We start from the raw sequence: 55,260 nt of genomic DNA, 5'->3' as shown, positions 1-55,260 counted from the left end.
ACAACTACGTGCAGGACTACCAGGCCGACGGCGTCGCGGCCCGCGCGTACGTCACCACCCCCGGCTTCAGCTACGGGCCGCTCGCCACCGACGACACCTCCGCCTCCGGCGGCCGGACCATCCTCTGGGAGTCGACCGATGACAGGCGTCCACGTGTGGGGGTGCCTCGACAAGTCCTACCTGGGTGACAGCGGCGCTCGCTGCGCGTCCGACGTCACCTACGCGTGATCGCGGCCCGCCCGCCGGGGCGTCCGCGCCCCTTGATCAGGAGGCGGCAGAGGAGCCGGCTGCCCGTGCCGTCGAGCACGGGCAGCCGGCTCCTCGGGGACGGTCCTGCCCGGCCCGCCCGTACTCGGCGCAGGCCCCCGCGGTTCGCGAACCGGGGCGGGTCCGCCGACCGTCACGGCCAACGCGTTGTCGGGGCCCCTCAGGCTCCGCGCTTCTCCCGCCGTACCTCCTCGGTCAGCTCGTCCACCTTGCCCAGGGCCACGGCCCGCGCGTCGATCTCGGCCCAGGCCCGCATCGAGACGCGGTAGGGAACCGGGCGGTTGGACGCGCGGGACTCCGCTTCGGCCTGGGCCTTGAGGCGTGCGTGCTCGGTGGCGTAGACCGGTCCCGCCTCCGGGACCGAGCACGACAGGTTTCCGCTCGACGTGCTGCCGGTGAAACGGACGACGGTCGGCGGGCTGGTGCACCTGCCGGCCGGCCTGCCGTTGATGGTCACGGTCGCGGTCAGAACGGCGGTGACCTTGCCGACGACGACGTGCGCCCCGTTCTCCCGGGGAATCATCTTGCCCGTGAACGCCTCCCGGACGGAGCAACCGGAAGCGCCGCAGTTCAGCGAGCCACCGGTCTTGAGCGTGAAGTCGACGCTCTCGTCGACCGCGTCGCCGAGTCTGCGGATGTACTCCTCCAGCAGGGCGAACATCGCCTCGGACTGCGCACCGGTGACCGGCTCCAGTTCCAGGCCTTCGGAGTCGCCCGCCTTCAGCGGGCCCTGGGTGACCTCGGGAAGCACGGGCTGCTCTCCCTGCTCGGTGGCTTCCCGGATCCGCTTGGACAGATCATGGAAGTCGTACGGCTCCAGCCGCAGCACCCGGTAAGGCGGTTTCCTGGTGACGACCAGGCTGCCGACGGAGGTGTCGGCCCGCAGCGCCGGTACCCCGTGCACGGTCAGGGGTGGTGAGTCCGGGTCGTCCGCCCGGGGGAAGTGGTCCACGTCGTCCAGGGCGCGGGCGAGGTAGGCGGCCAACTCCTTGGGGGAGATGTACTGCTGAAGCGCCTCGTCAAGGGTGGCCGTGCCACCGATCGGATTGACCATCCACCTGCCCGGTCCGTTCTGCGCGTCCTTCGGCAGGCTGTCCTTCTCGTAATCGTGGGCTTTCTTCCACCGGGTGTACGTCTTCCCGTCGATTCTGAGGACGTCCTGCTCCAGGTTCTTCAGGCGGTCGCCGTATCCCGCGCTGCCGAACTTCTTGCCGGACGCGGTCACCGTGACGTCCCTGACCGTGATGCCGGCGATCGCCGTGTCCTTGTAGTGCAGCCCTTTGGCGACCGCGAGACTCGCCACCGCCTTGTCGAACGGTTTGCGGTCGCCCTTCGTTGCCGCTTTGTCCTCGGAGCCGCCGAACAGCCAGACCGTCAGGCCCACGAGCAGAGCCAGTACAACGGCTCCGACAACGCCGATCACGAGGGCTCGGTTTCGTCGCGACGGCTGTGATGTCCCGTTCGTGGCTCCGGGATCCTGCGCCTGCGGCGCCATCGGCGGGCCCGGCGCCACCGGCGGGCCCGATGCCACCGGCGGGCCCGATGCCTCCTTCGTGTCCTGCGTCTCGTGGCTCTCGTGCGTCGGTTCCGGTTCCGTCACGGCTGCCCCCTCGCCAACTTGCGGGCGCCGCTCCGTGAGCACCCCTGAAGTTGTTGACGCAGCGTCAGAGGAGCTCGGTTCCATCGGTGTTCGAGGGCGGGCACACCGGCGCGACATGAACCCCAGGAGGACGAAGCGAGCCGGTGGGCAGTCTCCTTGCTCCACGAACCAACCTTGTTTCAGGCAGAGTTGGGGCAAGCTACCGAGACTGCCCACCGGCCCGGCGGGCACCGTGATCGGCATCCGGGCGACGCGGGGGACAGCCGTCAGGAAGACGGACGCGTTCGCGCGGTGGTCGACCGCGCCGTGAGCGGACGCGCGGCGGATGAACGGATACCGGTCTCCTCCGACCGCCGGTCACGGCATGGCGGGCTCAAGCACGACAGGCAGCTCCGCGAGGCCTCGGAAGGCAGGGAACGGAACCTCCATCCAGAGCGCCTCACGCGCGGGGTCCGCCAGAGCGGCCCTCGGGAACCGGCTGAACAGACCCGTGAGAGCGAGTTGCGTCTCCAGTCTGGCCAGTGGCGCTCCCAGGCAGTAGTGGATGCCGTGGCCGAACCCCAGATGGGCGCTTTGCGCGTTCTCGGGGCGCGTCACATCGAAGGCGTCCGGTGTGTCGAACTTCCGCGGGTCGCGGTTGGCCGAGCTGAGCGCGATCTGCACCAGGGAGCCCTTGGGAATCCGCGTCCCGGCGATCTCTACATCCTCGGTCGCGAAACGGAACGTCGCGCTCTCCACCGAACCGTCGTAGCGCAGCAGTTCCTCCACCGCCGGTCCGACCAGCTCCGGGTCCTGCTGCACGGCGCGGAGCTGCGCGGGGTGGGTGAGGAGATGGTGGACGCCGTTGCCGATGAGGTAGGCGGCCGTCTTGTGCCCCGCGAACATCAGCAGGAACGCGGTCGAGATCAGTTCCTGCTCGGTGAGGCCGCCGTTCTCGTCCCGGGCCTCGACGAGCGCGCTGAGCAGGTCCTCTCCTGGACGGCTGCGCTTGCGCGCGAGGAGTTCCGCGAAGTACGCGTGCAGGCCCTCCTCCGCCATCTGCTGGGCCTGCTTGGCTTCCTTGCCGAACCCTGTCTGCGCCACCGTGGTGGACAGGCGTTGCAGCTCCGGCCGTTCTTCCTGCGGCACACCGAGCAGTTCGCAGATCACGATGATCGGCAGCGGGAACGCGAACGCGGGCAGCAGGTCGACGGGTTCACGGGTCGCGCAGCCGTCCAGCAGCGTCTCGACGACGTCCTGGATCCGCGGACGCAGGGACTCCACGCGGCGCGGGGTGAACGTGGAGCCGACGAACTTGCGCAGCCGGGTGTGCTTGGGCGGATCGGAGTTGAGCATGTGGTCGTCCAGAGCCACGGACGAGTCACCGAAGATCCTCCGGTAGGCGTCCATGGCCCCGTACATGTCCTTGCTCAGCCGCGGATCCGTCAGGGCGGCCCGCGCGTCCTCGTACCGCGTGATCAGGTACGTGTCGATGCCGTGCGGCGGCCTCATGGGGCAGACGGGCGCCGTGTCCCTGAGGTTCGCGTAGACCGGATGCGGGTTCCGGCGGAACTCGGGGGTGCACCGCTCGGCCGCGGCGACCGGATCGTCCACGGTGGTCACGGTCGGCTCCTGAGGTCGAAGAGGGCCTCGGCGTTGCCGCCGAGGATGAGCTGCTGGGCCGCCTTGTCGACGGGCAGCTTCTCGATCAGGCGCAGGAGCTCCTCCAGCGGTACGGACATCGGCGGCGAGTCCGTGCCGAACAGCATCCGCTCCGGCCCCAGCACCTCCGCGTTGAGGCCCAGATGCGCCGGGCTGAACGTGCTGGTGTCGACGTACATGCGCTGCAGTGCCCCGCCCGGGTCTGCCGCCGCCGGGGCGTCGGGCTGCGTCGAGGGTGCGCCGGCGCCCCAGTGTCTGGGACGTGCCGCCGTCTGCAGGCGTTCCGGCAGCAGCGCCATCGCGCCGCCTCCTGTGGCACCGATCAGGCGCAGGCCGGGATATTTGTCCAGCCATCCCGCGAACGCGATCATGGCCATGCCCATGGTGACGTCCCCGAACCGGCCGATCTGTTCGACGAAGCCGAAGTCGTCGACCCGGTCCGTGCCGATCGGTTCGGCCGGAGCGTGCACCAGGACCGGCACTCCCGTCTCGGCGGCGAGCGCGAAGAAAGAGTCGGCGCGCGGCGAGCCGAGCAGTTCGCCGTGGACGCTGGAGGTGGTGATCAGGCCGACGAACGCGGGGTCCTCCAGGGTCTCCCTGACTCCTTCCAGGTGGTCGTCGTCGCCGAACGGGTTGGCGTACACGTACCCGCGCAACTGGTCCGGGAAGGAGGCGATCAGGCCCGACATCCAGCTGTGGAAGCCGCGGAGCCGGTCTCGTGGTTGCGCGTAGTTGTCGACGCCCGGGACTCGCGCCATGGCACCGGCGCCGACCGGACTGCCGATGATGGTGAGGTCGATTCCGGCCCGGGCGCGGGCGGCGAGCATGCCGTCGACGTCGGTCAGGCTGGGGGGCATGGGGAAGCGTCGTGCGGCATCCGGCGGGGACAGGTGTCCATGGATGTCGATGATCATGTGTGTGTTCCCTGGTTCGATGCGAGTGCGTGGACGACGGCGACACAGTCCTCGTCGCCATGTCCCTGGTCGGCGGCGCGGACGTGGGTCTGCGCGGCTGCGTCGACGAGCGGAAGCCGCAGTCCGGCCGCGGCGGCCTGGTCCGCGGCGAGCAGCAGGTCCTTGGCCATCAGGCTCAGCCGGAAGTCGGGCTCGTCGAAGCGCCCGGCTGCCAGTCGCTTGGACTTGAACGCCATGACGGGCGAGGCGAAGCCGCTGCCCGCGATCGTGCTGAGGACGAGCTTCGGGTCGAGCCCGGTGACGGACGCCAGCTCGACCGCTTCGGCCAGGGCCTGCACCTCGATCCCCATCAGCAGGTTGAGGAGCAGCTTCATCCGCATGCCGGAACCGAGTTCGCCGAGGTGGACGACCTCCTTGCCCAGCAGTTCGAGCAGCGGCCGCCCCGCGGTGAAGACCCGCTCCTCGCCGCCGACGAACAGCCGCAGATCACCGCTGCGGGCGTGCTCCCGGTTGCCCAGCATGCCGACGTCCAGAACGGAGTCGATCTTGCTGGTGAGACGGACGACCTCCTCCGGTGCGACCGTGCTGGCGCAGACCAGGGTGCCTGGGTACGGGCTCCCGGTCAGGATCCCGTCCGGTCCGTGCAGCACGGCGGCGAGGGCTTCGCCGTCGGTCACGGTGCAGATGGCCGCGCTCGTGCCCTCGACGGCGTCGGCCGGATGCGTCGCGGCGACGGCGCCGGCGCGGGCGAGCGGTTTTGTCCGCTCCGCGGTGCGGTTCCAGACCCGGACCTCGACACCCTGGTCGAGAAGCCGGGTGGCCAGGCCGGTGCCCATCGTGCCGAGGCCGAGGACGGCGACGGGGCCGGTGACGGGTTGCGTCATGACTTCACCCCTACGGTCTCCTGAATGACCCGGTACCGCAGCGACTGGGTCTGGTCGACCCAGGCCCGCAGCGGAGCCAGCAGTGCGCGGTGGTCCTCGCCCTGTTGCCAGGCGAAGAAGTGCTCGGGCGTCTCCCACTCGCTGGTGATCACCCACTGCCGGGAGTCGTCGAGGGGTTCTCCCAGCCGGTCGATGATGTGCCCGGGGACGCTGGCGACGGACTTCCGTATCCGCTCGTACGCGTCGAGGAATCCTTGCTCACCGCCCTCGATGACGTGGACCGTGTACACGACGGACAGTTGGTCGGCCGAGCGGCCGTTCTGCTCAGGGCGCATGTCTCCTCCTGGAAGGCGGGATCCGGCGGATCTCGACTTCCACAGATTCATGGCTCCCGTGTCCGGGCAACTCCGAGGTGGGGACAGCCCAATGGGGACAAGGGACCTTGCTGGCCCGGTCGGGTGAGGGCCGTCGGGTCCGCCCCGAGGCGGTCCCGGACACCTCACACCACATCGGTGCGGAGCGGATGAGCCGGGGCCGCACCGTCCATTGCGGCGAACGGGGCGAAGGTCCTCCCGTCGGCCCCGTGCCGCTCCACGCGGGTGCGGATGCGCGGCGAAGGTGTGCGGTCGACGATTGAGGCCCAGGAGCAGCGCGTGATCCGCTCCCCGCCTCAGGAGGTCGATGTGCAGGCCGATGAGTACGCCGAGAGCCCGCTGCCGTTCGACGTATCCGTCCTCACCACCCTCTTCGACGGAGCACCTGCCGGGATCGCCCTGTACGACACCGATCTGCGCTATCTGTACGTCAATCCCGCACAGGCCCGGATCAACGGCCTGCCGGCCGCCGAGCACCGCGGCCGGAGCATCAACGCCGTGCTGCCCGAGTTCGACGAGCGCCAGGAAGTGCTCCGCTCGGTGCTCGACGACGGGCGGCCCCGCGACACGACATTCAGCGGACTGACGCGCGAACTGACCGGGAAGGACAGGCGGTACTGGCGCGGGAGCTATTACCGGATCGAGGCGGGTGGCCGGTGCCTGGGCCTGGTGGGGATCGTGCTGGAGACCAGTTCGGCCCATCACCAGCGGGAGGACCTGGAACGGACCCGGCGCTACCTGACGCTGCTGAACACGGCGTCCGTCAGTATCGGCACGACGCTGGACATCGACACCACCTGCCGGGAACTGGCGGAGTTCGTGGTGCCCGCGCTGGCCGACGTCGCGTCCGTCGAGGTGTTCCCGCCGGACATCGGCCACGTCGTGCGCCGCCCGCCGGCCGGGGTGCTCCGGATGCGCCGCGCGGCCCTGGCCATGTCTCCGGGCGTCCGCGAGAACCTGGGCGGACACTTCCAGGAACCGGGCGAGTACGTGGACTACCAGGAGGACTCGGTCGTGCAGCGCTCCCTGGCGACCAACCAGCCGGTGCTGGAGGACCTCAGTGCCGAAGAGCCCGGCCGGTCCGGCACGACGCCGGAAAGGGCTGCCGCCCACCGTGTGCTGGGTCTGCACTCCATGGTCGTCGTCCCTCTGACCGTGCGCGGGAACCCCCAGGGCGTCCTCGGACTCGGTCGTACGGGCGACTCCCCCGCCTTCACCGCGGACGAGGACGTGATCGTCGCCCGCGAGCTCGCCGGGCGCACGGCCGTCGACCTCGACCACGCCCGCCGGTACGCGCACGAGCACGGCATCGCCCTGGAACTTCAGCGCTCGCTTCTCTCCGAACCGCGCGGCCAGCACCCGCACATCGAGATCGCGACCCGCTATCTGCCGGCCGAGCGCGATGTGCTGGTCGGCGGCGACTGGTTCGACGTCATCCCGCTGAAGGACGGACGCCACCTCAAAGCCATGGGCGATGTGATGGGGCACGGCGTCGAGGCCGCCGTCGCCATGAGCCACTACCGGTCGCTGCTGCGCATGCTGGCCGCGGACGAACTGCCGCCGCACCGCATCCTGGAACGGCTGGACACCATGGTGGAACGCTCGGGGCTCGACCGTGCGGCCACCTGCCTGATCGCGGTCGTCGACCGGCTCGCCGGAGTCTGTGAAGTGGCCAGCGCCGGGCACCTGCCGCCCGTCTTCATCGATCCGGGCGGCACCGGGGCGCACATCGCGGAGCTGCCCGTCGGGCCACCGCTGGGCACCGGCTACGGACGATACGAGGCCCGGGTGCTGCCCTGCGGCCCCGGAACCGTGTTGTTCATGTACACCGACGGGCTCGTGGAGCGCCGGAACGAGGCGATCGACGTGTCCGTCGGACGGCTGGCGTCACTGCAACTGCCCGCGAGCGGACGCCTGGAGGATCTGCTGGACGAGGTGCTGAACCGGTTCGGTGACGACGCGGAGGACGACATCGCGGTCCTCGCCTCCCGGATCCGCACCGACGAGCGACCGGCTTGATGCGGACGGCCACGAGCGCGTGCCACGGGCGGCGATCGCCTGGCGGACAGGCGGGACGGGCCGTGGTCGCGGCACAGGCCGTCGGCGGGGACGGGGCTGAAGTCATCGGGTCCCGCGCCGAAAGCCGGGCGCGTCGGCCGGTCTAAGGGCTGTCCCGTCATCCGTGGTGGATCAGCGCGCGGCGTCGGATGCGGTGCATCGCAAGGCGGAGGAACATCCGCATACCGGATGTATGCGGACGTCCCGACAACGCGGCGAGGTGCCGTAGCTGTCGTCGTTCGCCCGCCAGGGATGACGGGACAGCCCTCAGTGCTGTAGCCGGAGAGGAAAGCCGGTGAACCCCTCAGGTCACTAGAGTGGCCGCCATGAGCGATCACCCCGGATCCCGGACCGTTTCGCCGGTGCTGATGGGCGCGGGTGGTGGTGACGGCGACTGGCTGCCCGTCACGGCGGGCGAGTCGGGGGCCGCCGTCTTCCGGAGCGCGGACGGCACCCGCTACGCCAAGTGCGTGGCCGCCGCGGACGTGGCCGACCTGAAGGCCGAGCGCGACCGGATCGCCTGGTTGACCGGCCAGGGCGTCCCTGGGCCACGCGTGCTCGACTGGCACTCCGGCGATGCGGGCGCCTGCCTGGTGTCCGGTGCCGTCTCCGGTGTGCCCGCCGACCGGGTGTCCGCGGCGGACCTGCGAGATTCCTGGGAACGCGTCGCGGACGCGGTCCGCCTGCTGCACGAGGTGCCCGTACGGCAGTGCCCGTTCCGCCGGGGCCTGGACGGGATGGTCACCCTGGCACGCGACGTCGTGGCACGCGGCGCGGTGAACCCCGAGTTCCTCCCCGTCCAGCAACAGCACACCCCGGCCGCGGAGCTGCTGGCCCGCCTGGTACCGCAGGTCGGGCGGCGACGGGACCAGGAGGCAGCCGACACGGTCGTCTGTCATGGAGACCTGTGCCTGCCCAACATCGTCCTCGACCCGCGGACCCTCGACGTGTCGGGCTTCATCGACCTGGGCCGCCTCGGGCTGGCGGACCGCTACGCGGACCTGGCGCTGCTGCTCGCCAACGCGCGGGAGACTTGGCCGGACGAGAAGCAGGCGCGTGCCGCGGACGCGGAGTTCGCCGAGAGGTACGGCATCGCCCTCGACCGGCTGCGCTTCTACCTCCATCTCGACCCGCTCACCTGGGGATAGGGCTTGTGCGGGACGGCTCACAGGCCTCGACGGCAGCCGCCCCGCACACTCCCCCTCACCGCCATTGGTGGCGTGTCCGGAGCCCGCTGCGGCCGATGCTCCGGCGTGCCTCAGCTCTTCGGGGAGAAGCGCAACCGCGTGGCCGCCGGCGCGCCGAGGGCCAGCAGGACGACGGACACCCCCAGGCCGAACAGATGGCGCTGCGCCGCCGCACTCCCCGTGGCCGCCTCGGCCGCCCGGAGGACATCGCGCATCTTGCCCTCTTCCTCGCCTCCGGCGTGTCCGCGAACATCACGGGCCAGGTGGTGGTCAGCGACGGCGGCTGGACGGCCGACGGCTATGCGATGGCGCCGGGCTGAAGGTGCCCGGCGGGGCGCCTCTGTAGCGGAGGCCGTGCACCAGGCCCGCGGTCCCGAACGGCTGCCGCGCTTCCCTCAGGCTGGACGAAGAGTGCGCGTCCCTCACGCTTGACGAAGAGTGCCGGGGCACCGTCTCCGGGGCGGTAGGACCGCTCCGGAGACGGTGCGCCCTGACCGCCCCCACGCTCGTCGTCACCCCCCTCGTCAGCTCCGGCCTCCGATCCTCGCGGTCCTGCTGACCCATTGGGAGAGGGTGAGCTGTGTGGCCCCGGTCGTACGGACCGGACCGCGTCGGCAGGGTGCCACACGGTGGCGTTCCGCCTGGCCTTCCTCGCGCGCCCCGTGCTGCCGGCCGGTGCTGTCGGCGAGAGCCTGGCGGAGAAGGAACAGGTGAGCGGGCACGGCTTCGCTGCAGTCGTACCCGCCCCGGCACGTGGCGCAGGTCGCCAGGTGAGCTCCCACCGCGATCGCTTCGTCGGCCGCCGGGACGGGGATGTCGTGTTCTTCGGCCGGTCGTTCACTGGTCGTACGGTCGTTCCTGGTTGCAGTAAGCATGGGAGGGATCCTTCCTGTGCCGAGGTGCCGAGAGTGTCGGGGGACGCCAAGGTGCCGGGTTGTGCCGGTCGCGCGGGCATCTGGGCCGCGGGGCCGGTCGTGAGTGTGGCGACTGCCGCTTCTGTCCCCGCGCGCGGTTCAGGCGTCGTATCGCACGAGAATCCGGGCGCCGATGCCGAGGAGGGCGGTCGCGTACGCGGCGAGGAGTGGCAGGCGTGTCCGCGACGGGAGAACGGGACCGCTCGACCACGGAAGAGGGAGGCGACGCAGGCCGCAGTGCTCGACGCGAGGACGGCGTCCGTGGCGGTCGTCGGCACGTGCAGTCGGCGGGGAAACACGGTGAGTACGGCCCGTGTGGTCGCCCGTGTGGCTGCCCATGGCCGCCCTGGCGGCGAGCAGAGCGACCGGCACGTGGGGCGCGGTGTGCGGGCCGATCGATGCGGCGTCGTATCGCTTGGTCGTGCAGTGGGCTTCGATCATGGCGAAACCTCCGTTCGCCCTCTCACCTTCGCCCAGGAACGGCCCTTCGCACATCGTCCCCCCGCAGCGATTCCCGCCTACCACGACTGCGGTATCCGGTGCTCGCGCCTACGACCGGGACCCGCGCGCGCCTACCCGCGCCGACGCTCACACGGACGCCTGTGAGGGCCCTGATTCCGGCGCCGGAGTGACCAGGCCGCACTGATAGGCGATGACGACGAGCTGGGCCCGGTCACGCGCCGACAGCTTGGTCATGGCCCGGTTGACATGGGTCTTGGCGGTCAGAGGACTGACGAACAAATGTTCTGCGATGTCGTCGTTCGACAACCCCAGCGCCACCAGCGCCACGACATCGCGTTCCCTCCGCGTCAGGCACTCCAGCCGCTCGTGCACATCCGCCGGACATGGGTCCGGTTGCGCGAGGAAGCGCTTGATCAGCGCACGCGTCGCCGCCGGGGACAGCAAGGCCTCGCCCACGGCGATCGTACGGACGGCTTCGAGAAGCTCCTCGGGCCGGGCCCCCTTGCCGAGAAAACCGCTCGCACCGGCGCGCAGGGCCTCGGCGACGTGCTCGTCGTCCTCGAAGGTGGTCAGGATGAGCACCTTCACTCCGGTGAGGTCCTCGGACTCGCTGATGAGCCGGGTGGCGTCGAGACCGTCCATCTCCGGCATGCGGATGTCCATCAGGACCACATCGGGGCGCTCCGCACGCGCCAGTTCCAATGCCTCCTGCCCATTGGACGCCTCCCCCACCGTCTCCATGTCGTCCGTGGAGTCGAACAGCATCCTGAACGTGCCTCGCAACAGGGCCTGGTCATCGGCAAGCAGTACACGAATCGTCATGCCCGTCCCTCCTCGGCGGTTTTCCCATGACCAGACCGGGACGGAGCGGCAGTTCGGCCATCACGGTGAAGCCCCCCTCCGGGCGCGCTCCCGCGTACAGCCGGCCCCCGACCGTGGAGGCGCGCTCACGCATCCCGATCAGCCCGTGGCCGGTCCCCGGACGGACGTGGTTCCCCCCGGTTCGTCCATCGTTCTCGACGGTGATCGTCAGTTGCTCAGGGCGGTAGTGCAGGACCAGCCGGGCGTGGTCGGACCCCGCGTGCTTGTGCACGTTCGTCAGGGCCTCCTGCACGATGCGGTACGCGGCCAGATCCACCGCCGGGGCCAGCGGTTCGGCGATGCCCCGCCGGGTATGGCTCACGTTCAGACCGGCGCGTTCGAACGACGCCAGGAGCGCCGGTATGCGGGCGAGCCCCGGCATCGGATCACGCGGCGCGACCGGATCGCCGGACTGCCGCAGCAGCCCCACGGTCACCCGTAGTTCGTCCAGCGCGGACCGGCTGGTGTCCCGGATGTCTTCCAGTGCGGCCAGGATCTGTTCCGGCCGTCGATCCACCAGATGAACGGCCACGCCCGCCTGAGCGTTGATCAGGGCGATGTGGTGCGCGACGATGTCGTGCAGCTCGCGGGCGATGCGTACCCGCTCCGCCGCCACTCGTTGCTGCGCCTCCTGCTCACGCGTGCGCTCCGCGTGTTCCGCCCGCTCCTCCACGGCCACCACATAGGCACGCCGTGAGCGCACCCCGTCCCCGACGGCAGCCGGCAGAGCCGTCCACGCCAGCATCGCCGCGTTGTCGGGGGCCAGCCATGAGCGCGGATCGCACAGCACGGCGGCGCCCACCAGAATGGCGGCCGAGGCCGATGCCGCCGTCCAGGTGGCACGCCGGTCGGTCAGCGCGGCCACGGTGTAGACCGACACCAGAACCGGGCTGATCACCAGCGGACTTTCCCGGAACCCGAGCACCTGAAAGGCCACCCCGCAGCCAACCGCGACGGCCAGTACGCCAAAAGGGTGACGGCGCCGCCACAGCAGCGCGGAGCAACCGAGACCGGCCAGCACCACGGCCGGCCACCGCAAGGAGAACTCGTGTTGATGCGGTACGACCGAGGAGGCCACGACCGAGAGCACGAACAGCACCGTCACGCCCAGTGCGTCCATCAGACCGCTCCGGGCCCGCGTCCCGCGTCTCCAACCGCTGATCACCGCCATGCCACCACCGTAGGGTCGACGGCCGCATCGGGCATCGTGTCGCACGACGCATGGGCCTCGGCTGCCGACTCCCGCCCGTTCGCCGAGCCGGCGGCGGCGCAATACCGTGCGAGCGCGCCCGCTCCTTGTTCAGGGTGCGTACGGCGGTCTCCTTCGCGTGCTCGTCCGAAGCTCCGTGCCTCTCGGTGCTTTCCTTGATGTGTTCGTACCGGCGCTCGCGCTACGGCGACGGCGCGGGCGTATCGTCCGGCGCCGAGCCCCGCAGGAGCGGCGGGACTCACCACGGTCACGGCGGCTTCCCGGCGTCCTGGCGCGCTCAAGATGCACAGTTCCCGGCAGCGATCACCCTGGAGATAGGGGGAGAACAACGCCGCCGTATTGCGGCCCGGTCCGACACCCATGAGAGGGTGACCCGCCCATGACTGACGGAAACAGGTTGTTGCTCGCCGTAGCACTGGCCGGCGGCTACGTACTGGGACGTACAAAAAAGGGCCGACTCGCTCTCACCGTGGCTTCCTATGTCGCCGGGCGTCAATTCGGGTTCGAACCGCGACAACTCGTGAGTCAAGGAGTACGCAAACTCGGAGAGATACCGCAGGTCGCGGAGTTGAGTGAGCAGCTGCGCGGGGAAGTCATGGCGGCCGGTCGTGAGGCCGTGACAGCTACCGCCGACCGTCGCCTCACGGCACTCGCCGATTCGCTCCGCGAACGGACTCTCCAACTCGAAAGCGGCGGAGGCAAGGCGGAGAGGGAGGAGGAAGAAGAGGAAGAGCCGGAAGAGGAGTTCGAGCAGGACAACGAGGAGGAGCCGGAAGAAGAGTACGAGCAGGAGGAACCCGAGGAGATGGAGGAGGAGCGCAAGGAGCGACCACGCTCCCGCGCGTCCCGCGCCGCTGCAGAGCGGAAGACGAAGAGTCGCGCCTCGGAGAAGCCGGCCTCCGCCCGAACGGCAAGCCGGGGAGACACCACGGAAGGGAACGGGCGTAAGCAGGAACCGACGAAGAACCACGTACCGGCCAAGAAGTCCGCAACCAAGAAGACTGCCGCCAAAAAGCCCCCAGCAAAAAAGACCGCCCCACGCAAGAAGGCACCTTCCACTGCGAAGAAGAGCGCAGATAAAACCCCACCACGTGCCGAGCGCCGGAGGTGACCAGTCATGGCACAGCGGCAGCAGGAGAACGTGGAATCGGGAATCGATCGACTTCGCGACGAAGTCGCGGACTATCTGACAGCCTGGGTCGGAAACCTGGCCGAGAGGGCGGGCGACAAGCTGATCAATGTGACGGACCAGCTCACCGATGTCGCGAACAACGGCGGGTCACTCTCCCGAATAGGAGCGAACCTCCTCGGTGGCGATTCTCCCGTCAAAGCCATACTTTCCGGGACGGCGAAGAACGTCAAGGACAATGTCCTGAAGAAAGCCAAGGATGTTCTCGGCGGCGGTAAGGGTCGTAAATCAGGCGACCAGAAGGTCACCAACATCATCGAGGTGATCGACGTCGGGGTTCCCCTGCGCACGACCTACGACCACTGGACACATTACGAGAAGTTCAGCAGCTTCACCAAGGGCGTACGCGACGTCTCCTCGGCCGACGAGACGCAAAGCGACTGGAAGGCCAAGGTGGGTCCTTCGACCCGGAGTTGGAAGGCGACTGTCCAGGAGCAGGTGCCCGACGAACGCATCGTCTGGACCTCCGAGGGCGCAAAGGGGTCGACGCGAGGCGCGGTGAGCTTCCATGAACTGGCCCCCGGTCTGACGCGCATTGTGCTGGTCGTCGAGTACTACGCCTCGGGACTGTTCGAGAAGACCGGAAATCTCTGGCGCGCTCAAGGCCGGAGAATGCGACTGGATCTCAAGCACTTCCAGCGCTACGTCACGCTCACCGACGAGGAACCGAAGGGCTGGCGCGGCGAAATCCGCGACGGCGAGGTCGTACGGACCCACGAAGAGGCCCTTGAGGACGAGGAAGAAGGCGAAGGAGAAGAGGAGGAAGAGGGAGACGAGGAGTACGACCGGGAGGAGACCGATTCCGACGAGGCGGAGGAAGAAGCTGACGACGACGCTGATGACGTCGAATGGGAGGAGGAGGACGAAGAAGAAGACGAGGAGGAATGAGGCACTGGGCTGGCCGACAGGCGCGGTGACGCTCCCCACCAGCCTCCCTGCGCACCCGCAACCATCTGCGTGGAGCGGGGATGGACCTCGTGCCCGGCGGTCGCCGCGGCGTCGAACACCATCGCCGTCGGGCTGTACGCCAGTTCCTGGGCGCATCGAAATCGCGAGGGAGCCCACGAGCTTCGCAGGGCTGTGCGCGGCCGGCGTCGGCGGGCTGCTGGGCAGGGACCGTGCCCATCGCCGGGCAGCAGGCTCCAACACGTCCGATTCTCGGTCTCTCATCTCCTCGAAGAACCGACTTCGAAGAACCGGCTTGCGTGCCGCCTCTCGGGGTCATTCACCGGGCGGCAGCAGAGTTCCGAGGGGACCGAGATCCAGATTGAGGTCGCGCATCGAGAGATCGTACCGAGCACAGAGTTCGGTCATGCGGTCGTGCAGGATCATCAGCGTCGCCCCCAGCCGTTCTTCCTGCTCCTCTGTGAGATCCCCCGCGTCGACTCTCCGCAGCGCCTGGCGTTCCATGAGCTGTCGCAGCAACTCGACGAGGGTGAGGACGAGTTTGATCAGGTCCCGCTCCACCGTGTCGGGGTCGGTGGTGACTCTTCGGGCCGGCCGTCGGGGCGCCGTCCCTCCGAGGGGCGGGTAGCTCCCGGGCGAGGCGGGCAGGAGCCGGAAGGCGCGGTCGGCGGCTTCGGCGATGTCGTCGAGGCGGCTGCGGGGCCGGTGTTCCTCACCGGTCATCATCGTCTCCTACGGGTGATGGAGTGGTACCCCACGGGGAGGGGTTCTGTTCGCTGATGGAGACGATCAACGTGCGCAGGGATATGCGTACGAGGTCGATGTCGGCGATCGACAGCACTATGTCTCCGGTGAGGACGACGCCTCCGCTGAGCAGGCGGTCCAACAGATCGATCAGCGCCACCTGGCGTTCCGGAAGTGGCTCTTCCGCCGCGATCGGCGGCCCGCCCGCCGGCCTCACGGCGCCGCGCTCTCTCTGGGTTCCGGTGCGTCCGGGGTGACAAACGAATAGGGGGCCCACGGGCCCGTGATCTCGACGCGCACTCCGGTGAGGCCGTCCGCCGCCCGTACGACGTCGGCTTGGAAGTCGTCGGCGTACTGGAGGGGAACGAGGTAGGCGTCGTTGGTGACGTTCTCGCCCGTCCCGGACGCGAGTCCGCCCTGCTGCGGGCGGTGCCGAACGCGTTCGACGGCATGGGCGCGGGCGGCGGACTCGACCCGCTCGGCAGCCTGTTCGGCGCTGCGGTAGGCGTCGTCGCGTGCGTGTCGCTGGGCTCTGCGGCGGCTCAGATAGGCCCGGCCGGGGCTCAGGCCCGCGTCGGCGGGCTCTTCCGCCGACACCTCACCGGCCGGCTCGTCGACATAGATCTTGACACCCCATTCGACCTGGGCGGCCAGCTCGGTGAGCCGGGAGGCGAACGCGTCACGCCGGGACCGGAGCATGGACCGCACCCTCTCGTCGTCGAGGTACACCGTCACCAGGCGCAGGGGCAGGACAGCGGTACGGGAAGCGAGCGCCTCGACCACCCGGTGATGGGCGCGGGCCGTCGACTCCAGCCAGTCCAGGTCCTCCAGATGTACCCGCAGCGCGGCCTCCGCGAAGTCCCGTTCGGGTACCGGACTCACGGCGACCACCAGATCGTCACCGGGCTCCACGCGCACCAGACGGACCGACGCCCCCGATACCCCGGCGAGCCCGGCCAGCGCATCCTGCATGGTTCCGTCGTCCCGTGCGACGGCGTACGCGTAGCTAATGACCTCGGTCATGGCTCGTCCCGCCTCCCGTCACGGCGGGACTGCCCGGGCCGTTCGGCGCGCGGAGCACGGCGGCCAACCGCGGGGCGGTCCTCCTCGCTCCCGTCCGTGAGCGGCTCATCGCCCTCGCGCAACGCCTCGATCTCGGCACGCAAACGCTTGTTCTCCTCGGTGAGCGTGCGGTATCCGTCGTGGGCTCGCGAGGACAGCGACGGGTCGTGCTCCCACCAGTCGATCCCCATCTCCTTGGCCTTGTCCACCGACGCGACCAGGAGACGCAGCTTGATGGTGAGCAGTTCGATGTCCAGGAGGTTGATCTGGATATCACCCGCGATGACGATCCCTTTGTCCAGGACCCGCTCCAGTATGTCGGCGAGGTTGGCCGAGGAGCCCTGACCGTAGGGAGTGGACCGGAACGGCAGATCTCCCGGCCTCCTGGCAACGGGTTCGGTCACGTCCGCTGCACCTCGATTCCCTGCTTCCCCCACGTGTCAACGTAGGCGTGGGGCGGCTCGACGTAGGCGTGGGGCGGCGTTCTCGCCGTGTGGCGAAAACCGCGGTCAGCTGTCGATTCCCCGGGCGTGGGCCCTGATCTCGTCCAACCGGTCCAGCAGTTCGTCCTCGCGCCGGTCGAAGGTGTCCTCATCGATTTCTCCCGACAGGAGCCGTCGTTCGAGTTCGGCGAGTTCCCGCTCGACGGGCCCAGGGTCGTAGTACTTGTTCTCCGCCTCCTCGACGACGCGCTCGATGACCCACGCGGCTCCGCGCACGGGCGCCAGTGGGAGGGTGACGAGCTGGGTCAGGAGTCCCATGGCACCTCCTGGACGAAGCTGTACGCGGGCAGTGGTCCACGCAGCCGCAGGTCGTACTCCGAGCCGAGTTCCTCGGCGAGGCCCTGCTCGGCGGCCAGGAATGCCTTTTCCTCTTCCCGGTCCACCAGAAAGGACACATTGAGGAAATCGTCTCCCCTCGGCTGCGCCGCACGTTCCTCCCGCGCGAATTTGCGGAGGGACTCCACGATCCCCGCGGCCGCCCCGTCCTCGCGCTCCTGAACTTCCTGGGCCACCAATTCGCCCAGGGCAAGCGGCAGTTCCGGACTGCTTCGGCCGCTCCTGATCTCGTCGTTGAGCCTGCGCGCCTCCTCGGACTCCCGCAGGATCCGCCACAGCAGCGCGTTCTCGTCCTGCGCGGCCTTCAGGTTGTACTCGGCGCATCCTTCCAGCACCCGGAGACGTTCCAGGAACTGCTCCGCACGCTGCTCCAGCACCGTTCGTACCGCGTCGTCATCCGTCGTGGTGAAGCCGAACTGCAGCGGCAGAACCGTACCGTCGTCCATCAGGCGTTCCTGGACGGCCTGATGCGCGCCGAGGTCCCGGCGTTTGGGACGCAAGCCCTCCGGGGCGTCACTGACGATGGCGGACAGCGTCGCGGCGTGCACGGTGCGGAGTTCCGTCGGCGGGTCCCCTACCCCTGCCAGGCCGTCCAGGCGCTGTGGATGCGTCCTGGCGACGATGGTGTAGACGTACACGGCCATGACTCACTCCTTCCGGCGCCGGGCGGCAGGTCGGCGTCTCGGCCGCTCCCGCCTCTCCTCGGCTTCCTCGGTCTCCTCGTCGTCATGACCTCCCTTGAGCGCATCGGTCAGGACTTCGGCCGCCCCGCTCAGAGCGCCCTTGGCCTTGCCGTGGGATCCGCTTTCTGTCACCTCTCCGACGAGGTCGGTCAGCTGGGACGGCGCCTTGCGGCCCTCCTCCAGGTCGAGGCGGTTGCACGCCTCCGCGAAGCGCAGATACGTGTCCACGCTCGCCACGACGATGCGGGCGTCGATCTTGAGGATCTCGATGCCCACCAGTGACACACGCACGAAGACATCGATCACCAGGCCGCGGTCCAGAATCAGATCGACGATGTCGTAGAGATTGCCGGACCCTCCTCCACCCCTGGCGACGGCTCCTCCGCCTTGCGGCACCACAGTCATGGTGCCTCCCTTCAGCGGCTCACCCCGGCCTCGGGGCGTAGCCGGTACGTTCTCCCGTCGACGGTGCCGATGGCGGCCGGTGTTTCAGCCGCTCCGGTCGATCTGCCCCCGGGTGTAGCGACGGGTGCGCTCGTACGCCACCAGCTCGCCGTCCTTGTCCAGCGTCACCCGGTAGCTCGCCATGACGCTCGTGGTGCCGGGAACGCGTTCCAGTTCCAGGACCTCGACGTCCGCCTGCCAGCCGTCCTCGGTCGGCTTCACGGCCGACACGGACTCGGGCGCCCGGCCCAGCAGCTCCCGCAATTGCTCGGCGGCGTACCGCATGGCCTGAGGTGTCGACACCCCGCGGGCCGCCCGTTTCGTCCCGCCCGTCCGGCCGCTGTCGCGTGCGTCGCCGGCCTTCCTGGCGGTCTTCTTGCTGGACGAACGCCGGAGACGCTCTGTCTCGTCTTCTTCGCCTGCGGCCATGCTCTCTCTCCGAAGTCGGAGACGACATGCTGCCCGCGCCACACTCTCATGGCGCCATTACATGATATACGGCCTGATTCACGGCATCTCGGGCTCCGGCGGACGGTACCCGCGGACACGCCGCCCCTACGTCCCTCCCCCACACGACTCACCGCTCACGTGAGGGTCTCGACGGGGCACAAGGCGGGTGGCCGGTGGGACGGACAGGCGCCACCACACCGTTCGGCCGGAGATTCAGGCCGTACCCGGCCCCGTACGCGGGGCGCTCATGTCCGAGCACCCGTCACTGAACGCATCCGTCGACGCACAACCGGCCGTGCAGTCCGCCAACCGGCCATACAGTCCGAGTGAACCGGACATCGCCTCGATGCCCTGTCCCGACCGCGTCGGCCATCGGGCTGCGCACCGTCCGATGGCCGGATCCCAACCCGCGGTGGCCTCGCCCTGGGAAGACCCGTGGTGGCCTCGCCGCGGGAGGAAAACTTCGCCGTCGGATGGCGGACCGTGCTCTCAACTGCGCGTGACCGACGCGGACGGAGTGCTCCACTCGTCGCGGAGGACCGACCAGATCTCCTTGTCGTGCCGCGCGCCACGGTACGGGTACCGCTGCCGCAGTACGCCGTCGCGGGTCATGCCGAGCCTGCGCGCGGTTTCGATACTGCGGACGTTGCCCGCTGCGGCCCACCACTCGACCCGGCTCATCCCGCGTTCCTGGAAAGCCCAGTCGATCAAGGCCCGCGAAGCCTTGACCACCAGGCCGTGGCCCTGCCCGGCGGCCTCCAGCCAGCAGCCGATCTCGCACACCCCGGAGTCGGCGTCGAAGGTGGTGAACATGACGCCCCCGACGAGCGTGCCCTCCAGCCAGATGCCGTAGATCCGGGCCGTGTCCTGGGCCTGCTTGTCCGCGTACCGCTGCAGGACCGCCGCGGCGGAGTCGAGGTCGGTGCTGAGCGTCGCCCACGGTATCCACGGGTCGACATACGGCCTGGCGCGGTCGATGTGGGCGAGGAACTCCGATGCCTGCCATGGTTCGAGGGGGCGCAGTTGAGCGTGGTCGTCCAACGTGAGCGTGAACATGATTGCCTCATCCCATCCTGAGTACGTAACGAGCGTTCGGTATGTAAGCTAACACGCATGCCACCAGCACGAGGAGACCGAGAAGCCCGCCGAGAAGACGTGTCCGAGGCGGTGTGGAAAGTGCTTGGCGAGAAGGGGTTCAACGGTCTGACGCTGCGTGCCGTCGCCGCCGCCATGGGCGTTTCGACCGGCATGCTCATGCATTACTTCCCCACCAAGCGCGCCCTGGTCATTCACGCCCTGGGCATCCTGGAGAAGCGCACCGCGGAACGTACCCGCCGCCATCGGCCCACCGCGGGACTGGCGGCGCTGAGGGAAGTGCTGCTGGACATCCTGCCCCTCACCACCGACGACACGGCGCGCAACCGCATCTGGGTGAGTTCCTGGGACCTCGCTCTGGCCGACGAGGAGGTGGGCACGGCACAGGCAGATCGCTACACGCGTATGCGTTCAACGATCCGCGCGCACTTTGAGGACGCTCGCCGACTGGGGGAAGTGGCCGCCACGGCGGATCTGGAACAACTCGCCGCCGAGACAGTGGCGTTCGTCCACGGACTCACCGTCCAGGCGCTCTTCGACCCCAGGCGGTTTTCCGCAGCCGTACAGACGTCCATGGTCGACGACTTCCTGCGCAGAACCGCCTCCGGGCAGGGCGCATAGCCACCAGAAGGAGGCATCGGCGTTCGGATCCCCGGCAACCGCGTATCACTCGGCATCGGACAACTGACGGACTGCCACATCAACGGTCCTCACTCGTGCTCGGCTCAGCCATCGCGGGATCTCGGCCACTGGAGAAGTAGTGATCGCGGCGAAGCTGGTGGCCCGCGCGGGCGGGAGGCGGCGAAGGAGAAGCTGAAGACGCCGCCGTGGGTGGAACGGACCTCGGCCGAGCTCTATCAACACGCTGGGCCGGCGCTCCTTCCAACTCCCCGATCTGCCTGGTGTCTTGCAGCCCCTGCGTGATCCGGCTGCGGTCGAGGATGAGTCGGGCTCAGCCCGGGTCCAGGCCGACATCGACGGACAGGTCGGCCGAGACAGAACCGTCCGTGGCTCTTGGTCCCTGCGGCCGGCGGCCGAAGTCGCCTCCCCGCTCGCGGAGGTATGCCTCCAGCTCGGCGGCCCCGGTCAGCATCGTCCGCCCGCGGGCGGACAGCCGGCCGCGCCAGTCGTGCAGTGCGGCCTCCAGCGGCTCCAGCCCACCGGCCGCCCGCACCTGGGCGATCAGCGGGGCGATCTGCTCCAGCAGGTAGCCACCCCGCCTGAGTTGGTGGGCCAGCCGGACGTCCCGCACATCGGCTTCGCCGTAGACGCGGTATCCGGTCCGTGGATCGCGGCGCGGGCGCACCAGCCCGGCGCGCTCCCATTTGCGCAGCGTCGCGGGCCGGATACCGAGCTTGTCCGCCAGTGGCCCGATGAACGTGCCGCCGGGCCTGGACACCGCGGCCGGCCCGGACCCCGGACCGTGCTCGGACGCGGTGGTGGGCTCCAGGTCGCGGAGGGCCCGCTCCACGGCCTGGAGGGTCCTACGGTCGTCGAGGAGCTGGGCGTGACTCTCGTCGATGAGGCGGAACGCCTCCTCGGGCGCGCCCTGGTTCACCGCCCGCATGATCGACGTCGCTGCCTGGTGGCCGTGGCCGGGCACCAGGGCGAGGAACGCACGCAGGGCAGCCGCGTGCAGTGGCGTATAGGTGCGGTAGCCGTGGGGCGTGCGTCCGCCGGCCGGAAGGATGCCGGATTCCTCGTAGTTCCTGATCGCCTGGGTGGACAGACCGTGCCCGCGCGCCAGATCAATCGGCCTGAGTCGATCGCCTCTTTGAAGGTTTTTCCCCATGAGCCCGCCCATACCGCGAAAAAGTTTCCACCGAAGGTTCAACGATACCGTTGAAGGCATGGCTACTGACATCAAGGACACCGCCCATGCCGTTGAGGCCGCCGCCGTCATGAGACTGCTTCCGACCCGGCCGCGGTTGCTCGCGCTGGGCGAGCCCACCCATGGCGAGAACACTCTGCTCGATCTGCGCAATGAGCTCTTCCGGCAGCTCGTCGAACAGGAGGGCTACCGGACGATCGCGATCGAGAGCGACTGCATGATGGGCCTGGTCGTGGACGACTACGTCACCTCGGGCACGGGCACCCTCGACGAGGTCATGGAGCGCGGCTTCAGCCACGGGTGGTTCAACGTGTCCGCGCCCAACCGTGAGCTGGTGCGCTGGATGCGCGCCTACAACGTCCGCGCCGACAACGACGGCCGGCCCGCGTCCGAGCGGCTCCGTTTCGCCGGCTTCGACGGCCCGCTGGAGATCACTCACGCCGCGAGCCCCCGGCAGGCCCTCACCGCACTCCACGGTTACCTCTCGGCCCGGGGGGACGCGGACCTGCTCCCCTGCACCGCGGAAACACTCGACCGCCTGCTCGGCACCGACGACCGATGGACCAATTCCGCCGCGATGACGGACCCGGCCCAGTCCGTGGGGCAGTCGGCCGAGGCCAGCCGGCTGCGGCTGCTCACCGACGAGCTGGTGGCGCTGCTCGATGAGCAGATGCCGCACCTGATCACGGTGTCCTCGCGGGATGAGTGGGACCGGGCGCGTCTGTACGCGCGCACCGCCACCGGCCTGCTGCGCTACCACTACTGGATGGCCGACACCTCACCGGCCCGCATGACCCGACTGGTGGGCCTGCGGGGCCAGATGATGGCCCACAACCTCCTCGCTCTCGGCGAACGGGGCCCGGCGCTCATCCACGCCAACAACTCCCATCTCCAGCGGGAGAAGAGCACGATGCGGCTGTGGGAGGGGCCGGTGGAGTGGTGGAGCGCCGGTGCGCTGGTGAGCGCCCAGCTCGGCGAGGAATACGCCTTCGTGGCCACGGCCCTCGGCACGATCCGGCACCAGGGAGTGGAGACGCCGCCACCGGACACCATCGAAGGACTCCTGTACGCGCTCTCGGAGGAGCGCTGCGTCATCGACGCCCAACGGCTGGCCACCGCCCTCGGCGAAACGCAGCCCGCGCCCCGCGTATCCCCCTGGTTCGGCTACGCCCCGCTTGACCCGGCCCACCTGGCGGACAGCGACGGCATCGTGTTCGTCAAGGACGTCCCGCAGGCCTAGAGCCTTTCGTTGGGATCAGGCCGGATCAGCCCGGCCTGATCCGGACGAGAGGCCCTGGCTACTGAACTTGACCAGGTGATGTCGGGGCGTTCGGCCGCGCGTTGAGTCCTACGCACTGTACGACCGTCCAGCTCATCGCACCGCAACACTGCGCGAGTCCATCGCCGCGGACGCCGACCGGCTCACCGTGTTCCAGCTGCCCGTCCACGCGCCGGACCTGAACCCTCGGGAAGCCGTGTGGCCTCTGGTCGAGCGCGACCTCGGCGACCTCGCCGCCGCCGGCCCGGATCTGGACGGCTGCCCCGGCCCGGAGCTCTCCGCAACACCGTCGTCGGCGCTGCAAGAAGTGCCGGCTGTGTCAGAAGAACGTCAGGAGTTCCGTGTGGGAGCCAATGGAGGGCACGTCCGAAACGGCCGATTCTCGGCACAACGCGCATCCTCCACAGCCGAGTTGGATCGCTGCGGCCACCAGGTCCCGATCGTCGGGACATGGAGCCGATACGCCCCGGGAGGTCACGCCCCGTCTGGTCGGCTTTGCCGCCCGGCAGTTGAATACGCGAGCGCACCGGTACCGGCTGCCGATACGGCTTCACCTCCATCCCGTACGGCGGCTTCACCCGCCCCACTGCCAGTACTGTTCGGGCCGGGCCGGCGCGTTGCAGTCGGAGAGGGTCAGCCGGGGGCTGGGGTGGTCCCGATCGTTCCAACGGGCGGGGAGCTCACGGTCGTCCTGGTACAGGCAGCGGTTGCCGCTGTCCTGGATCCGCCATGCCGTGCGCTTCCACGTCGGGCTCTTCCAGGGCACGCGGGTCCATTGCTGGTTCGTGCTGCCGCCGTGACAGGGTTCGAGGCCGACCCCCGAGCCGATGGCCGTGAGGCAGGAGTCCGGCTCGTTCCGGAGCCCGATCGTGCCGTTCTGCCTCATCCCCCATCGTTGCCGGGCGGAACCGTCACACCCGTGGATGCGGACCGAGCGGGGCGCCGCCCCCGGTGAACCGTCTGCCGCGTCGAGGCACTGGGCCGGATCCGTACCGGTGAAGTACGTGGTCCGGCCGATGTCCCCGAGGACCTCACCGGGCCGTGGAGAGCGATGGACCTGTTCGTACTGCCGATGGATCCACAGTTTCCAGTCTTCCTGAAGCGATCCGCGATAGGGCGGTACGTTCGCGCACCACCCCGTGGCTCGGCACTGGCGATTGGCGATGTACCAACGCGCCACCCGCTCCTTGTCCGCTGCCTGCCCGGCAGTGAGGTTCGCCTTCCTCGCCGACATCGTGTATGCGAGGTACGACGTGACGGGAACTCCGAGGGCGTAGCCCACTCTCCTGAAGTAGCGGGCTCCAATGCTGTGGTCGCTGTGGTCGACACCACCGCCGAGACCGAACGCGAACGACGCGTTGTCGTGGTCCATGGTCAGGACACGTTCCGCACGGCTGCTCCTGACCAGGGTGGTGAGCGCCGCCAGCAGCCGTTCCTCGCTGTAGCTCACGCCGCCCAGGAATCCGTAGACGCTCCGCTTGTTTCCGTCGAATAGTCTCAGCACGCTGTTCGCGTCCTGACCCTGCGGAAGCCCGTCGTGGAGATCGAGGAAGGTCAACCGGATGTCAGCGCCGTGGGCCCGGCCGTCGAGCAGGAACGACCGGACCCGGACGCCGTCGACCTGCAGATCGGACTGGTCCCAGTCATCGGCTGCGCCCGCCATGGCCGCATAGGCTGCCCGCACCCCGTACTCCCTGCGGTCCACGTACTCCAGCGCCTTGACGCGATCCGCGATGGCATCGTCTCCTGCGGTCAGATAGACGGTATGGAGTGGGCACTTGTCCCGAATGGTCCGCGTGATCTCCGGGTTCAGGAAGAACAGGTCGTCGTCGGGGTGCGCCACACCCACCAGGGTGCGACGGCACCCGGACGGGTCCTTCTGCGGCGTGGCCGCCGCACCGGGGCCGGAAGGCGGGGCCGGCTCGGAGGAGCAGCCGGAGCCCGACAGGGCGCAGAGGGCCATGGCCACAGCCAGTGCGCGGTACGTGGGTCGCGAGCGACGGCGACTCCCCCTGCCCCTCGACAGTCTTCCGCCCATCCGTGACCTCCTCCCGCACCGTGTGCACCTCCAGCGGATGATCACCGCACGGGGCGCGCGGAACCAACCGACGCGCCGCGAGGCACACCCGGTCGGCGGCCCGCCAATCGTCGACTACCCCGCGCCGCTCCCGCCGCCGATCCAGTGGACGTGCCGCAGCCGGGGAGCAAGCTCTGCGGCGTCGATCCTCTCTTCGAACCGTCCGGGTTTCATCCTTCTCCTGACTGGTGCGACGGCCGAGCTGACGAGGTAACAGCCCGGGCCACGCCCGCGCGTTTTCCGCACGCGGATACCAGGGCCCACTCTCCCGCGCAGAAGCGCGAACGGAGCGACCATTAACAGGGCTGCGCCTGCGGCGACTTGGGCGTATCTGCGCCTCGACCGGGGTCTGCGCCCCGGTATGTGCGTGGACAACTCGTCAGTCCTTTCCGGCCACGCCGCTCGGCGTGATCACCGCAACCGTAGGCACGAGGTAAGGGCCCATGGCGGCCGAGGAGATGACTTTCTGCGCATCCCCCGTCACCGTTGCGTGGAGGATCGAACGAGATCAGATCTCCCGCCCGGAGCCCAGGAAGGGGGTAGCGCGAGATCGCGTGCCGTCTTTGCGCAGAACCTGCAAAGGTACTGCGCAGACCCGGATCGTTCACAACAAACAACCATGCAGAGGCAAGAATCCGGGCAGAGGCTGCGACGGCGGTGGTGACGGCGCCGCACCGCCTCGGTTCGTCGCACTGCCCATCCGTCCAGAACCGCGGTCGATGGGCGCCCGACTCATCGGGCCGGGGGCGGCGTGGCGGGTGTGCCGTCTGCGGCGTCGGCGTAGCGGCGGGCCAGGTGCGCGAAGGCACCCTTGAGCTCGGCCGGGCCGACGACCTCGATGTCGGCGTCGAACCTGCCGATGGCGGCGGCCAGGCCGGGCCAGGACCACGAGCCCAGGACGAGTCGGCAGCGGTTCGGGCCGAATTCCTCGACGACTCCGTCGTGAGTGTGACGGGACACAACCGCGGCGGGCAGATCGAGGATCACCTCACCGCGGCAGGGCCAGTCGCCAGAGCCGTCGGAGCCCCGGAATCTGCTCGCCACAAAGGCGGCCACGTCACGTCCGGGCAGTTCGCGTGGGGTGAAGCGGGGCCCTGCGGGGGTGCGCGGGGTGATCCGATCGGCACGGAAGGTGCGCCAGTCCTCGCGGTCGAGGTCCCAGGCGACGAGGTACCAGCGCCCGCCCCAGGTGACGAGGTGGTGGGGCTGAACCCGGCGCGGCGCAGTCGCGGCGGGGCCGTCGTCGCCGGTGCCTGGCGGAGAGACGGGGGTGTGGTCGAAGCGCAGCACTTCGCGGGCGTGGACGGCGGCGCTGAGGGCCATGAGCACACCGCTGTCGGCCTGTGGCTCCGGTCGGTTGGTGGGCCGCTCGACGGCGGTGGCCCGGAAGGTGTCGATCCGGTGGCGCAACCGTGCGGGCATGACCTGGCGGACCGTGTTCAGCGCGCGCGCCGCAGCGTCCTCGATCCCCGCACCGGTGGTGGCGGCGATCTGTAGTGCGACGGCGAGGGCGACGGCCTGTTCGTCGTCGAACAGCAGCGGGGGCAGTTCCGTGCCTGCGTCGAGCCGATAGCCGCCGTCCGGGCCCTTGGCCGCCACGACGGGGTAGCCGAGTTCGCGCAGGCGGTCGACATCGCGGCGCACGGTGCGCGTGCTGACCTCCAGCCGTTCGGCCAGGAGCACCCCCGGCCAGTCCCGGCGTGCCTGGAGCAGGGAGAGCAGCGACAGCAATCGCGCTGATGTCTTCGGCATGGCGCCAGTATCGCCCGGAGAAGCGGCCACAACCTGGCCGCTTCTCCTGTGATCGTGGACGTCGAGCAGGCCAGGAAGGCCGAACCTCATGATCGCAAGGAGCCAGCCATGTCCGTCAACGCTGCGACCCACCTGAACTTCCGGAGCGACGCCCGTGCGGCACTCGCGTTCTACCAGTCCGTGTTCGGCGGGGACCTGGTCGTGGTCACGTACAAGGACGCCGGAAACGTCCAGGAACCTTCCGAGGCGGACCAGGTGATGTGGGGCCAGGTGACCGCCGACAGCGGTTTTGCCGTCATGGCCTATGACGTTCCCTCGCGCATGCCGTGGAGTCAGGGCGAGAACGCGTTCTTCGTTTCCCTCCGTGGCGAAACGACCGAAGAGATCACCAGGTACTGGGAGAGGCTCTCCGACGGCGCGACCGTCCTGCAACCGCTGGGACCTGCGCCGTGGGCGCCTCTGTACGGGATGCTCAAAGACCGGTTCGGCGTCACCTGGGTCGTGGACGTAGTCAGCCCGTACGCCCCGTCCTGACCGCCCGGGACCCGGACGGTGGGCAGCCGAAGCCGGTCGACGCTCCGACAGAACGATCCGGCAACGGCCGCTGCCACCAGCCGCATGCCGTCGACAGACGGCTCGGCGTCGCCGGGCTTCCGGCCGCGGTCGCCCGGATCGCCGTGCCTCCCTCCTGAGCGGCACGCCCACGAACTGCTTTCCCCACACGCGGCAGGATCGTGGAAAGTGCGCCGTCCGTGCGCTCGGCCGGCCCCCACCGGCTCGACACGGCAACGGAGGATACGGCCCGTGGCGCTCCCGGCCGCGCACGGGCCGTATCCCCGAAACCGCAATGCCGATCATTGCCCCGCCGCGATGCCGGCCGTGCCGTGTGTGCCGTGTCCCGGCCGCTTCCCGAAGCCCGCCTCGGCCGCCGCCGCACGGACCCGCTCCGGCCGGGCGCGGCGCTCGGGATCCCCGTATCGCGGACGCTTCCAGGGAGCGGTGTTGGGCCATTCGTGTTGTGATCGATGAGGAGGAGAAAGCTCTGTCGTGAACGGGAGGAAATCATGGCTGCGAAGCTGCGAGCGCGAGACATCATGTCCGGCGGCGTGCAGTGCGTGGGCGCGCACCAGTCGTTGTTCGACGTGGCGAAGATGATGCGCGACCTGAACGTCGGCTGCCTGCCCATCTGCGGCGACAACAACAAGCTCACAGGCCTGATCACCGACCGTGACATCATCATCAAGTGCTGTGCCGAGGGCATCGACCCGGCAACCGTGCAGGCCGGATCGCTCAATGCCAAGGTGCACTGGATCGATGCCGAAGCGGACGCCACCGATGTCCTGACAACCATGGAGGAACACCAGATCAAGCGGTTGCCGGTGATCGACGTCCAGGGTGGCCACCGCCTGATCGGCATGATCACGGAGGCCAATCTCGCGAAGAATCTGAGCGACGAACAGATCGCCGAGTTCGCGAGCCGCGTGTACGCGGGTGCCGCGACGTCCGGTCAGTCCGCAGGTTGAAACTGGTTGAGGCCCTTCGTCGAATCTGAGGCCTTTCGCCGAATCCCAGGATGAGCCCAGCCAGGTAGTGGTCGGCGTTGCCTGGCGGGGCGGAGGAGCTTGTGCCCGCGGCCGAGGACCCCGAACTGCGCGCCGCACCGGCCCGCCCCGCGATGAGCCCGTCGAACTTGCCTCACCGCCCCGGAAGATCTGGTCGCCGTGGCCGTTCAGTCACCGACCCCGAGGGCCTGGAGGAGCACCGGCAGCGAGGCGTGCAACTCACGCTGCCAGTACGCCCAGCCGTGGGTCCCCGGCCCGTAGAAGTGAGTCGTGACGTGCTTCGCGCCCTTGCGTTCGAGCTCACTCGCAAGGGCCTGATTCTGCCTGTTGAAGTCCGCCTCGAGCGGGCTCGTGGTGCCCGGCGGGTCCAAGGGGCCGGTGGTGCCGTCACCGCACGACAGGTAGACGGGGATCGGCCTGAGGCGCTTGGCCAGGTGGAACGGGTCGTGGGACGCCCAGACGTCACGCTGTGCCACCGGGTCGCCCCAGACCCTCAGCGGGTCATCGCCCTGACCGGCGAAGAACCCCATGATGCGGTCCACCGACTCGTCGTTCAGCATCGGGTGCACGGAGCCGGAGTACGCCGCGGCCGCCTTGAACATCCCGGGGTGGCGGGCGGCATACAGCAGAGCACCCTGCCCACCCATCGAAAGCCCCGCCACGACGCGGTTGCCGCTCGCCCCCCAATCGTGCTGGAGAAGGAGGCGCAACTCCTTGGTGTGGAAGGTCTCCCACGCGGGGTCACCGCCCCGCCCGTGGTTCCACCAGTCGCTGTACCAGCCGTTCCAGCCGGCCTCCGGCATGACCACGAGGACATCCCGCAGGCTGTCGGTCCGCGCGATGTCGGTCCGGCCGGTCCACGACGTGTAGTCCCCGCAGCAACCGTGCAGCAGCCAGAGCGTCGGCCAGTGCCGGCCCCGGTCGCCCGGGTCCCAGCCATCGGGCGTGAGCAGACGTACGTTCACCGTCCGGCCGCCGAGGGCCGGTGAACGGACCGACAGGTCGACCTGCCGCTCGGCAACCCGAGTGACCGCGACGACCTCGGCACCTCCGGACGGGGTGCCGGACCCGCCCGTCTCCCGTGCGGCCGACCCGGCCGGCACGATGGCGCGCGCGGACGTGGTCGATGCCAGGGCGAACAGCAGCGCGGCAAGCACGAGCAGGAGGCGGAATCGGCGGATCGGGACGGCGGTCATGACGGCTCCCGGCGGTTGGTGTCGGCGGTCGGCGGCAAGGGCGTTCTCGGACCAGGCCGGGTCAGCCCCGGTCCGGCAGGATCAGCAGTGCGTCCCCGACGGGGCGTTCACCGGTCGCGTCGGACGGGGCGTTGATCACCTCTCCGTCGACCACCATGGTGGTCGAGCCGCCGCCGTCAAGATTGACCGCGTCGCTCAGGCCGAGGGCTCGGGCGACGGCTGCACTCTCGGGGATGCTCAGCCCGAGCGCTTCCGTGCTGCGCCCGTCGGCGGTGACGAGCACGGTCCTGCCTGCGGCGTCCACCCCGGCCAGCGTGCGCGGGTTGCGCTTGTGCATCCAGCCGTAGTAGAAGCTCGCGTTGCCGGGCTGCACCATCCCGTCGGTGGCGGGTGTGACGTGCAGCCGTCCGTCGCGGACCAGTTCGGGACCACCGTTGAGGATGCTGGTCGCCGGTGACGGGGAGACCCTGCGGCCGCTGCTGTCCCGCAACGTCCCCTCGATGTGCAGGGGCCGGCCGACCCGCGCCAGGGCGGCCAGTTCGGCGACGCGGGTGCCGGTCGCCTGCACGGAACTGCCGTCGGCCGGCAGTGGCCCGCCTCGCGGTGAGCGCAGTTCGAGGACTCGCCCACGGCTGTCCAGTACGGCCTCAAGGCCGTCGCCCTGCGGCGTCCGCCGTCCGTAGTCGGGCGTGAAGGCGACGAGTTCGTCGGGGTCGGTGCAGGTCACGTCGTGCAGGGGCAGCGCGGTCGGAATGTCGCCGGCCGTGCCGCCGCAGTTCCTGATCAAGCCCGGTACGCGGTCGACACCGTCCAGGGGTTGCGACGCGTCCCGGCTGACGACCCGTCCCTTCCAGGTGAACCGGGCGACCTCGCTGTGTCGGGCGGAGTCGCGTATCACCAGGCCGGGGCGCCCGTTCACCGGCTCGCTCAGCAGCCGGCCGGCGTAGACGCCGACGCCGGCCGGATCGCCCGGTGCTCCGGCGCTCGGGTCGAGGACGAAGAACCCGGCGTTGACCGCCGCGGTCGCGCCGGCAGCAGCCGCCAGCTCACTGGTTCTCTCGCGGTTCTCCAGGTCGGGACCGTACGACGCCGTGAGCCTGCCGCGGAACCGGTCCGGGTCGATGGTGAGCACGTCGATCCGCCAGGGGCCGTGGTCGTCGGGGTTTCCGTCCCAGCCGGTGTACACGACGGACCCGGTGTACCCGGCCCCCTTCAGCCGAGTGCGCTCGGCCGTCCCGGCGGACTGCGTGTCGAACCGCCCGACCCGGACCCGCCATCCGAGCGTTCCACCGGCGTAGTCGGCGACCGCCGGAGTCGTGACCTCCTCGACCCTGGCGTCAAAGCCGTCCGCCCGCGCATCGGCGGCCAGCTCGTCGGCGCTCGCCCGATCCTTCAGCGCCGACGGCGGCGCGTCGGGGTCCGGCGAGGTGGCGCCGCCGGGTATGGAGACCTCGATCGTCCACGCGAGCGCCGGGGCGTCGGCGCCGCGCACGATCCGAGTGAGGGTGACACCGGGCTGCAGCGTCCGCGTGCTGCGGGTCTCGGTCAGGCCGACGGCGCCCAGGGGCAAGGCATGCGTGGGCCCCGGTCGCGGCTCGGAGGAAGCGGGCGCCGACAGGGCAATCACCACAGCGAAGAGCGCCAGGCCCGTACACGCCCCGAGCAACTTGCGGTTCACGTACCCCCCCTTGTGAAGAACGGCCCAGCAACGGTGTGTGCGACAGCGCCCATCAGTCAAGACGTGTGCACGTCAATCTCCTCATTCGGTTCACGCGAAAACCGCGCAGCCGCGGCGTCCCGGGTCGCGGTGCGCCACGTCGATGCCTGTCCGCAGCACGCGAAGCGCCCCGTCGAGGGCGCACGCGAGGGTGAAGCGGGCGATACGACGGAATGGCGTCGTTGCTCGCCGGCCGCACCGTCCTGACATGCCATGGGCTGGAGCAATGACCGGCCCGGGACCTCGCGCCGCAGCAGGATGGACGTCTTGACCACCCCTTGTGTCAGGAGTTCCGCGTGTACGGGCTGTGTGAGTGGAGCCGCCGGGAGCGTCGTCCACGTTCGGGCCGCACGGTGGCTCCGTGCTTCGGCGGGGCAGCGTCCGTGGTCGCGCCGCCGACTGCGCGCCGGAGCACGCAGTGAGGTGGCCAGGTCGCTCCGGGGCGGTGAACGGCCCGGCGGCACCGCCTGACAGCGAGGGCCCGCCGGTGCCCGCCGCACCCGCGTGGATGCGCTGGCTGCCCGCTTTCTACGTCGCGGCCATCCTGGTGGTCGAACCCATCACGCCCGTGCAGTGGCCCGTGAGTTTCCTGCTCATCGCCCTCCCCGTGATCGCCGCCTTCGCCCACGGCCCCGCTGCCGTCGCAGCCGTCACGGTGTTCGCGATCGTCTTCGAAGGGGTCCTGGCCGGCACCCCGTGCTGCGCGGGCCGCCCGGTGAGCTACGTGTGGGACCGCCACTACGTGACCGCCTACGTGTGCACCGCTCTGGTCGGTGTCCTCGGCACCATCCTGGCCGCCCACCGTGTGCGCCGGGAACACACCCTCGCCACCGTGCGTTTCGTGGCCGAGATCGCGCAGCGTGTCCTGCTCAGCCCGGTCCCCCACCGCATCGGCCCCATTCAGGTGGAAACCCTGTACCTGTCCGCCGTCGCGGAAGCGCGTATCGGCGGTGATCTCTACGAGGCCGTCCCGACCACGTACGGACTGCGCCTTGTCATCGGCGACGTACGGGGAAAGGGCCTCCTTGCCGTGGAGACGGCCGCCACCCTTCTGGGTGCCTTCCGCGAGGCCGCCCACGACGAACCCGATCTCGCCGCCGTTGCCCGCCGGGCGGAGAGGAGCATGAACCGCAGGGCCGCCCGCCTGGCCGGAAGCGACATGGGCGAGCGCTTCGTCACCGCCGTCTTCGCGGAGATCCCCCGCCGTCACGTGGTCCGCATCGTCAACTGCGGCCACCCCCCGCCCCTGCTCATCCGCGCCGACAGCGTCACCGAACTGGAGACGGCCGACCCCGCACCGCCCCTCAACCTGGGCGTGCTCCTCACGGAGACCTACCGGATCGACGAGTACCCCTTCGCCCCCGGCGACCAGTTGCTGCTCTACACCGACGGCGTCACCGAGGCACGCGATGCCACCGGTGCCTTCTACCCCCTCCGGCAGCGTGTCCTGTCCTGGGGCCCTCTTCCGCCCCGGGAACTCCTCGACCGACTCCACCACGATCTCCTCAGCTACAGCGACAACCGCCTCCACGACGACACCGCGGCCCTCGCCGTCCTCCACCTGCCCGACTAAGTGCTGTCCCGCAATCCGTGGTGGATCAGCGCGCGGCGTCAAATGCGGTGCATCGCAAGGCGGAGAGACGTCCGCATACTGGATGTATGCGGAAGTTCCGACAACGCGGCGAGGATGGGGCCTCCCCTGTTCGAGCGCAGCCGAGAGCTTGGGGAAGTAGCTGTCGTCGCGCGCCCGCCAGGGATTACGGGACAGCCCTTCGACGATCAAGTCCGATGTCTTCGGTTGACCGAGGCCGGAGGTGAGGCGAAGGTCGAGATCGTCGTCCCCGAGTGCGGCGGCCGTGCTCGCCCGTCGGTGGACAAGCTCGGCGCGCTCGGCGAGCCGGAGTCGCCGACCTGGCTGAAGACCGCCACGGAGGCGATGCTTCCCGGGATCGACCTGCCGGACCTCCTGTTCGAAACCACCCGCCGCGGCCAGCCACGCAGCCGCCCGGCGACTCGCCCAGCAACGTCGTGCGCACCCTCACAGCCCAGCTCGCCGAACTCAAGCGGCGGCACCGCGACGAGGTCCAAGCCCTGCGGCAGGCCCTCGAAGCCGCGCAGAGCGAGAACCTCGAACTACGATGCCGCCTCGGCCCCCGGCACACCACCCATCCCGAGACGTCCTGACGGCGATCTTCTGCGGCAATCCGGCCTCAGCAGGGCGCCGCGGATTCAGTGCTCCAGGCCCGCCCGATCTCGGCGGCCGGAAATGGCGTCTGCTTGCTCTCGGTGAGCAGACGGCGGGCGAATTCGCCCATGACCGCAGCGGCTCGGGCATGCCGGTCGACGATCGTGGTGATCTCGCGCGGGACACCATCGGGCCGGTGGCCGGCGATCCACTCGCGCAGGAACGCCTCGTGTTCCATACCGCCGCGGAGCCCATCGGGCAGGTGGTGGCGGAGTAGATGGCTCATGGTGTGGCAACGGTCATATGCGAGATGGTTGGAGAGGAACTCTGCCTCGGCCTCTGACAGTTCGAAGCCAGAGCTCAGGGCGAGTCCGAAGTCCGCGAAGTACAGCAGTCGACCGTCGGTCAGGACATTGGCGAAGTGGGCGTCGAAGTGGACGAGTCCGTGCGAGCTCATGAAGGCAGTCCCTCGCTCCAGGGCCTCCTCCACCCACAGATACGGCGAGCCCTCTCCGCCCTCCGGCGCGGCGGTCCGGTAGTCGTGCAGCCAGTCGCCGAGCGTCTGCGGGACGTGTTCCAAGAAGAGCACCAGGCTGGACGAAGACCGGCCGATAGCCTTCAGGCGCTCGCGCACGGCAGATGAGCCCTCCCAGTGCGCGACGGCCCCGTCGATGCCCCCGAACCCGTCGGCCAACCCTTCGGGAGAGGAGTCGGGCAGGATGCGCCAGTGATACATCAGCGGAAAGCCCTCGTACTCGTTCCCGAGGACCCAGTTAGTGGTCATGACGTGCACTGCCAGCTCTCGCCAGGCCCCGAACCCGGCTGAGCCCACCCCGTACTGGTAGAACATCGGCAGTCCGAAGAGGTTCGCCGTCGACCGCGCGTTCTCCGGCCGCAACTCGGTGTCCGTCAGGGGGACCCGCTTGACGAACACCCGCGCGCCGTCGATGTCCAGCTCCGCCGACCTGCCGCCGATGCCGGACCCGAGCGGGGTCGCGGCGGCCACGACCTCACCGAGCCGATGGTCGCTCAGCAGAGACAGGCGCGTGGCCACGGTCCCATACGTGGCGAGCCGCGCGACATACCGCGGGTCCAGGTGTTGCATCGACGACTCCTCGGTGCCCCGAACCAGAGCGTCGGTGATCTCGCGGATGTGGTCGAGCCTATCCGCCAGGGCTGCCGAAGGAGCAGGTATTCGAAGTCGCCTGGCGCAATAACGCTGCCTCAGACCATGAAGGGCCCCGTCGCGAGACCTTCTGGCACCGATCTCTCACGGACACGACCGCAAACGTTCTACCTGCACGAACACCCATCATCCGCCAGCTTGCACCGGATACCCTGTGGAACACCCGCCACCTGGACGCCGCCGTCGCCCAGCTGCGCGCCGAGGGTCACGACATCGAGGAGGAGGACGTCGTCCGCCTCTCCCCGCTCAAGGACCGGCACATCAACTTCCTGGGCCGCTGCCTGTTCAACATCAAGGCCGGCGGCCCCGGCCAGGGCTTGCGCCCCCTGCGCGACCCGGATGCGGTCGACGAGGAGGACACCGACGACTGACCAGGTCAGGGCCGGACACGGCGCCACGGATTGACGTACGGTCCGCCGCACGTGGTGCACAAGGCGGTGTAGAGGGCGGCGGCCGGGCCCATCCGGCTGCTGGGCTCGGCCGGGTACTGGGCTCGGCCGGGGTACTGGGCTCGGCCGGGTACTGGGCTCGGCCGGGTACTGGCGGCCGGAGATCGTCACGACCAAATGCGGCTGCGGAGACGTGCAGGGGCCACCCGCCGGCAGCGCGGCACGGCGGCGGCCTTGGGCGCGGCCTCATCAGCGGGCGGGCTGACCGGGACTGCTTCGGTGTCCTCTGTCTTCCGGCTGTCGATGGGCACCCTGGATCGAGGGCTCGGGACTGTCCGTGTCAGCGCCGGTCGGCGGTGGCATCGGGCGGCGCGGAACTGGTTGTCGACAATTCTGTCGGCGAGCTGAGTGGTCTCGGCGCAGACGTGGCCGAGGCGGCGGCGGACGACTTCGATGAGGACGCCGTCATTGACGAGTTCGGTGGCGTGGGCGTGGCGGAGCAGGCGGGGAGGCTCCACGTCAGGCCGGGCCGAGGACGCAGAACTCGTTGCCTTCCGGGTCGGCCAGAACCTTCCACGGGAAGTCGCCCCGGCCTGCGTCGGCGGGCGTCGCGCCGAGGGCCTCGGCCGGGCCACCTCCGCCGTTTGGCCGTCAACGGGGTAGGGCGCCAGGTCGAGATGGACGCGGTGCCCCATGTCCTTCAGGTGGGGCGTGCTGAGGAACTCCAGACACGGGCCGACACCCTTGGCGGAGCGCAGCAGCGCATGATCGTCGGCCACCTCGTGCAGGGTCCAGTCCATCGCCTCGCCCCAGAACCGGGCCATGGCCCGCGGGTCCGCGCAGTCGACGACCACCGCGGCGATCGGCCCGGTGTCCCGGTAGATCTTCCAAGGCCCCAGGACGCAGAACACGTTGCCCTCCGGGTCGGCCAGAACTGTCCGCGGGAGATCGCCCCGGCCCCCATCGGCGGGCGTCGCGCCGAGCTCCTTCAGGCGCGTGACCAACTCCGCGTGATGGGCCGCAGAGGTGGTGGCGAGTTCGATGTGCGCGCGGTCTCTCACTGTTTCGGGGTCCGGGACGGCGACGACATCGACGCGGACGGCGGCGGGGTCCGACCACGCGGAACCCACGGGCTCAACGCTGGTCGCACCGGGTTCCACGCTGGAAACATTCCAGCCGAGCGCCTCCGCCCAGAACCGGCCCAGCTCCAAGTCATCCCGGGCTTTGAAGTTCACCTGAAAGAGCTCCAGCGCCATGCCGCCAGCCTTATACCCATGCGATGAACCGACAGTCGGGACGGCCGAATTTGGACGGGCGGCCGGAAGTCGATCACGACGACCCGCCGGGCCGGGGCGGAGGCCACGGCCGCACGTCGGGTGACTGTCAGAATCGTTCCTTTCCGGAGCGAGATCGGAAACGCTCCGCGTGGGCGGCCGGAACCGCCGATCGGCTGTCACCACTCGTTCTCACTCACAAATAGAACGGGGGCACGCTCCGGGAATGGTTGGTGACAGCATCCAGGGTCATGGCGGACCTCACACCGCACACCCGATCGACGCGGACGACGTCGAGCGCCACCCGTGCCCGCACTGCTCGGCCCAACCGGAATCACCGTGCCGCTCGCGGTCCGGGGCGGTCTCCGGCACCTACGACGAGCATCCGCCGAGTACGGCGACCGCCACCGTGGGCAGAATCCCGGCAGCGAGAATCCTTGTGTAACGCGGCATATTCCCCCCAGACTTCACAACTTGTCGCGTGCTGCGGAACGCTGCACGAGTGAACGGCATGTCCGTATCTGCAAGTTAGACGTCATTGCTGACACAGCGGTTGGGCCATAGCGTTTTGAACGCAGCCCACCGCACTCTTCGGGCTGATACCCCTCACACGACATTCGAAGGCGGTACACCCATGTCCAGAACGACGCTGCGCGAGCTCAACGGCTTCGATCAAACGCCCGCGAAGCTCGCCGATTCGACGCTGATCCTGGTCGACTTCCAGAACACCTACACCCAGGGTGTGATGGAACTCGACGGCTGGGAGGCCTCGCTCGACGCCGCCGCGCAACTGCTGGCGCGAGCCCGCCAGGAGGGCACGAAGGTCGTACACGTCATCAACGACGGCGGGGAGGGAACCCCGTACGACATCCGGGCCGAGATCGGTCAGATCCACCCCCGTCTGACGCCGATCGACGGTGAGCCCGTGGTCGTCAAGCGGGCCCCCAACGCGTTCCACGAGACCGACCTGGGCACGCACGTTCCGGACGGGCAGGTCATCATCGCCGGCTGGATGACGCACATGTGCGTCGCGTTCACCGCGCAAGGCGCCTTCCTGCGCGGAAACCACCCCACGGTCGTCGCCGACGCCACCGCGACCCGGTCGCTGCCCGTGGCCGGCGTCGACCTCGATGCCTGCCAGGTGCATTACAGCGCCCTCGCCACCATCGCCGACCTGTACGGGGTCGTCGTTCCGTCGCAGAAGGAGATCGTCTGATGAGGCTGCTGCGTCCAGTCGTCGCGCTGGGTGTGGTCACCGTTCTCGCCGCCACCGCGACGTCGTGTGGCGGCAATTCCGAGGCAGCCCCGCGCACGGGCCGGTCGTCGTCACCCGCCGCGGATAAGAACGTCGCGAAGGACACGACGACGCTGCGGGAGCTCAACAAGCTGGACGAGACACCCGCGAAGCTCTCCGACGCGACGTTGATCCTGGTCGACTACCAGAACACCTACACCGAGGGTGTGATGGAGCTCGACGGATGGCGCGCGGCGGTGAACAACGCCGAGGCTCTGCTCAAGCGTGCCCGCAAGGCGGGGACGCCGGTCATTCACATCGTAGACAAGGGCTACGACCTGAAGTCGAAGGCGGGCCAGATCATTCCGGCGCTCAAGCCGGCCAAGGGAGAGCCCGTCGACGAGAAGTCCGTCCCGGACGGCTTCCACGGCACCGATCTCGCCGAAGAGGTCAAAAAGGCTGGGAACGAGAACGTCATCATCGCCGGATTCATGACGAACATGTGCACCCTGTTCACCACTCAGGGCGCATTCCTCAACGGCAACAAGCCCACCGTAGTGGCTGATGCCTCCGCAACCCGGCCCCTCCCTCTCAACGGCAGCCCGAACGGTGTCCCCGCGAAGCAGGTTCACGAGTCCGCGCTCGCCACGATCCAGGACCTCTATGGAGTCGTGGTCCCCTCGCAGAGCGCCCTGAAGTAGTGCTCGCCCTCCCGGAGGGGGAAGAAGGAAAGCGTGCCTTCCCCCGCCAGGAGGGCCGGCGACTTCACCGCGACGCGCCCCCATTATTCCCCCCACGAGAATGGTCCCCCCAATGAATAAAAAATCGTACCCGAACTCAACACGGAGAAAACGAAGATGGCTACGCGCAGAGGTTTTATAGGCGGCGCTTCCGGCATCGGCACCGCGGCGCTGCTGGGCTACTCGGCGTCCCCGAGTGCCGCGAACACCCCGATGACGAGTACGGCGGGCATCTCGCAGGTCACCCAGCAGCAGGCAAAGGACTCGATCTTCGCCGTCAATGCCGGGATGCGCGCCAACTACGCGGTGCTGAAGGCGGAGTTGATCAAGCACCTGTCGCCGGTCATCGTGGTGCAGAACGACGCGAAGGGCGGCAGGTTCACGCTCGTGACCGAGAGCGGGCAGCAGTCCGTCAACCCCGTGTCGGAGACGTTCGAGCTGGCGAAGTCCATCGCTCACGTTCCGCTCGGCTGCTTCTCGGTGATCGCCTCTTACCTGGCGGACAAGATCCCGAACCTGCCGAACGCCGATCGCATCGACCCGCACGATCTTCTGATGCTGGCGTTCAGCGACGACAAGTCCGGAGCGTGGATCGAGCCGCTGCAGAAGTACGCCGCCACTCTCACCACAGCTCGTCAGAACCTCCCCGCCGCCGGGCTGCCGGCCGCGCTGACGACGTCCTGCGGCAACATCCTCGACGCCGCACTGAAGTTCATCAGCGCCTCGGTCGCGGCGAAGACGTTCGACATGAAATCGTTCGAGGACTTTTCCGGCAGGGTCTACCCCGACATCCGCACCAACATGAAGCACGCTGCGCAGGCCCAGATCAAGGGCGTACAGGACCTGATGACGTCCTGGCGTGCCCAGGTCGGCGAGCAGGCATGGGCGGACCTGTACTGCGTGGTGCTGTCGCAGTGGACCACCAGTGTGCTCAACCAGAACACCATCATCATCAAGGACTGCATGAACGCGGCGAAGGTCGACACCCACCTGATCGATCTGCCCGGACTGGAGACGCCGAAGGACCCGATCTTCACAGCGCTCGACAATCTCGCCCGGATCGTGCAGGACAACATCGCGGCGGAGATGGTGTTCCCGAAGGACGCCAAGGTCGCCGACGCGTTGAAGGGCAAGGAGGACCTGCTGTCCGACGAGATCCTGATCCAGCTCGGCGGCAGCACAGTGGCGATGAAGTCCGCACCCACCTACAACACGACCGCCGGCGGTGTGTGCCCGGTCAGAAAGTAGCCACGGGCGCGTAGAGGCGCGGAGAAGCGGCTTCCCCCGGTCGTAGGAGGAGACTGGGCGAGAAGCCGCTGACGCCCTGGGCCCCGACAGGCCCTGGGGATGGTGCCGGTGAGGGGGACGCGGAGGTGCCGCCCCCATGCTCCCAGGCTGCGCTCCCCGGCGGGCGTGGCGCGTCCGCGCGGGTGGGCCCTCTCATGAATCGCCCTCCTGCGGAGGCGCGACAAGGCCGATCAGCTTCCTGATGAGCTCGACCCCCTGTCGGGCCGTGGCGCGGGGGAACTCCAGCCGGGCGACTTCACGGCTGTCCACCCCGATGTCGCATCGCGATGCCTTGATCAAACCGGTCGAGGGTTCCGGCTTCCTGATCCATTCGATTCGCGCGAGCGGTATGTCGTGGAGCGCTTTCGTCGGCCGCGCCGTGGGGAAGCCACCCCGCTTGTAGACGATCAGCCGGCCGGTCGTCAGGGCGAGGAAGTTCCGTTCCGCGACTGACAGATCAGGGCCGGCGGTGCGGTCCGGAGTGGCGTCACGCTGCTTGCTGAGGGTCTTGGCCGTGGACGCCGAGGTGATCAGGCCGCTCAGGTTCCCAGTGGCGCCGCCCAGGATGTCCCCGGCAGTCCTGGTCGTGATCTGCTGCACCTTGCCGGCCCGGTAGGCGCCCACCACGGCCAGAACGCGCTCGTCCTCACCACGGTGAGCGCGAGGTGCTTCCTGACATGCGCCTCGTGCGACGGCTTCACCGTGGACTCAGCGCCGTTCTTCACTCCGGCTATGCGGAGCAAGCCCCGCTCAGCCCGGCCAGGGAGGTAAGCCCGGGGCGCCGGAACCCCGTGGAGTGCACCGAGTGCGGGCGCCCGGGCGAAGCGCTGCCGGGCGGGCTGTGCCGGGGTGCGGATGAGGGGCCGAGGGCATGCCTTCTACCGGTCCAACTCGGGGTAGTAACCGCGTTGGTACGAGGACAGCTCGGAGATGGGGAGCTGGGCCGCTCCCCGGCAGATCAGGCAGACGCGGGTCCGGCGGCATGCACGGCAGTTCTCCCGGCCGCGCGTCTCGTCCGGCACCCAGCCGCGACCCCCGCACTCGGGGCATCGCCCCAGGCCGTCGCGATCGGCTCCTCCATGACAGCCATACCCAGGACCCCTGGGCCGACCGATCTTACGAGTGACCAGTTCGAACCCTCTTGAAAGGTAGGACTCCATGATCTTGGAAGCCGGGCCTGTCACGTTCCGAGAGCATCGCTGAGCCGGCAGTTCGCCACGAACCGGCCGTCACGCGACTACGCCGAAGCCCTGGCCCCGTGCCCGGTCCCGGGAATTGTCCCGTGCGACTATTCGGCGGGGGTGAGCCCTGTCACCGCCACCTGGGCAGGTCTCAGGAGGTGGTCGCCGACCCGGTAGCCGTGCCGCATCACCTCGGCGCATACGGCCTGTGCCGCACCGGAGGCGTCGTAGGTGATGGCTTCATGCATGCGGGGATCGAAGGGTTCACCCGCTGCGCCGACGGTCCGCAGGCCCAGCGCCGCCAGCCGCGCCTCAAGCACGTCGCAGAGGACTGCCGCCGCGCCGTGGTCGTCGCCCTGTCGGCGGATCTCTTCCAGGACATCCAGGACCGGAAGCAGGCCGGTGAGGACGTTGACCACCGCGATCTCCCGTATCGCCAGTCGGTCGCGGCGTACCCGCTTGCGATAGTTGTCGTACTCGGCTTGCACCCGCTGCAGGTCCGCGGTCAGTTCAGCGATCTGCTCAGGCGGTCGCGCGGCCTCCGCGTGGTCGGTCCGGCCGACGCCCGGACGTGCCGTGCCGGCGCCGTCCGAACCGGTCCCGGCCGAACCCGTCCCGGCCGAACCCCTCCCGGTCGGTCCAGAGGCATCTGGGCATCGCCCGTCCCGGAGGGGGACCGGGGCGATCCTGCGCGGGTCGCATACCACCACAAGCGACCGATCACCGTGGTGCTCTGAGTGAGGGTTCTTGCTCATCCGGTACCTCCCTTCCGCTCGTCGTCGACGATCTCCGCGTCGACGACCTCCTCGTCACCGGTGCCCGTGCCATCGGGCGTGCCGCCGGCGGCGGTACCGTCTCCGGCGGCCCCGCCACCCTGGGCCTGCGCGTACAGGGCGGTGCCGATCTTCTGCGCCGCGGCCGCGGCCTTGTCGGTGGCGGCACGGATCTCGGCGGCGTCCTCGCCCTTGAGCTTCTCCTTGACCACCGCCAGAGCCGATTCGGTCTCGGCACGCGCATCCGCGGGGATCTTGTCGGCGTTGTCCCGCAGCAGTGTCTCGGTCTGGTAGACCAGGGTCTCCGCCCGGTTGCGGGTCTCGGCGGCCTCCTTGCGCCGCTGGTCCTCCTCCGCGTGCTGCTCGGCCTCGCGCACCATCCGGTCGATGTCGTCCTTCGGCAGCGAGGAGCCACCGGTGACGGTCATCTTCTGCTCCTTGCCGGTGCCGAGGTCCTTGGCGGCGACGTGCATGATGCCGTTCGCGTCGATGTCGAACGCGACCTCGATCTGCGGGACTCCACGCGGGGCCGGCGGCAGACCGGTCAGCTCGAACATCCCGAGCTTCTTGTTGTACGCCGCGATCTCGCGCTCGCCCTGGAACACCTGGATCTGCACAGATGGCTGGTTGTCCTCGGCCGTCGTGAAGATCTCGGAACGCCTGGTCGGGATCGTGGTGTTGCGCTCGATGAGCTTCGTCATGATGCCGCCCTTGGTCTCGATACCGAGGGACAGCGGGGTGACGTCGAGCAGCAGGACATCCTTGACCTCGCCCTTCAGGACACCGGCCTGGAGCGCGGCACCGATGGCGACGACCTCGTCCGGGTTCACACCCTTGTGCGGATCCTTGCCGGTCAGCTCCCGCACCAGCTCGGTCACCGCCGGCATCCGCGTCGAGCCGCCGACCAGAATCACATGATCGATGTCCGACACCTTGATCCCGGCATCCTTGACCGCGTTGTGGAACGGCCCCTTGCAGCGCTCCAGCAGTGGCGCCGTGAGCTGCTCGAACTGTGCGCGCGTGAGCTTCTCGTCCAGATGCAGCGGGCCCTCGGCCGAAGCCGAGATGTAGGGCAGATTGATCGTGGTCTCGGTAGCGGCCGACAGCTCGATCTTCGCCTTCTCCGCTGCCTCCCGCAGACGCTGCAACGCCATCTTGTCCTTGGACAGATCCACGCCGTAGCCGTTCTTGAACTGTTTGACCAGGTGGTCGACGACCTGCTGGTCCCAGTCGTCACCACCGAGGTGCGTGTCCCCGTTGGTCGCCTTCACCTCCACCAGGCCCTCGCCGATCTCCAGCAGCGATACGTCGAACGTGCCGCCGCCGAGGTCGAAGACGAGGATCGTCTGGTCGTTCTCCTTGTCCAGACCGTAGGCCAGGGCCGCGGACGTCGGCTCGTTGATGATCCGCAGCACGTTCAGGCCCGCGATCCGGCCCGCCTCCTTGGTCGCGGTGCGCTGAGCGTCGTTGAAGTAGGCCGGGACGGTGATCACCGCGTCCGTGACGTCCTCCCCGAGATGCGCCTCGGCGTCCCGCTTCAGCTTCTGCAGCACCCGGGCAGAGAACTCCTGCGCGGTGTACCGCTTGCCGTCGATGTCCCCGGACTCGGGGAAACGCCACTGGGCGTCCCCCATGTGCCGCTTGACCGACCGCGCGGTGCGCTCGACGTTCGTCACCGCCTGCCGCTTGGCGACCTCGCCGACCAGCACCTCACCGTTCTTCGCGAAGGCGACCACCGATGGAGTGGTCCGTGCGCCCTCGGTGTTCGTGATGACCGTCGGCTCGCCGGCTTCGAGCACGGACACCACGGAGTTCGTCGTTCCCAGGTCAATGCCCACTGCCCGCGCCATCACTGTCTCCCTCGTGTATTTCACGGATGGACCTGAGCCAGCCCTTCAACGAGTACTCTTCCTGCTGTTTCACCTCCCCGCCCGGCCGTGGGGCGTTCCGGCGGCGCTGCCCCCGGCCTCCCGCTCATTGCGCGAGAACTTCTGCCGCTGCGCAGACTCTCGGCCTGCCGGACAACGCGGTCCACGCGCTCGGCGAGATCGCGGCACCCCTCCAGGTACGGGCGCACCTTGGCAAGCGGCCCGATGAGACGGGCGGGGTCCTCTTCGCCGAGAGCGATACCGAGTTCGGCCATGGTGACGCGAGCCGACTCGGGGAGACCGTAGAAGGACGTGATCTCTCCGGTCAGGCTGCGCAGGTCCGCCGCATTGCCCCGCGCCCAGGCCGAGACAGCGCGGTCGGCAGCCCGGCGATCGCGGACGGCCTGTATCCGTTGCTCCCCGGTGGTGCCCAGGTGACCTGTACACAGTCGCAGGTAGCGGCGCTCGGCGGCCTGGCGGCTGCTGACGCCCAGCGGATGAGCGATATCGGCCCAACTGGCCCCGGCTCCACGCGCCGCTTCGATGAGCCCCGGTTCCCACACCGCCAGCCGGCGGCACACGTCGCGCAACCGACGGAGAGCATCCAGGGCCTCTCCCGGCCCTGCCACGGCGCCCGCGACCTCCGCTCCGCCGGGTGCGCCAGCTTGACGCACGGCGGCTTCCACCGCGCCCAGCGCCTGCGTGGCGGCGGCAAAAGACACCGGCAGACCGGGGAGGTCCGGCTTCTCTGTGGCTGTTCCGGTCACGGACAACCCACCGGGTGAAATGCGTGTCATCGTTCGCATGACATTCGATTCCACTTGTCATCCTTTGGATGACATTTTACAACCAGACCAGGGTTTAATGTTTGAAATTAAAGCCCTGAATCACCTGAAGATGACCGGTGATACTGATGCGTACCGGTCCGTTCCGTGAGTTCGACCGACGGGCCCAACAACTCATCACTGCTCCAGGTACCTGGTCACGGCCTTCGATCACGCCGACGGACGCGCACCGGGAAGAATGACGTCCTTGTGCAACGGCACGGCCAGGATGCCGGCACAGTCGGGGTCCAGCTCCATGAAGTGGTGGTCGGCATCCAGGGGCAGGATCCGGTGTGCGGGCGCATCCATGGCCCGGGTGCGGCCACGGTGCGGTGAGCAGCGGCCGGCGCGGCCCGGGACGAGGCGGGTCGCCGCCTGCCGGAACTGCGGGATCTCCGCGTCGGCCTCGTCCTCGGAGCCGGACGGCGGCCATGAGACCCGAGGTCGGAATGCCGCGTCAGCCGGCGCCATGCTGTTGTGTCGTGCCGGACTGACGCGGCGGCAGACCCGGGATCACGCCGCGAAGGCCTGGGCGAGGGCTGGGCGAAGGCCTGCGCCGCGGCCGAAGCCTCCACCACGGTCGGCGCCGCCCGGCCAGGCCGCGGGCGTCGTCGGCGCCCTGCGCCGCGCGACGGGCGGCTTCACGGGTCCGCTCGGCGGCCTGCCGCGCCTCGGCCGTCCGCCGTTGGAACTGCTCGGCACGCCGCCGGCGTCCGGGTCCGGAACGCCGGTGCACCGGGCGGTCGCCCTCCGACAGCTCCGTCAGACCTTCTCACCCGGCCGGCCAGGGACTCCAGGTAGCGCTGCTCGGCAAGGCTGGCCGTGGACTTCGCGGCGCGGCGGTAGTGCTCGTACGCCCCGGCCGTGTCGCCGGTCTTCTCCAGCAGATGCGCCCGTACGGACAGCAGCCGGTGATGCCCGGCCATCCGCTCGTCACCGTCCAATGTGACCAGCAGGGCCAGCCCGGCCGGCGGGCCCTCGGTCTCGGCGAGCGCGATCGCACGGTTGAGGGTGACCATCGGGTTGGGAGCGATCCGTTCCAGAATCAGATAGAGGGCGTGCACCTGCGGCCAGTTGGTCTCCTCCACCGTGGCCGCGTCGGCGTGCGTGGCGGCGATGGCGGCCTGCAGCTGGTAAGGCCCCAGCGCCGGGCCGGCCAGCGACGCCTTGACCAGCTCGGTGCCCTCCTCGATCAGCCCGCGGTCCCACTTCGTCCGGTCCTGCTCGTCCAGTGGCACCAGGCCCCCGGCCGTCGTCGTACGCGCCTCCCGGCGGGCGTGGGTCAGCAGCATCAGTGCGAGCAGCCCGGTCACCTCGCCGTCCTCGGGCAGTTGCGCGTGCACCGTCCTGGTCAGCCGGATCGCCTCGTGCGCGAGGTCGGCGCGGTGCAGCTCGCTGCCCGAAGAGGCGGTGTAGCCCTCGTTGAAGATCAGGTAGAGCACGTGCAGGACGACCCGCAGCCGCTCTTCGCGTTCCACGCCGTCCGGCAGGCTGAACGAGCTGCCTGCGGCCTTGATGCGCTGCTTGGCCCGGCTGATCCTGGCCGCCATCGTGGCCTCCGGCACCAGGAACGCGCGGGCGATCTCGGCAGTGGTCAGACCGCCGACCGCCCGCAGCGTCAGGGCGGTCTGCGAGGCCGCGGTCAGCGTCGGATGGCAGCACAGGAACAGCAGGACGAGCGTGTCGTCGGTGTCCGGTACATCGTCGGGCACCACCTCGGCGGCCGTCGCCGACTCCCGCTCGCGGCGCGCGTGGTCACTGCGCATCTGGTCGATCAATCGCCGGGACGCGACAGTCGCCAGCCAGCCGCGAAGGTTGTTCGGCACGCCCTCGGCCGGCCACTGCACGGTGGCGGCGAGGACAGCCTCCTGTACGGCGTCCTCACACCCTTCGAACTGGCCGTGCCGACGTACCAACGAACCGAGGACCTGCGGCGTGAGTTCACGCAGCAGGTCCTCGACGGCTTGTGCTGTCATGCCTCCAATTGTCCATCAGCGAACATCACCTGTCGCACCTCGACCCCCAGACCCACGACCGCGGCGTCCGGGATCTGCGATGCCAGCTCGATCGCCCGCTCCTTGTTCTCGCAGTCGATCAGGTAGAAACCGCCCAGATACTCCTTGGACTCCAGGAAAGGTCCGTCGGTCACCACCGGCTGGCCCTTGCGTACGGACACCACAGCGGCCTGTGACGGGTCGACCAGCGCCTGCGTGGTGATCAGCTCGCCGGACTTCTTCACCGCCTCGATGAACTTGCTGTGACCGTCGCCGATCGCCCCCTTCTCCTCGTCGGTCAGCGCGTCCAGCACGGCCGGGTTCATGTGCAGGCTGATCAGGAACTTCATCTCGTACTCCTCGTGGTTCGCGAGCCCCGGCGGGGCCCGTCGACCGGTTGGTCGGAGCCGCCGCCTTCGTCTTGACATCCCCCACCAAAAAAGTTCGCACCAGTTTTTCACCGTCGGATCGCCCGGACCGCGAGGTCGTCATGTCCGGGGACGCCCCGCCGAGCCGGACACGAGGAATTTCCGGCCGTACCGATGTCAAGAAGCTCTCGACCGCTCCGACCAACCGGCGAAACGTCGAGAGAACAGGGAGTTTCGGATATGCAAGTCAACCGGGCATGGCTGGGACTGGTCGTCCTCATGCTGCCGACACTGCTCGTCGCGATGGACGCGACGGCATTGCTCCTCGCGCTCCCCCGGCTGAGCGCCGACCTGGGGGCCAGCAACGTCGAGCAGCTGTGGATCAGTGACAGCTACGGATTCATGGTGGCCGGCCTGGTCATCACGACGGGTACGCTCGGCGACCGGATCGGCCGCCGACGGCTGCTGTTGATCGGCGGAGCGGCGTTCGCGGTGCTGTCGCTCGTGGCCGCCTTCGCAGTCAGCCCGCTGATGCTGATCATCGCGCGCGCGTTGCTGGGCGTCGCCGGCGCGACCCTGGCGCCGTCCACACTCGCCTTGATCACCAACATGTTCCACGACGAACGACAGCGCGGGAAGGCCATCGCGATCTGGGCGACCTGCCAGTTCACCGGCGGCGCACTCGGACCCGTACTGGCCGGATTCCTGCTCCAGTACTTCTGGTGGGGATCGGTGTTCCTGTTCGCCGTGCCGGCAATGGTGTTGCTGCTGCTCGCCGGGCCGGTCCTGCTGCCTGAGTTCCGCAGCGACCAGGCCGGCCGGTTGGACCTGGGCAGCGTCGGGCTGTCGCTCGTGGCGGTGCTGTTGATGGTCTACGGCATCAAGCAGCTGGCCGTCGAAGGCGCGCCAGTGGTACCGACGGCGGCCCTCGCCGTCGGCGCGGCCCTCGGATTCCTGTTCGTCCGCCGGCAACTGCGACTGGAGGCGCCGCTCCTTGACCTGCGGCTGCTGCGCAACCGCCCGTTCACGGCCGTAATCGTCGCGCTGGTCTTCGCCGGCGTCGCCATGGCTGGTACGGGCCTGCTGGTGACCCAGTACCTGCAAAGCGTGCTGGGCTACTCGCCGGTCGTGTCGGCCGTGTTGTTCGCACCCATGGGCCTGGGCGTGGCGGTCGGCACCATGGCCGCGCCGGCGCTGGCCCGGCGGATGAAGCAGACGACCGCGATCGCCGGCGGGCTTGTGGGGTCGGCGCTGGGCAGCCTGCTGCTGGTCGGCGTCGACGGTGCGAGCGCCCTGCCGCTGGTGATGACCGGCATCGCCGTGCTGGCGCTGGGCACCGGCCCGCTGTTCGCGCTCGGCACCGGGCTGGTCGTCGGGTCCGTGCCTCCGGAGCGCGCCGGCTCGGCGGCGTCGATGTCGGAGACAGGCAACTACTTCGGCGGTTCGCTCGGCTTCGCGCTGCTCGGTGCGGTGGCCGCGGTGGTCTACCGCAGCCGGATGCACGGCCTGTCCGACTCGCTGGCCGGCGCGGTCGCCGCCGGACAGCGCCTTCCCGCCGGTCAGGGCGCGGAACTGCTGCGCACAGCGCGGGAAGCATTCACCGCCGGCCTGCACGTCACCGGCGTCGTCGCCGCGGCCATCTTCGCCGGGCTGGCCGTACTGGTCCTGGCCATGCGCCCGGTGACCCGGACCATTCCGGCCGCACTACCCGACTACGAGGCGACCCGCTCATAGAGTTCTGCCGAGCCGATGTCGTGGTTGTCATGTCCGAACGCCACTCTCCGTCGTCACCTCCCCGTATGACGAGCGTGGCGTGCACCTGACTGATCCTGTGGCGAACAGCGATTTACGAGGCGGTCCTGGACATGAAGGGCGGACTGGGGAGTCACCGGCCCGTTTCGAGGGTGCCTACCCGGACCTCTACGAGGAGTTCCGCCGCCCCGTCCAGGAGCGGGACCTCCACCGACCACAGCCGGCGGTTCCAGCGGTCTTGCGTCGTCCTGCTCCGGGGCGTCGACCGTTACGAAGCGGCCCTGGTTCCGGCCGGTGACCCCGGCGACCCGCGTCAGGCGGCTCGCCCGTAGCCATCGGCTCCGGGCGGGTCGCCCTCGGCCGCCGTCATCCCCCGACTGGACGCCACGTCCGCTCGCCACGCGGCCCGCCCTGGCGACATCCGACAAATCCAGCTCGACGACGTGAATCCCGGCGACCGGACGATCACGATCGCCGACCACGTCCGCCGACCACGTCCGGCAACTCGACAACCTCACTCCCCAGGCCGTCCGCGACAACCTGGGGCACCGGGAGATCTCGGTGACCCGACACCGCCGACCCTCACCTGCTCGTCCCAGAGTGCACCGCCTGCGACGCCCGGCCGGTCGACGACCACTGAGCGGCCACCAAGGACGGTCCAGGGACCGCCAGTTGTGGAAGTGACCAACAGTCAGCGCCTCCGGGGTGCTCCGATCAGTGCCTTCCTGCGCGGGCGAGGGCGTTGTCGGCCTGGGCGGCCAGTGCGGCAACCAGATCGGCTGCGGGTGGCAGGTCGTTGACGAGGTCGACGCCCTCGCCGGCCCACACCGGCAGCGGGGGCACAGCACCCCGTGCCACGTCGGCCCGGTAGGCATCTCGGGCTCGGGCGTCCGTGGCGAGTTCGTCCTCCCTGCCTCGCCAGCGGTCGAGGTAGGGATGGCCGAGAGTGCGAGCCGTGTACTTCGTCGTCGACCACCGGGCCCCCCGGGCGATGTCGAGGACAGCGTTGCGTTCCGTTTCCTCCGCCCGCCCGTGGACGATCGTCTCGGCGATCGAGGGGTCGACCAGGGCCTCCGCCGTGGCCTGGAAGCGGGTGCCGATGAGCGCCCCGGCGGCCCCCAGTGCCAAGGCGGCAGCCACGCCACGGCCGTCGGCGATCCCACCGGCCGCCAGCACCGGCACCGGTGCCGCCAGGTCCACCACAACGGGCACGAACGGCAGCGTGGCCCTCCCGTGCCGGGCCCCGTGCCCGCCGCTCTCGCTGCCCTGCGCCACGATGACATCGGCCCCCAGATCCACCGCCTGCCGGGCCTCTTCCAGATCGGTGACCTGAATGATCAACGCCGCGCCGGCTGCACGGATTCGCTCCACGAACGGGCTCGGATCCCCGAATGACAGCGTCACAGCCGCGGGGCCGTACTCCAGCGCCTGCTCGACCGCGTCGACACCGGCTGCCCAGCTCAGGAACCCGACTCCCCACGGCTTCCCGCCCCCGGCCGCGATCGCCAGCTCACGGGTCAGCCAGTCCCGGTCATCCCCGTACCCACCGCCCACCAACCCCAGCCCACCGCCGCGGGAGACAGCCGCAGCCAGAGCTCCGCCGGCCGACCCGCCCATGGGTGCCAAGGCAATGGGATGCTGCACACCGAACAACTTCGTGAACGCTGTAGACAATGCCATGCCCTCATCATCGCCCCTCCTGGCGGTCGGGGGGGATCAACCAGGCAACCCTGTCGGACAGCTCACTCACTATGACACCCGCGGCCAGGCGCCGCCCCGCCGGCCAGTGGCTGCGCGTGGGGAATCACAGCTGGCCGCCCATGGACCACCGACACCATCGAGAGAAGGGCACATTGCCCACCTCAACGCCTCTCCCCTGACCCCCACGACCGAACAGGCCCCCCTCAGGTCTGTCCCCGACCTCCGAACCGCGCAGCGCGCTCCCGGGAACTCCCGCCTCCACCGGCTGCTCAACCCTTGAGGCTTCTGAAGTCCGGACTGAAGCAGCTTCGGTTCGCTGAACTCCGGACGGTCCGTCGGGTGAGCCCCCACCTCCTTCCGCGATCCGGTCCGGGACACTGGCATCGCGCCGGTTCGAGGCACTGCGCTCCGGCACGCCCCTCCGGGGTGCGGTCGCGAATGAAGCCGGCCTGGCGGTCATCTGGACCAAGACCGCCAACCAAATCCTCGAATCGCTCGCCGCCGTCTGCCGCCGACGAATCACTGACTCAGGGCATCAGAGCGCCGTGTGGGCCAGCCAGTGATCCAGCAACGCGCGGTCGCCCGTCACCGTCACCCGGTCGTCCTCCGGAGGGACACGCTGGGAAAACACCAGCATGAGGTCCGCCACCGCTCCCGATACCACCACGTCGGCCTTGACCGGCCCACGCTCCCACCGCAGCACCTCAGGCGTCCTGGTGATCACCCAGCCTTCCATGGAGTTCGGCCGGAACCCGATCCGCTCGCCCCGGCCGCGCAGCCGGGCGACCGTCGGCCTGACCGTCTCAAACGCCGGCGTGGACAGCAGGTCCAGGTTCTCGCTGATCACGTCGGCCGCGAAGTCGTCGGCGATCTCGAACGCGGTGCCCGTCGCAAGCGCCGCGTCGTAGTGATGGACGCAGGTGTCGCTCAGAACCCTGCGTAGCCAGAAGGCCGCCGGCCGCGGCCCGAACAACGTCTGTATCTCGGTGTCCGCACCGGTCTCCTGGATCGCGCGGATCAACTCCTCCGCGCCCTCGCGCAGCCACCGGGCCCACTCGTCCGGGGTGCCGGGATCGGCCTGCCGCGGGTCAGGGACGGGCAGCTGCTCGCCGTTGCGCACGAGTTCGGCCGCCCACTGGTGCTCCTGGCCGACGTGCCCGACAAGGGTACGCAGCGGCCATTCCGGGCAGGTGGGCACCCGAGTGTCCGGGGCTCTTCCGGCGACCGCGCGGGTGAACCCTCCGGTCTGCTCCCGCAGACCCTCCACGCGCCGTGCGGTGTCCAGTGTCGACGTCATCGCGAAAGCTCCTCTCATGGGGTGATGCCGGTACCGTAGAAACTCCAGTCCAGTGGAGGTTCAAGTGCCTTTGCTCGATGAGACGCTTGGGATCGGCGACCTGGCGCGGCTGACTGGCGTGCCGGTGCGGACCATTCGCTTCTACTGTGATGAAGGCATCGTGGACTCGGTGCGCAGCACGGGCGGGCACCGCAGGTTCGACCAGGCGGCCGTGGAGCGGCTCGTCCTGGTCAGACGGCTACGCGGGCTGGGGCTCGGGCTGCCCTCCATCCGGCACGTGCTCGTCGGCGAACGCTCGGTGGCAGAGGTCGTCGCGGCCGAGCGGGCCGCACTCGACGTGCAGCTCGCAGACTTGGCCTGGCGGCGGGCCTCGCTGCGTGCGGTCGAGGAGGCCCGACCGGCCGACCGGGCCATCAGGCTGGAGCTGCTGGCCGCCGTGGAGAGCGGGGGTGCCGCCCGCGACGCACTGATCGACTTCTGGAGACGCACGATGGTCGCCCCGGTGTCTGAGGCGATGCTCACCGCGTTCGTGACCACCGCCGTGCCCGAGCCGCCCACGGACCCGACCCCGCAGCAAGTGGTCGCATTCGCCGAACTGTTCGTCCTCGCCGGTGATCGGGCACTGACACGCGGCCTGTTGGCCATGGCGCGGGCCAACGCCGAACTGATCGCCGACGAGGCCGAGCTGATGAACGGGATCAGCGAGGCGTGCGCTCTGGCCCAGCCCATGGTGCAGGCGGGCGAGCCTCCCCGCGTGGGTCCCGAACTCGATCGGTTCGTCGCGGCACACTCCTCGGTGCGTGGCAGCAACGACACTCCGCAGTTCAGAGGCCGGCTGCTGGCCCATGTGGCCGCCGACCGGGACCCACGGATGCGCCGCTACTGGCAGCTCGTGGCCGAGGCAAGCGGCGAGCCGGTCACACTCGGCGTGTCCCACCTGTGGCTGACCGACTCCCTCGCACGCTCCGTAGGCCCGGACGGTGCTGCGGAGGCGTGACCAGCAGACCGGGGCGGTCCGGGGTGACGTCGGGGGCCGGAGGACGCAGGCGATCGCCCTGCGCGGCCTGGCGCGGCTTCACATGGGCGTGCCATGACGGTTCGTCAGGTCTGGTGGCGGTCGGGTTCGAATCCGTACCGCAGGTAGACGGTGGTGTCCTGGGTCAGTGCGCGGGAGCAGGCGTGCAGGCGGCGAGTCATGTGCGGGACGAGGAGGGTGTCCCACTGGCCGGGGGTGGCCAGCTGCCATGCCGTGAGTTCTCCGGGGGCGAGGCGGATGCGTTTGTGGGCCTCCTGCTGAGTGATCAGGCCGCCGTCGAAGAGGTAATTGGCCAGCGGCGGACGGCCGTCGACCTGTGCCGGTACCCAGTCGACGGCCAGCAGTCGGCCCGGCCGGACGTCGATGCCGAGTTCTTCCTTCACCTCGCGCCGAGCGGCCTGTAACGGGTCCTCACCCAAGTCCAGCCCACCGCCGGGGATCTCCCAGGAGTCGATGCGATAGGACGGCCGAACCAGAAGAATGCGGCCGGTGGTGTCATGGATGATCACTCCGGCGCCGGCGATGTGCTTGGGCAGGGAAGCGTAGTACTCAGCGGGCGGCAGATGCATGGTGCTCATGAATATCGTCGCCTGCGACCGACCCGGTCCCGAGGGCCTGCAGCCTGCCCACACAGCCCTCGGCCCGTCGCATCGCACCTCGGCCGACGCAGTCGTGGAGAGCAGATACAGCGCCTTGTGCGGAGCCGCATGGGCGAGGATCTGGAATGCGAAGGTGGCAGACGTCGTCGAGGTGTCTGCGGCCGGTGGCGCGCAGCCGCAGCGCGCCACCGTCACCGACGCCTACGAAGCGGCGGATACTGTCTTTACCCCGATGACCAGCATCGACGGGGATAGGAAACGGGCCAGGCTGCTCCTGTGTTTCCTCCCAGCGAGCGGCGGGGCCCGTGAGCGCTTCGGCCCCGTTCCGGGGGCCGATGTCCACGCTCGGACTCAGGCCCTTTCGGCCGCCGGGGTGGTGGTGCTGTCGCTCGGGGCGGCAAGCCATTCACGGTGTCCTTCGTCGTGCCAGAGCGGGCGTCGGTCGACCCGTAGGCCGAGGATCTCCGGTCGAGCGTAGTGGCCGCGGGAGTCGACCCAGACCTTGACGGCGTTGATGTCGGCGAGGTCGATCTCGGCGGTGACGAGCTTCTCCCCGAGGCCGGTGTGCGGTTCGGCGAGATACTGGTTGAAGGGGTGGATCACAGCCGACCAGCCGCCGCCCGCAGTGATGTGCTTCTGCGGTCCCATGGTGTGCTCCATCCACTGCAGGCATGTCTCGTCCACCGGGTTTGCGGCGGAGATGACGAACGCCTGCGCCGTGAGAGCGTGAGTCTTCATCATGGCGTCGATCTGAACGTCGGCGACGGTCTCGAAGCCGGACATCGTAGACAGACCGGGCCATGCTGCGGCGTGGATCTGCTGGCCCTGGGTGATCAGGGACTGGCGTGCCAGGTTCATGGTGTGTTCCCAGCAGACCAGGCCGCCGATCCGACCCAGCGTGCTGTCGAAGACTCCGAGGGTGGCGCCGCCGCCCTGAGCCCACACGATCCGTTCGGCGTAGGTGGGCTGGAGCTTGCGGTGAACTCCGAGAACGGTACCGTCGGGTTCGATGAAGACCTGGCTGTTGAAACACGTGCGGGTACCCGCGAGCCGTTCGCTGACACCGAGGACGGTGCCGACCCCGGCGCGGCCACAAGCGGCTTGAACCCGGGCGATCTGCGGACCGGGCACCTCCACGGACGCCTCGGCGTAGGCGGCGTTGGCACCCTGCTGGTCCAGCGGGGCGTAGGCCTCGATCCAGTACGGGTAACCGGGCACGAAGGTCTCGGGAAACACCAGCAGGTCGATGCCTTCCTGGCCGGCCTGTTCGATGAAGCCGATGGCCTTGCCGACGGTCGCCTCGGTATCCATGAACACCGGGGCTGCGTGCACCGCCGCGACAGTTCGTTTCGTGGAAGTGGGAGATGACATGTCGGAGTCCTCCTCGGAAGTGGAGCGCACCGGCGGGAACAGGCCGTCGAGTGGTGTCCGGGGCGCACGGTCCGGATGCCGATGAATCGGTGAGCCGGTCACGAAGCAGCCTGCCATCGTTCGCAGCAACGCGCGCCTACGCCGGCCAGTTCAAACAAGGCATGTCAAAATCTGTCAACTCCAGGCATGCGCACTGGAGTTTGAGCGCACCACCACCGACCCCCCTCGGACTCCTACCGGCGGTTCTGGTCACGGCCGCAAGGGCGCAGGGGGCAGTGCGTGACCGCTCGCTTCGACGGGGCGGTCAACTCCGAAGCCGGTCTCCAACTGCCGGTGGGGAGGCCACACTGAACGTCTGCGGCGTAGGTGTGGTGATGCTGCCAGAGTGGTGGCGGGACGCCGACCTGGCCGATCGGCACATGGTGAACGTGGGAACCGCCTGCGGTCGCCCCACTTTCCGGGCATCCGGTCCGGAGATCGAGGGCAGGCCCGTTGCCGGCTGATGTCCGCAGGTGGGGCGGAGGCCCCGTAGGCCCTGTCCTGCCGATCTTCGCGGGCCCGGGGCGTCTGGTGCGGCACCCCGCCGCGTTGTCGGCGTCGCCCGAGTACGTCCAGTACGAGGACGAACCTCCACCTTGCGATGCACCGCACCAGACGCCCCGGGCTGATCCACGAAGAACGACAGGACAGGACCTGGTAGTCCGAGCGGAGGAAGGCTCCGTACATGGCGAAGAGGGCCGACAAGTCGGCAGGGAGGATGCTGCAATGCCGGGAGGCCGCTGGTGAACACCGACGCGCTGGAGTTCGCGCTGCTCAAGGCCGAGCGCCGGGTACTGGAGATGCAGACCGAGCTGCACTGTTGGGCGACCGACGATCGTGATCGCCGGTTCGATGACCTGTTCAATCTCGCTGCGCCACGAAAGCGCCCTGTTATATCCCCGGTCAAGCCGGGAGGAACTCGGAGGGATGTTCCTGGGTCCGATGGCTAACCTGAATCCGAAAG

54 protein-coding genes and 5 pseudogenes (1 of these 59 only partly in view) are annotated in these 55,260 nt (G+C 69.2%); 23 read left to right on the top strand and 36 right to left on the bottom strand.

Annotated features, from left to right (window positions below; translation table 11 throughout):
* A protein-coding gene (locus ACZ68L_RS39015; RefSeq protein WP_469587456.1) for a hypothetical protein crosses the window boundary here: on the top strand, positions 1-188 show its 3' portion. It extends 43 nt beyond the left edge of the window; only the last 188 of its 231 coding nucleotides appear in the window; the start codon falls outside the window, past its left edge; its stop codon occupies positions 186-188.
* Between the two features lie 239 nt (positions 189-427).
* On the opposite strand, the gene ACZ68L_RS39010 is transcribed toward ACZ68L_RS39015, so the two are convergent.
* From ACZ68L_RS39010 to ACZ68L_RS38990, 5 genes are all read right to left on the bottom strand, one after another.
* Positions 428-1,690, bottom strand: a complete 1,263-nt coding sequence (locus tag ACZ68L_RS39010; protein ID WP_469587453.1) for a hypothetical protein — start codon at positions 1,688-1,690, stop codon at positions 428-430.
* A 534-nt stretch (positions 1,691-2,224) separates the two neighbouring features.
* Entirely contained in the window at positions 2,225-3,469 is a 1,245-nt protein-coding gene (locus ACZ68L_RS39005) for a cytochrome P450 family protein (RefSeq protein ID WP_469587450.1), read from the bottom strand.
* Complete coding sequence (locus ACZ68L_RS39000) at positions 3,466-4,422, bottom strand: amidohydrolase family protein (protein WP_469587446.1); 957 nt, start codon at positions 4,420-4,422, stop codon at positions 3,466-3,468. Before ACZ68L_RS39000 ends, ACZ68L_RS39005 begins: the two co-directional genes overlap by 4 nt.
* On the bottom strand, positions 4,419-5,306 hold the full coding sequence (locus ACZ68L_RS38995) for an NAD(P)-dependent oxidoreductase (RefSeq protein ID WP_469587443.1): 888 nt from the start codon (positions 5,304-5,306) through the stop codon (positions 4,419-4,421). Before ACZ68L_RS38995 ends, ACZ68L_RS39000 begins: the two co-directional genes overlap by 4 nt.
* Entirely contained in the window at positions 5,303-5,641 is a 339-nt protein-coding gene (locus ACZ68L_RS38990; protein WP_376222165.1) for an antibiotic biosynthesis monooxygenase family protein, read from the bottom strand. The genes ACZ68L_RS38995 and ACZ68L_RS38990 overlap by 4 nt, the downstream gene beginning before the upstream one ends.
* A 348-nt stretch (positions 5,642-5,989) precedes the next feature.
* Between ACZ68L_RS38990 and ACZ68L_RS38985 the strand changes: the two genes are divergently transcribed.
* The 3 genes from ACZ68L_RS38985 to ACZ68L_RS38975 all read left to right on the top strand — a co-directional run bounded on the left by ACZ68L_RS38985 (position 5,990) and on the right by ACZ68L_RS38975 (position 9,245).
* Complete coding sequence (locus ACZ68L_RS38985; protein ID WP_469587468.1) at positions 5,990-7,699, top strand: SpoIIE family protein phosphatase; 1,710 nt, start codon at positions 5,990-5,992, stop codon at positions 7,697-7,699.
* Between the two features lie 365 nt (positions 7,700-8,064).
* Complete coding sequence (locus ACZ68L_RS38980) at positions 8,065-8,886, top strand: APH(3'') family aminoglycoside O-phosphotransferase (protein WP_469587440.1); 822 nt, start codon at positions 8,065-8,067, stop codon at positions 8,884-8,886.
* 95 nt (positions 8,887-8,981) lie between these two features.
* A complete protein-coding gene (locus ACZ68L_RS38975) occupies positions 8,982-9,245 on the top strand; it encodes an SDR family oxidoreductase (protein WP_469587437.1) in 264 nt (87 codons plus the stop codon).
* Positions 9,246-9,449: 204 nt separating this feature from the next.
* Here ACZ68L_RS38975 and ACZ68L_RS38970 read toward each other — a convergent pair whose 3' ends face one another.
* The 4 genes from ACZ68L_RS38970 to ACZ68L_RS38955 form a co-directional block, all read right to left on the bottom strand.
* Positions 9,450-9,800: a zf-HC2 domain-containing protein gene (locus ACZ68L_RS38970; protein ID WP_469587434.1), complete on the bottom strand. Its 351-nt coding sequence runs from the start codon at positions 9,798-9,800 to the stop codon at positions 9,450-9,452.
* 138 nt (positions 9,801-9,938) lie between these two features.
* Positions 9,939-10,280, bottom strand: coding sequence for a hypothetical protein (locus tag ACZ68L_RS38965; protein WP_469587431.1), 342 nt, complete (start codon positions 10,278-10,280; stop codon positions 9,939-9,941).
* Positions 10,281-10,427: 147 nt separating this feature from the next.
* Positions 10,428-11,123 (bottom strand): response regulator transcription factor, encoded by a 696-nt coding sequence (locus ACZ68L_RS38960; protein WP_469587428.1) that lies wholly within the window; start codon positions 11,121-11,123, stop codon positions 10,428-10,430.
* Positions 11,095-12,333 carry a sensor histidine kinase gene (locus ACZ68L_RS38955; RefSeq protein ID WP_469587425.1) on the bottom strand — a complete coding sequence of 413 codons (1,239 nt, stop codon included), beginning with the start codon at positions 12,331-12,333 and terminating at the stop codon, positions 11,095-11,097. Before ACZ68L_RS38955 ends, ACZ68L_RS38960 begins: the two co-directional genes overlap by 29 nt.
* 418 nt (positions 12,334-12,751) lie before the next feature.
* Between ACZ68L_RS38955 and ACZ68L_RS38950 the strand changes: the two genes are divergently transcribed.
* Both ACZ68L_RS38950 and ACZ68L_RS38945 read left to right on the top strand, forming a co-directional pair.
* A complete protein-coding gene (locus ACZ68L_RS38950; RefSeq protein ID WP_469587422.1) occupies positions 12,752-13,483 on the top strand; it encodes a histone protein in 732 nt (243 codons plus the stop codon).
* 6 nt (positions 13,484-13,489) lie between these two features.
* Entirely contained in the window at positions 13,490-14,449 is a 960-nt protein-coding gene (locus ACZ68L_RS38945; protein WP_469587420.1) for an SRPBCC family protein, read from the top strand.
* A gap of 333 nt (positions 14,450-14,782) precedes the next feature.
* Here the strand turns inward: ACZ68L_RS38945 and ACZ68L_RS38940 are convergent, their stop codons facing one another.
* The 9 genes from ACZ68L_RS38940 to ACZ68L_RS38900 all read right to left on the bottom strand — a co-directional run bounded on the left by ACZ68L_RS38940 (position 14,783) and on the right by ACZ68L_RS38900 (position 19,745).
* Positions 14,783-15,190: a gas vesicle protein K gene (locus ACZ68L_RS38940; protein WP_469587418.1), complete on the bottom strand. Its 408-nt coding sequence runs from the start codon at positions 15,188-15,190 to the stop codon at positions 14,783-14,785.
* Positions 15,180-15,428, bottom strand: coding sequence for a gas vesicle protein (locus tag ACZ68L_RS38935; RefSeq protein WP_469587417.1), 249 nt, complete (start codon positions 15,426-15,428; stop codon positions 15,180-15,182). The genes ACZ68L_RS38940 and ACZ68L_RS38935 overlap by 11 nt, the downstream gene beginning before the upstream one ends.
* Positions 15,425-16,234 carry a GvpL/GvpF family gas vesicle protein gene (locus ACZ68L_RS38930; RefSeq protein ID WP_469587414.1) on the bottom strand — a complete coding sequence of 270 codons (810 nt, stop codon included), beginning with the start codon at positions 16,232-16,234 and terminating at the stop codon, positions 15,425-15,427. The genes ACZ68L_RS38935 and ACZ68L_RS38930 overlap by 4 nt, the downstream gene beginning before the upstream one ends.
* On the bottom strand, positions 16,231-16,677 hold the full coding sequence (locus tag ACZ68L_RS38925; protein WP_469587412.1) for a gas vesicle protein: 447 nt from the start codon (positions 16,675-16,677) through the stop codon (positions 16,231-16,233). Before ACZ68L_RS38925 ends, ACZ68L_RS38930 begins: the two co-directional genes overlap by 4 nt.
* Before the next feature lie 105 nt (positions 16,678-16,782).
* On the bottom strand, positions 16,783-17,034 hold the full coding sequence (locus ACZ68L_RS38920) for a gas vesicle protein GvpG (RefSeq protein ID WP_469587409.1): 252 nt from the start codon (positions 17,032-17,034) through the stop codon (positions 16,783-16,785).
* A complete protein-coding gene (locus tag ACZ68L_RS38915; RefSeq protein WP_469587408.1) occupies positions 17,022-17,756 on the bottom strand; it encodes a GvpL/GvpF family gas vesicle protein in 735 nt (244 codons plus the stop codon). Before ACZ68L_RS38915 ends, ACZ68L_RS38920 begins: the two co-directional genes overlap by 13 nt.
* A 3-nt stretch (positions 17,757-17,759) precedes the next feature.
* Entirely contained in the window at positions 17,760-18,200 is a 441-nt protein-coding gene (locus ACZ68L_RS38910) for a gas vesicle structural protein GvpA (RefSeq protein WP_469587406.1), read from the bottom strand.
* 84 nt (positions 18,201-18,284) lie between these two features.
* Positions 18,285-18,668: a gas vesicle protein GvpO gene (locus tag ACZ68L_RS38905; RefSeq protein ID WP_469587404.1), complete on the bottom strand. Its 384-nt coding sequence runs from the start codon at positions 18,666-18,668 to the stop codon at positions 18,285-18,287.
* Between the two features lie 510 nt (positions 18,669-19,178).
* Positions 19,179-19,745, bottom strand: coding sequence for a GNAT family N-acetyltransferase (locus ACZ68L_RS38900; protein WP_469587400.1), 567 nt, complete (start codon positions 19,743-19,745; stop codon positions 19,179-19,181).
* A gap of 57 nt (positions 19,746-19,802) precedes the next feature.
* On the opposite strand from ACZ68L_RS38900, the gene ACZ68L_RS38895 reads away from it, so the two are divergent.
* The gene (locus ACZ68L_RS38895; protein WP_469587397.1) at positions 19,803-20,405 is read left to right on the top strand and encodes a TetR/AcrR family transcriptional regulator; all 603 of its coding nucleotides are present in this window, start codon (positions 19,803-19,805) and stop codon (positions 20,403-20,405) included.
* Positions 20,406-20,736: 331 nt separating this feature from the next.
* Here ACZ68L_RS38895 and ACZ68L_RS38890 read toward each other — a convergent pair whose 3' ends face one another.
* Positions 20,737-21,576, bottom strand: a complete 840-nt coding sequence (locus ACZ68L_RS38890) for a TioE family transcriptional regulator (protein ID WP_469587394.1) — start codon at positions 21,574-21,576, stop codon at positions 20,737-20,739.
* 58 nt (positions 21,577-21,634) lie between these two features.
* Between ACZ68L_RS38890 and ACZ68L_RS38885 the strand changes: the two genes are divergently transcribed.
* Positions 21,635-22,855 carry an erythromycin esterase family protein gene (locus ACZ68L_RS38885; RefSeq protein WP_469587391.1) on the top strand — a complete coding sequence of 407 codons (1,221 nt, stop codon included), beginning with the start codon at positions 21,635-21,637 and terminating at the stop codon, positions 22,853-22,855.
* A 133-nt stretch (positions 22,856-22,988) separates the two neighbouring features.
* Positions 22,989-23,135: pseudogene (locus ACZ68L_RS38880) on the top strand (transposase); the annotation flags it as partial.
* Between the two features lie 333 nt (positions 23,136-23,468).
* Here ACZ68L_RS38880 and ACZ68L_RS38875 read toward each other — a convergent pair.
* Both ACZ68L_RS38875 and ACZ68L_RS38870 read right to left on the bottom strand, forming a co-directional pair.
* Complete coding sequence (locus tag ACZ68L_RS38875; RefSeq protein WP_469587389.1) at positions 23,469-24,857, bottom strand: ricin-type beta-trefoil lectin domain protein; 1,389 nt, start codon at positions 24,855-24,857, stop codon at positions 23,469-23,471.
* A gap of 846 nt (positions 24,858-25,703) precedes the next feature.
* Entirely contained in the window at positions 25,704-26,723 is a 1,020-nt protein-coding gene (locus tag ACZ68L_RS38870; protein ID WP_469587386.1) for a helix-turn-helix transcriptional regulator, read from the bottom strand.
* A gap of 108 nt (positions 26,724-26,831) precedes the next feature.
* On the opposite strand from ACZ68L_RS38870, the gene ACZ68L_RS38865 reads away from it, so the two are divergent.
* Both ACZ68L_RS38865 and ACZ68L_RS38860 read left to right on the top strand, forming a co-directional pair.
* Positions 26,832-27,257, top strand: coding sequence for a VOC family protein (locus tag ACZ68L_RS38865; RefSeq protein ID WP_469587383.1), 426 nt, complete (start codon positions 26,832-26,834; stop codon positions 27,255-27,257).
* A 530-nt stretch (positions 27,258-27,787) separates the two neighbouring features.
* Complete coding sequence (locus tag ACZ68L_RS38860) at positions 27,788-28,246, top strand: CBS domain-containing protein (protein WP_469587380.1); 459 nt, start codon at positions 27,788-27,790, stop codon at positions 28,244-28,246.
* A 206-nt stretch (positions 28,247-28,452) separates the two neighbouring features.
* On the opposite strand, the gene ACZ68L_RS38855 is transcribed toward ACZ68L_RS38860, so the two are convergent.
* Positions 28,453-29,481, bottom strand: coding sequence for an alpha/beta hydrolase (locus tag ACZ68L_RS38855; protein WP_469587378.1), 1,029 nt, complete (start codon positions 29,479-29,481; stop codon positions 28,453-28,455).
* Positions 29,482-29,542: 61 nt separating this feature from the next.
* Positions 29,543-31,159 (bottom strand): phosphodiester glycosidase family protein, encoded by a 1,617-nt coding sequence (locus tag ACZ68L_RS38850; RefSeq protein WP_469587376.1) that lies wholly within the window; start codon positions 31,157-31,159, stop codon positions 29,543-29,545.
* A gap of 547 nt (positions 31,160-31,706) precedes the next feature.
* Here ACZ68L_RS38850 and ACZ68L_RS38845 point away from each other — a divergent pair.
* From ACZ68L_RS38845 to ACZ68L_RS38835, 3 genes and pseudogenes are all read left to right on the top strand, one after another.
* Positions 31,707-32,771: a PP2C family protein-serine/threonine phosphatase gene (locus ACZ68L_RS38845; RefSeq protein ID WP_469587465.1), complete on the top strand. Its 1,065-nt coding sequence runs from the start codon at positions 31,707-31,709 to the stop codon at positions 32,769-32,771.
* A gap of 222 nt (positions 32,772-32,993) precedes the next feature.
* Positions 32,994-33,173: pseudogene (locus ACZ68L_RS38840) on the top strand (hypothetical protein); the annotation flags it as partial.
* 53 nt (positions 33,174-33,226) lie between these two features.
* A complete protein-coding gene (locus tag ACZ68L_RS38835; protein ID WP_469587470.1) occupies positions 33,227-33,382 on the top strand; it encodes a hypothetical protein in 156 nt (51 codons plus the stop codon).
* Positions 33,383-33,408: 26 nt separating this feature from the next.
* Here the strand turns inward: ACZ68L_RS38835 and ACZ68L_RS38830 are convergent, their stop codons facing one another.
* Complete coding sequence (locus ACZ68L_RS38830; RefSeq protein WP_469587373.1) at positions 33,409-34,488, bottom strand: protein kinase family protein; 1,080 nt, start codon at positions 34,486-34,488, stop codon at positions 33,409-33,411.
* Positions 34,489-34,721: 233 nt separating this feature from the next.
* On the opposite strand from ACZ68L_RS38830, the pseudogene ACZ68L_RS38825 reads away from it, so the two are divergent.
* Positions 34,722-34,940 (top strand): annotated as a pseudogene (locus ACZ68L_RS38825) (Tn3 family transposase); the annotation flags it as partial.
* 537 nt (positions 34,941-35,477) lie between these two features.
* Here ACZ68L_RS38825 and ACZ68L_RS38820 read toward each other — a convergent pair.
* Positions 35,478-36,214: pseudogene (locus ACZ68L_RS38820) on the bottom strand (VOC family protein).
* A gap of 244 nt (positions 36,215-36,458) precedes the next feature.
* On the opposite strand from ACZ68L_RS38820, the gene ACZ68L_RS38815 reads away from it, so the two are divergent.
* The 4 genes from ACZ68L_RS38815 to ACZ68L_RS38800 all read left to right on the top strand — a co-directional run bounded on the left by ACZ68L_RS38815 (position 36,459) and on the right by ACZ68L_RS38800 (position 39,454).
* Complete coding sequence (locus ACZ68L_RS38815; RefSeq protein WP_469587370.1) at positions 36,459-36,677, top strand: zinc finger domain-containing protein; 219 nt, start codon at positions 36,459-36,461, stop codon at positions 36,675-36,677.
* A 189-nt stretch (positions 36,678-36,866) separates the two neighbouring features.
* On the top strand, positions 36,867-37,448 hold the full coding sequence (locus ACZ68L_RS38810) for an isochorismatase family protein (protein ID WP_469587367.1): 582 nt from the start codon (positions 36,867-36,869) through the stop codon (positions 37,446-37,448).
* The gene (locus tag ACZ68L_RS38805) at positions 37,448-38,167 is read left to right on the top strand and encodes a cysteine hydrolase family protein (protein ID WP_469587365.1); all 720 of its coding nucleotides are present in this window, start codon (positions 37,448-37,450) and stop codon (positions 38,165-38,167) included. Before ACZ68L_RS38810 ends, ACZ68L_RS38805 begins: the two co-directional genes overlap by 1 nt.
* A gap of 156 nt (positions 38,168-38,323) precedes the next feature.
* Positions 38,324-39,454 carry a hypothetical protein gene (locus tag ACZ68L_RS38800; protein ID WP_469587363.1) on the top strand — a complete coding sequence of 377 codons (1,131 nt, stop codon included), beginning with the start codon at positions 38,324-38,326 and terminating at the stop codon, positions 39,452-39,454.
* A 192-nt stretch (positions 39,455-39,646) separates the two neighbouring features.
* On the opposite strand, the gene ACZ68L_RS38795 is transcribed toward ACZ68L_RS38800, so the two are convergent.
* From ACZ68L_RS38795 to ACZ68L_RS38765, 7 genes are all read right to left on the bottom strand, one after another.
* Positions 39,647-40,120, bottom strand: coding sequence for a hypothetical protein (locus ACZ68L_RS38795; RefSeq protein ID WP_469587361.1), 474 nt, complete (start codon positions 40,118-40,120; stop codon positions 39,647-39,649).
* 661 nt (positions 40,121-40,781) lie between these two features.
* Positions 40,782-41,162: a nucleotide exchange factor GrpE gene (grpE, locus tag ACZ68L_RS38790; RefSeq protein WP_469587357.1), complete on the bottom strand. Its 381-nt coding sequence runs from the start codon at positions 41,160-41,162 to the stop codon at positions 40,782-40,784.
* Between the two features lie 263 nt (positions 41,163-41,425).
* On the bottom strand, positions 41,426-43,297 hold the full coding sequence (gene dnaK, locus ACZ68L_RS38785; protein ID WP_469587354.1) for a molecular chaperone DnaK: 1,872 nt from the start codon (positions 43,295-43,297) through the stop codon (positions 41,426-41,428).
* Positions 43,298-43,317: 20 nt separating this feature from the next.
* Positions 43,318-44,082, bottom strand: coding sequence for a type III effector protein (locus tag ACZ68L_RS38780; RefSeq protein WP_469587352.1), 765 nt, complete (start codon positions 44,080-44,082; stop codon positions 43,318-43,320).
* Between the two features lie 228 nt (positions 44,083-44,310).
* A complete protein-coding gene (locus ACZ68L_RS38775; RefSeq protein ID WP_469587349.1) occupies positions 44,311-44,610 on the bottom strand; it encodes a hypothetical protein in 300 nt (99 codons plus the stop codon).
* 170 nt (positions 44,611-44,780) lie between these two features.
* Positions 44,781-46,115, bottom strand: coding sequence for an RNA polymerase sigma factor (locus tag ACZ68L_RS38770; RefSeq protein ID WP_469587348.1), 1,335 nt, complete (start codon positions 46,113-46,115; stop codon positions 44,781-44,783).
* Complete coding sequence (locus ACZ68L_RS38765; protein ID WP_469587345.1) at positions 46,112-46,483, bottom strand: YciI family protein; 372 nt, start codon at positions 46,481-46,483, stop codon at positions 46,112-46,114. Before ACZ68L_RS38765 ends, ACZ68L_RS38770 begins: the two co-directional genes overlap by 4 nt.
* 258 nt (positions 46,484-46,741) lie before the next feature.
* On the opposite strand from ACZ68L_RS38765, the gene ACZ68L_RS38760 reads away from it, so the two are divergent.
* Positions 46,742-48,235, top strand: a complete 1,494-nt coding sequence (locus tag ACZ68L_RS38760) for an MFS transporter (protein ID WP_469587341.1) — start codon at positions 46,742-46,744, stop codon at positions 48,233-48,235.
* Positions 48,236-48,967: 732 nt separating this feature from the next.
* On the opposite strand, the gene ACZ68L_RS38755 is transcribed toward ACZ68L_RS38760, so the two are convergent.
* Positions 48,968-49,933 (bottom strand): NAD(P)H-dependent flavin oxidoreductase, encoded by a 966-nt coding sequence (locus ACZ68L_RS38755; protein ID WP_469587338.1) that lies wholly within the window; start codon positions 49,931-49,933, stop codon positions 48,968-48,970.
* 556 nt (positions 49,934-50,489) lie between these two features.
* Positions 50,490-51,251, bottom strand: coding sequence for a maleylpyruvate isomerase family mycothiol-dependent enzyme (locus ACZ68L_RS38750; RefSeq protein WP_469587335.1), 762 nt, complete (start codon positions 51,249-51,251; stop codon positions 50,490-50,492).
* A gap of 64 nt (positions 51,252-51,315) precedes the next feature.
* On the opposite strand from ACZ68L_RS38750, the gene ACZ68L_RS38745 reads away from it, so the two are divergent.
* The gene (locus tag ACZ68L_RS38745) at positions 51,316-52,248 is read left to right on the top strand and encodes a MerR family transcriptional regulator (RefSeq protein ID WP_469587332.1); all 933 of its coding nucleotides are present in this window, start codon (positions 51,316-51,318) and stop codon (positions 52,246-52,248) included.
* A gap of 104 nt (positions 52,249-52,352) precedes the next feature.
* Here ACZ68L_RS38745 and ACZ68L_RS38740 read toward each other — a convergent pair whose 3' ends face one another.
* Entirely contained in the window at positions 52,353-52,865 is a 513-nt protein-coding gene (locus ACZ68L_RS38740) for an NUDIX domain-containing protein (protein WP_469587329.1), read from the bottom strand.
* Between ACZ68L_RS38740 and ACZ68L_RS38735 the strand changes: the two are divergent.
* Positions 52,855-53,130, top strand: a pseudogene (locus ACZ68L_RS38735) (DUF2690 domain-containing protein); the annotation flags it as partial. The gene ACZ68L_RS38740 and the pseudogene ACZ68L_RS38735 overlap by 11 nt on opposite strands.
* A gap of 107 nt (positions 53,131-53,237) precedes the next feature.
* Here the strand turns inward: ACZ68L_RS38735 and ACZ68L_RS38730 are convergent.
* Positions 53,238-54,257, bottom strand: a complete 1,020-nt coding sequence (locus ACZ68L_RS38730) for a carbon-nitrogen hydrolase family protein (protein ID WP_469587327.1) — start codon at positions 54,255-54,257, stop codon at positions 53,238-53,240.
* A 782-nt stretch (positions 54,258-55,039) separates the two neighbouring features.
* Here ACZ68L_RS38730 and ACZ68L_RS38725 point away from each other — a divergent pair.
* Positions 55,040-55,246, top strand: coding sequence for a hypothetical protein (locus ACZ68L_RS38725; protein ID WP_469587324.1), 207 nt, complete (start codon positions 55,040-55,042; stop codon positions 55,244-55,246).
* The last annotated feature ends 14 nt before the right edge of the window (positions 55,247-55,260 follow it).

The organism is Streptomyces sp. NPDC104309 (assembly GCF_055584025.1).
Note: the sequence above shows the minus strand (reverse complement) of the source record. Positions and strands in the feature narration are given on the sequence as shown.

Excerpts from the sequence above, each read along its gene's own strand:
- ACZ68L_RS39000 (WP_469587446.1), bottom strand. The coding sequence starts at position 4,422 with ATGATCATCGACATCCATGGACACCTGTCCCCGCCGGATGCCGCACGA.
- ACZ68L_RS38995 (WP_469587443.1), bottom strand. The coding sequence starts at position 5,306 with ATGACGCAACCCGTCACCGGCCCCGTCGCCGTCCTCGGCCTCGGCACG.
- ACZ68L_RS38990 (WP_376222165.1), bottom strand. The coding sequence starts at position 5,641 with ATGCGCCCTGAGCAGAACGGCCGCTCGGCCGACCAACTGTCCGTCGTG.
- ACZ68L_RS38980 (WP_469587440.1), top strand. The coding sequence starts at position 8,065 with ATGAGCGATCACCCCGGATCCCGGACCGTTTCGCCGGTGCTGATGGGC.
- ACZ68L_RS38975 (WP_469587437.1), top strand. The coding sequence starts at position 8,982 with ATGCTCCGGCGTGCCTCAGCTCTTCGGGGAGAAGCGCAACCGCGTGGC.
- ACZ68L_RS38970 (WP_469587434.1), bottom strand. The coding sequence starts at position 9,800 with ATGCTTACTGCAACCAGGAACGACCGTACGACCAGTGAACGACCGGCC.
- ACZ68L_RS38965 (WP_469587431.1), bottom strand. The coding sequence starts at position 10,280 with ATGATCGAAGCCCACTGCACGACCAAGCGATACGACGCCGCATCGATC.
- ACZ68L_RS38960 (WP_469587428.1), bottom strand. The coding sequence starts at position 11,123 with ATGACGATTCGTGTACTGCTTGCCGATGACCAGGCCCTGTTGCGAGGC.
- ACZ68L_RS38955 (WP_469587425.1), bottom strand. The coding sequence starts at position 12,333 with ATGGCGGTGATCAGCGGTTGGAGACGCGGGACGCGGGCCCGGAGCGGT.
- ACZ68L_RS38950 (WP_469587422.1), top strand. The coding sequence starts at position 12,752 with ATGACTGACGGAAACAGGTTGTTGCTCGCCGTAGCACTGGCCGGCGGC.
- ACZ68L_RS38945 (WP_469587420.1), top strand. The coding sequence starts at position 13,490 with ATGGCACAGCGGCAGCAGGAGAACGTGGAATCGGGAATCGATCGACTT.
- ACZ68L_RS38940 (WP_469587418.1), bottom strand. The coding sequence starts at position 15,190 with ATGACCGGTGAGGAACACCGGCCCCGCAGCCGCCTCGACGACATCGCC.
- ACZ68L_RS38930 (WP_469587414.1), bottom strand. The coding sequence starts at position 16,234 with ATGACCGAGGTCATTAGCTACGCGTACGCCGTCGCACGGGACGACGGA.
- ACZ68L_RS38920 (WP_469587409.1), bottom strand. The coding sequence starts at position 17,034 with ATGGGACTCCTGACCCAGCTCGTCACCCTCCCACTGGCGCCCGTGCGC.
- ACZ68L_RS38915 (WP_469587408.1), bottom strand. The coding sequence starts at position 17,756 with ATGGCCGTGTACGTCTACACCATCGTCGCCAGGACGCATCCACAGCGC.
- ACZ68L_RS38910 (WP_469587406.1), bottom strand. The coding sequence starts at position 18,200 with ATGACTGTGGTGCCGCAAGGCGGAGGAGCCGTCGCCAGGGGTGGAGGA.
- ACZ68L_RS38905 (WP_469587404.1), bottom strand. The coding sequence starts at position 18,668 with ATGGCCGCAGGCGAAGAAGACGAGACAGAGCGTCTCCGGCGTTCGTCC.
- ACZ68L_RS38900 (WP_469587400.1), bottom strand. The coding sequence starts at position 19,745 with ATGTTCACGCTCACGTTGGACGACCACGCTCAACTGCGCCCCCTCGAA.
- ACZ68L_RS38895 (WP_469587397.1), top strand. The coding sequence starts at position 19,803 with ATGCCACCAGCACGAGGAGACCGAGAAGCCCGCCGAGAAGACGTGTCC.
- ACZ68L_RS38890 (WP_469587394.1), bottom strand. The coding sequence starts at position 21,576 with ATGGGGAAAAACCTTCAAAGAGGCGATCGACTCAGGCCGATTGATCTG.
- ACZ68L_RS38885 (WP_469587391.1), top strand. The coding sequence starts at position 21,635 with ATGGCTACTGACATCAAGGACACCGCCCATGCCGTTGAGGCCGCCGCC.
- ACZ68L_RS38875 (WP_469587389.1), bottom strand. The coding sequence starts at position 24,857 with ATGGCCCTCTGCGCCCTGTCGGGCTCCGGCTGCTCCTCCGAGCCGGCC.
- ACZ68L_RS38870 (WP_469587386.1), bottom strand. The coding sequence starts at position 26,723 with ATGCCGAAGACATCAGCGCGATTGCTGTCGCTGCTCTCCCTGCTCCAG.
- ACZ68L_RS38865 (WP_469587383.1), top strand. The coding sequence starts at position 26,832 with ATGTCCGTCAACGCTGCGACCCACCTGAACTTCCGGAGCGACGCCCGT.
- ACZ68L_RS38860 (WP_469587380.1), top strand. The coding sequence starts at position 27,788 with ATGGCTGCGAAGCTGCGAGCGCGAGACATCATGTCCGGCGGCGTGCAG.
- ACZ68L_RS38855 (WP_469587378.1), bottom strand. The coding sequence starts at position 29,481 with ATGACCGCCGTCCCGATCCGCCGATTCCGCCTCCTGCTCGTGCTTGCC.
- ACZ68L_RS38845 (WP_469587465.1), top strand. The coding sequence starts at position 31,707 with ATGCGCTGGCTGCCCGCTTTCTACGTCGCGGCCATCCTGGTGGTCGAA.
- ACZ68L_RS38830 (WP_469587373.1), bottom strand. The coding sequence starts at position 34,488 with ATGCAACACCTGGACCCGCGGTATGTCGCGCGGCTCGCCACGTATGGG.
- ACZ68L_RS38815 (WP_469587370.1), top strand. The coding sequence starts at position 36,459 with ATGGTTGGTGACAGCATCCAGGGTCATGGCGGACCTCACACCGCACAC.
- ACZ68L_RS38810 (WP_469587367.1), top strand. The coding sequence starts at position 36,867 with ATGTCCAGAACGACGCTGCGCGAGCTCAACGGCTTCGATCAAACGCCC.
- ACZ68L_RS38805 (WP_469587365.1), top strand. The coding sequence starts at position 37,448 with ATGAGGCTGCTGCGTCCAGTCGTCGCGCTGGGTGTGGTCACCGTTCTC.
- ACZ68L_RS38800 (WP_469587363.1), top strand. The coding sequence starts at position 38,324 with ATGGCTACGCGCAGAGGTTTTATAGGCGGCGCTTCCGGCATCGGCACC.
- dnaK (WP_469587354.1), bottom strand. The coding sequence starts at position 43,297 with ATGGCGCGGGCAGTGGGCATTGACCTGGGAACGACGAACTCCGTGGTG.
- ACZ68L_RS38775 (WP_469587349.1), bottom strand. The coding sequence starts at position 44,610 with ATGGCGCCGGCTGACGCGGCATTCCGACCTCGGGTCTCATGGCCGCCG.
- ACZ68L_RS38770 (WP_469587348.1), bottom strand. The coding sequence starts at position 46,115 with ATGACAGCACAAGCCGTCGAGGACCTGCTGCGTGAACTCACGCCGCAG.
- ACZ68L_RS38765 (WP_469587345.1), bottom strand. The coding sequence starts at position 46,483 with ATGAAGTTCCTGATCAGCCTGCACATGAACCCGGCCGTGCTGGACGCG.
- ACZ68L_RS38760 (WP_469587341.1), top strand. The coding sequence starts at position 46,742 with ATGCAAGTCAACCGGGCATGGCTGGGACTGGTCGTCCTCATGCTGCCG.
- ACZ68L_RS38755 (WP_469587338.1), bottom strand. The coding sequence starts at position 49,933 with ATGGCATTGTCTACAGCGTTCACGAAGTTGTTCGGTGTGCAGCATCCC.
- ACZ68L_RS38750 (WP_469587335.1), bottom strand. The coding sequence starts at position 51,251 with ATGACGTCGACACTGGACACCGCACGGCGCGTGGAGGGTCTGCGGGAG.
- ACZ68L_RS38740 (WP_469587329.1), bottom strand. The coding sequence starts at position 52,865 with ATGAGCACCATGCATCTGCCGCCCGCTGAGTACTACGCTTCCCTGCCC.
- ACZ68L_RS38730 (WP_469587327.1), bottom strand. The coding sequence starts at position 54,257 with ATGTCATCTCCCACTTCCACGAAACGAACTGTCGCGGCGGTGCACGCA.